This window comes from Streptomyces sp. NPDC046122 (assembly GCF_056429965.1).
This window is the reverse complement of sequence record NZ_JBWKLQ010000003.1, coordinates 602,232-656,672: the sequence shown is the minus strand read 5'-3', so window position 1 is coordinate 656,672 and position 54,441 is coordinate 602,232. Positions and strand designations below refer to the sequence as shown.

Below are 54,441 nucleotides of genomic sequence, written 5' to 3'. Positions count from 1 at the left end.
GAGAAGCTGCGCGGGTGGGCCGCCGGGCCACCGCTGAACATAGGCGACGAACAGATCGCGGGCGCCTTCGACTCCGCGATCGCCCGCATCAAGGACAGCCTCGGCAGCATGGTCACCGCGGTGGGCACGGGAGTGAGCACCGTGTTCAACGGCCTGGTCAACGCCGTCCTGGCCGTCTTCCTGATGTTCTTCTTCCTTAAGGACGGGCCGCGGTTCCTGCCGTGGCTCTCCCGTCAGCTCCCCGGCCGGCTCGCCACCGACGTTCCGGTCGTGGCCGAGCGGAGCTGGGACACGCTGGGCTCGTTCGTGCGCTCCCAGGCATTCGTCGGCCTGCTGGACGCCGTCTTCATCGGCCTCGGCCTGTGGATCCTGGGCGTACCGCTGGTGCTGCCGCTGTCGGTCCTGACCTTCGTCTCCGCGTTCGTGCCGATCGTGGGCGCGCTGTTCGCCGGCCTGGTCGCGGTGCTCATCGCCCTGGTGTCCAACGGCCTGACGGACGCCCTGATCGTGCTGGCGATCATCATCGTGGTGCAGCAGCTCGAGGGCAACGTGTTCCAGCCCATGATCCAGAGTCGCAGCCTCGGCCTCCACGCGGCCGTGGTCCTGCTGGCGGTGACGCTGGGCGGCAGCCTGGCCGGCGTGGTGGGCAGCCTCCTCGCGGTCCCGGCGACAGCGCTGATCGCCGTGATCTGGAACTACCTGCGCGAGCAGCTGAGCGAACCGCCGCAGGAGCCGGAGGCCGAGGCGGCGCACCCGGGCGCCCCCGTCCCGTCCTAGCGCTCGCTCCCGCCGGGGCAGGGCGTGTGCCCCCTGCCCCGGCGAGAAGAGCCCTGTCAGCTGCGCAGCGGGCCTTCGCAGGCGTACGACGACGTGCCCGCCCGGCCGTTGGGCCAGATCTCGACCTCGTCGAAGGAACAGTTCATGTCGCCGAGGTTGTTCGAGGCGGCCTCGGCGCGGTCGAGGAGGAAGCGGTCCACCGTCTCGGACATGTCCCTGAACACGCGGCCCGCGTCGGTCGCGTCGAAGAGAGCGGCGGTGATCCGGCCTGTGCAGGCGAAACGCCTCATGCCCGGTTCGCCCTTCTCTACGCAGTCGGGGTGCGCGGCCGTCGCCGACTGGAAGTCCTCCCGTACGGCGGCCACCGAGTCGTCCTCGAGCCGGTCGTTGGGCGTGTAGGTGGTGTGGGGCACGAACAGGTCGTCCACCTTGGCGATCTGCGCGTCCAGGAAGGCGTCGTACGCGCGCTGGAGGCCGGCGTCGCCCCCGAGGCGGTCGCGCCAGGCGTCGAAGGCCACCGTGTCGTCCGCGCGCAGATGCCGGTACATCTGCCGCAGCAGCGCCGGCCGCTCGATCCACAGGAACTCGAAGAAGGTTCCGGCGTAGGAGTAGAACCGGAAGCCATCCCCGTCGTACGTGGCGTGCAGCAGCTGGTCGACGCTCATGCGCGGGCGGCCGCCGGCCGTGTCGCCGATGACGCCGCGGACCAGTGACTTGCGTACGGCCACGCCGTCGTCGCGGGTGGCGCCGTCGAAGAACTCCGCGGTCCCCTCGTCCATCGCCGTGGTGCGGTCCCCGCTGTACCAGGGCCCCTCACCGAAGTATCCGGGCACCGCCCACCGGCCGTTGAGGTAGTGGACGTACTCGTGGCGGAACAGCTCCTCCAGGGTGAGCGAGGAGTCCTGCGGAACCCTGCGCTGGTACGTGTAGAAGGTCGCGCCCCGCTCGATGTAGACGCCGCCGTTGGCGGTGCCCATCCCGGTGAGGATCGGGTGGTAGTTCTCGTAGTCGGCCCGGGAGGCGTAGAGCACGACGCCGAGCGAGGAGTTGGTGTCGCCGGCCAGCGGCTCCAGTGAGCCGATCACACGGTGGAACTGGGCCTTGACCTGCTTGCTCGCGTAGTACAGCTGGTCGACGGTGGCACGGTCGAGTCCGGTGCGGACCTTGATCGCCCCACCGTCGTACGTGTACGTGTGCGGGAAGATCCGCCGTTCGATGTCCGCCTTGCAGACCCCGTACGGCGCGCACGCCTCGTAGAAGTTGAGCCAGGAGACGAGGGCGGCCCAGGGCGCCCGCCCGGCGCCGAAGTTGCGCTCGGCCACGGGCAGCAGGGCGCCGAGGTCGGGCACGGTGCGCCCGGTGAGTTCGGCGATCTGCCCGAAGCGGCCGTACTCGCTCAGCGCGTCGCGGACGGCCCACTCGTTCACGGTGCCCTTGAGGTGGGTGTGGTGCGCGAAGGCGCGGAAGGCGGCCCGGTACGAGTCGTTCCGCGCGACCACGCCGTGGAACGCCGTGTCCTTGTTGCCGGGGTAGACGCCGAGGTAGTTCACGGAGAGGGCGGCCAGCGCGGCACCGCCCCAGGAAGCGTTGTCGTACTGGCCCTTGTGGTACTTGTCCATCGTCGCCAGGACCTTCTTGATCAGCCCCAGCTGACTGTGCCGGAGCCCCGGGGCACTGCCCGCGTAGAGCGCCTCCCGCAGACTCTCGGCGTTGGTCCTGGTGACGTCGAAGCTACGGGCCGCGGAGCCGAAGGCGTGGACCGCGCGGCGCATGGCCTCGGTGGTCGGGGGGTCCGTGACGTCGATCTCGGTGCGCGAGAAGTCGTGGTACGCGACGGCGTGGAGATAGGTGAGCATCTCCAGCAGGTGGCTCGAGTTGCGGCCGTCGTGGGAGCCGGAGAGTGCGGAGACGCGGCGGCTCACCGCCTGCACGTGGGCGTCGGACATGACGGGCACGAGCCGGGGGTCCCACTTCCACACGAGGGTGGAGAGACAGCCGTCGGCGGTGACCGCCGGGTCGGCCAGGAAGTCGGTGAACCGCTCCGGCGTGAGGCCGGTGACGCCGTCGAGTGTGCACGCCACCCCCACCGCGGTGGTGGACGCAGCCCCGGGGCGGCGTTCGGAGGCGGGACTCTGCCGGCCGGGAGTCCGGCCCCGGGCCGATCCGCCCGGTGCGGGCGCGGGGGCCGGGGTGAACCGCGGTGCCCGGGCGAGGCGGTCGACCTCGTCGTGCGGATTCTCACCGGCGGCCCTCGGGTCACCGGCGGGTGAGGCGCTGCCCGGCGGGAGGGGGCTTTGCGCGGCGGCTGCCGCGGGCGGCCGCCGGGCGGCCTCCTCGGCCCGCGCCACCTGCGCCAGTGGCACGAGCAGGGCGACGGTGGCGGCTGCTGCGAGCAGCGGCCTGCACAGGGATCTGAGCTGGGACACCAGTGAACTCCTGTCGGAGATGGGGGGTGGTGGTGCGACAGCGATGCGTGCGGATCCGCGAAGTGCCGTGTCCGGTAAGGAGATTGACGCTCAGGCACGCCTTCGCGTGCCATGTAAAATAGTAATGTGACATTGCACTGACAAGGGTCGTGCGGCGCCTTCTTCGCGAGGACCGCTACGTCGGCCCCCTCCGGGGGGCGGTCAGGTCGGCGTCATGAGGAAGGGCGCCGCCGCTGGGTGGCCCGGTAGCGGGAAGGCGAGATGCCGTACCGGCCGATGAACGCCTGGCGCAGCGACTCGGCGCTGCCGAAGCCGCAGCGGGCGGCCACGCTCGCCATGGGCAGCGTGGTCGACGCGAGCAGGTGGGCGGCGGCCTCGGTGCGGGCCTGCCGTACGAACCGGGCGGGCGCCAGCCCGAGATGTTCCGTGAACAGCCGGGTGAGGTGGCGCTGGGTGACACCCGCGCGGGCGGCCAGGGCCACCGTGCCGAGGTCGTGGTCGGGGTGGGCGGTGATGTGTGCGACGAGTTCGCGCACCGTGTCGTCTCGGGCCGGCGGAGCGGCGGTGAACAGGCTCATCTGCGCCTGGTTGCCGGGCCGTTGAAGGTAGATGACCAGGTCCCGGGCCACTTGGCGGGCCAGTTCGGGGCCGTGGTCCTCCTCGATGAAGGCGAGGGTGAGATCCAGTGCGCTGGTGATGCCCGCCGCCGTGTAGACGTTCCCGTCACGGATGTAGATGGGGGCCGGGTCCATCCGGATCTGCGGATGACGTGCGGCGAGCCGGCCGGCGAAGCGCCAGTGCGTGGTGGCCCGGCGGCCGTCCAGCAGCCCGGCGGCGGCCAGCACGCCCGCCCCCGTGCACACGGAGGCCACACGGCGGCTCTCTCCGGCCAGCCGCCGCACGTGCCCGACGAACCGGGCGTCGGAGGCCGCCTGCTCGAATCCGATGCCGCCCGACACGATCAGTGTGTCGAGCGGGCCGACCAGCCGTTCGAGAGAGTGCTGGCTCAGCAGCGTCAGTCCGGATCCGCAGACGATCGGCTCGCCGCCCGGGCCGGCCACGCTCACCCGGTACGGCACCGCGGGGTCGCCGATCCCGTTGGCCATGGCCAGGCCCGTGGTCACACACGCGATGTCGAGCAACTCGGCCGACGCGTAGCCGACCACGACCATCAAGCGCTCCGCCATGCGCCGACCCTATGCGGGAAGGACCACTACCCCAAGGCCGCGGACATCGGGACCACCGAGGCGGCCGGATCGGCCCGACGGGGCGCGACAGTGGAACCGGGCCCGCCCACGGTCCGGTCCCGCCCCGCTGCTCCGCTCCCGTTCGCCTCAGTACCTGGAGACACCATGACGATCGATTCCACACAGGACGAACGGGACGACGGCAAGCGCGCCGCGCCCGATCCCGGCACCCGGCGGGCCCCTTCCTCGGGCGCCGTCGGTGCTCTGGCCGCGGTCGGACGCCGGTGGCCCACGCTCCTGGCGCTCGCCCTGGCGGTGGCGACGTTCGCCGACGGCCTGCCGGCTGCGGGGTTCCTCGCGGCCCTCCTCGTCACCATGCCCCTGTGCTACCTGCTCTTCGGAGCGCTGCGCGGAGAGCTGGGACGACCGCGCGTCCTCGCCCTCCAGGTCGCCGGGCTCCTGGGCTTCGCCGCCGTGGCGCTGATCGCCCTGACCGTCGACAAGAGCACGGGCCTCCACCTGCTGGCCGCGGGCTGGCTGGGCCACGCGGTCTGGGACTTCGCCCACCACCGCAGCGGGCGGGTCGTACCCCGGGCCTGGGCGGAGTGGTGCTGCGTCGTCGACGCCTGCGGCGGCCTGTCGATGGCCGTACTGGCGTAGGCAGCAGCGGCGCAGTACGGGTGAACCGCCCCGGCGGTCCGCCGCCGGGCGCCGGCTTGGGGCGCGGGAGAGCCACAACGTCCGGACCGCACCCCTTCGTCGGCGTGAGCGGACGAGCCGCTCCTCCCCTGTACGGGTTCACCGGCGAGCGCTCAGAGATCGTGAATCCGGTACTCCGAGCGTGCCTTCCTCAGCAGGTCGCCGGCCGTCCTGGCCGCCGACTTCCCGGCCGCCACCTCCACCGACAGCGTCAGCCGCTCCTGCGAGGAGTTGACCACGATCAGGGTCTTGCTCAGCCGTCGCGGGGTGCCGTCGGTCTCCTCGCTGTACTCGTTTGTGATGATCGCCGCGTCCTTGCCCTGTTCGGTGGTGGACTCCACCGTCGAGGTGGCCGGGGAACCGCCGGTGGGCGGGGTGGCCTGCTCGTACTCGGTCTTCCAGCGGTCGGCCGTCGCGCGCGCCGTTTCGGTGGCCTTCTGCTTCTGGCCCACCAGCAGGCTCATGTCGCCCTTGAGCGAGGTGTACTCGGTGGCGACATACGGGCCGTCACTGCTCTCCAGGTCGTCCTGGGTGGAGATGGTCCAGTCGGCCGGAGCGGCTACGGTGAGCTGCATCCGGTACTCCTCATAGCGCTTCCACCCCTGCGGCGGGTCGTCACCCGTGAACCGGGTGATCAGCACGACGGCCAGCGCGAGAGTGATCGCGGCCGCGGCCGCGATCACGACCCGCCGCGCGGTGCGCGGCCTGCGGGGTGTGCTGCCCTCGGACGTGGCGGACGCCCGGGGGCCCGGATCCGGGCGGGTGGCGGGGGCGAGCGCCGCGCGCAGAAGGGGGTGCGCCGCCCGGGCCGTGAGCCGGCTCTCCGGCTCCTTGCGCAGGAGGCCGGTGAGGACCTCGGTCAGTTCCGCGGTGTGCTGCGGGGGCGGCAGTTCGGCGAGCAGGACCGCCTGCAGCGTGCTGGGAGTGGTCTGCCGCCGGAACGGCGAGACTCCTTCGACCGCTTGGTAGAGCATCACGCCGAGCGACCACAGGTCGGACTCGGGACCGGGGCGGCGGCCCAGGACCCGTTCGGGGGCGATGTATTCGGGGGAACCGACGAAGCCGCCCGTCTCGGTGAGCTTCTGCTCGCCCTCCATCTGCGCGATGCCGAAGTCGGTGAGTACGACCCGGTCGTGGCTGCCGACCATGACGTTGCCGGGTTTCACATCGCGGTGCAGTACGCCCGCTTCGTGCGCCGCGTCGAGTGCCCCGAGCACCGCGAGGCCGATCCTGGCCGCTTCCGACGGGGTCAGGGTGCCCTCGTCCAGGACTTCGGCGAGTGACTTGCCCCGCAGCAGCTCCATCACGATCCAGGGGCTGTCGTTCTCCGTGACCACGTCGTGGATCGCGACGACCGAGGGATGGTCGATGCGTGCCGCGGCCCGGGCCTCACGCTGCATGCGTTGGTGTGCGGTGTGGCGTTCGGCGGGCGTGAAGTGCTCCGGCAGCCGGGGTTCCTTGATCGCCACATCGCGGTCGACCACCTCGTCGCGGGCTCGCCACACCGTGCCCATGCCGCCGGAGCCCAGGCGCTCCAGAAGCCGGTAGCGGCCGCCGACCAGGCGGCCCGCACCGGCTTCCGGACCGGTCGCGCCGGCCGGTGCCGGCGAGGCCGCCGATCGCGCCGGCGTCGGCGGTGTCGACGGCCGGGCGGGCGCCGGGGGTGCCGTCAGCGGCTCGGGACGCGTGGTCGCGGACACCGTCTCGTCGGGCGCCGCCGGAGTCGGCGGCTGCAGTTCGTAACTGGTCGGCTCGCGCCGACCTCCCCCGTTGGTCGTCATGCCCCCCATCATGCACTGGGAGGTGCGGCTGTTCACCCGACCTGCTCGTATGCCGGACGGAAGGGCACCAGAAGCGGCACGAGGACCGCGAGGTCGCTGTGAACCCCAGAAGCTCAGCCGCGGCACGACGCGTTGTCGGCCGGAGAGACGCCGTACCGCGGCCGGCCGCCCGGTGGGGGCGGCCCGGGAGCCTCCGTCAGCGCCTCCGCCTGCGGCGCACGGCCAGGACGACGACAAGAGCGGCGGCCGCGGCCAGCAGCGGCTTCCGGTTGTCGCGCGCGGCACGCGCGGTGTGCAGGGCCTTTTCCCGCGCCGGTTCGGGCGTCTTGTCCTGGATCTTCGCGGCCAGGGTGTCCGCCGTGCCGGTGAGCTGGGCCTTCGCCTGGGCAGCCTTCTCACGTACCGGCTCGGGCGTCCTGTCCTTGGCCAACTGCCCCACCTGGGCCGCCTTTTCGAGGACCTGCACCTTGGCCTGGGCCGTCTTCTCGGCCACCTGCTGCTTGACGGCGGCCGCCTTGTCCTGGGCACGGGCCTTCACGTCCGCCTTGGCGGCCAGCGCCTCCACGGTCTGGCCCAGCTGCTCGCGGGTGCCGTCCACCTGCTTGCGCAGTTCCTCGGGCGTGGGCGTGGAAGCCTTCGCGTGGGACTGGTCGGTCATCGGTGTGCCCTTTCCTTGATCTCGGCCACGTCGGCCTTGACACTGTCGATCGCCCGCTCGGGTACGGGCGGAGTGGCCCCGCCGACCTGCTTCTTGCCCGCCATGGCCAGGACCGCGGCGAGCAGGAACAGGACGCCGGTGACGACGAGGGCGGAGGCCCACAGCGGCAGCACCAGCGCGAGGGCCGCGATCAGGGTGGCCACGAGTGCCTGGAGCCCCAGTACCGCTGTCATTCCGGCGCCGCCGAAGAGGCCGCCGCCGATCCCGAACCGTTTGCCCTTCTGCGCCATCTCGGCCTGAGCGAGGCGCAGTTCCTCGCGCATCAGCTGTGAGATCTGCTGCGACGCCTGTGAGACCAGCTCGGCCACGGGTTCCTGGCCGGTGCTGTGCGCGCCGCGATGGTCGGCGGTACTCAAACCCCTTCACCTGCCTTTCGTTGCTTTCGAACCGTTCCGCCCGACTACCCGTCACGGTCCCCTCGACACCCCCCGGCCGAGTGGTCGTGGGGCGCTGCCGGGTCGTGCCGCTGTCACCGCGCGCGTACCCAGGTCGCGGCGCGCCACCCGTCTTCGGGGACGACCGGTCACAGCGTCGTGATCCTGTGGAGGAGAAGGCGGGGCGCGTAGCGCACCAGTGAGGCACTGGCGAGGCCGATGGCGGCTCCGGCGGCGACGTCGGTGGGATAGTGCGCGCCGCTGTGCACCCGTTCGACCGCCACCATGGCCGCGAGGGCCGCGCAGACCACACCCGCGCGGGGCGACGAGGGAAACGCGGCGGCGGTGAACCCGACGGCGGCGGCGGTGTGCCCGGAGGGGAAGGAGGAACTGTCGGGCCTCTCGTGCACGTCGTCGTGCGGGATGAGCCCCTTCGGCGGCCGGCATCTCTCGTACAGCCGCTTGCACAGTCCGTTCGACACCAGTGAGGCCACGCCCATGCTCGTCAGTCCGGCCACCGCCGCCCTGCGCCCCCTGGGGCCTCCCGCGGCGGCGGACAGCACGGCGGCGGCCCACCACAGTTTCGTGTGTTCGGCCGCGGACTCCACGGCCGGCAGTACGCGTCGGGCGAAGGGCGACTCCCAGGCTGCGGCGCGTCGCGTCAACTCCCGGTCCATGTGGCGCAGCCCGTCGAGGACGCTCTGCGGCCGGGCGGGCCCGGCCGGCTGACGCCCGGCCCCGACGCCGGCGGCTCCTGTCATGCGGGCGGGGTCATTCAGCGGCACGGTGTTCCGCCTCACTCCAGGTGCGGGTGTCGCGCGGGGCCACGTACGGCTCTTCGTCCGCCGGATGGCCGCCCACGATCGCGCGTTCGCGCACCATCTCGGCGTCGAACTCCAGCCCCAGCAGGATCGCCACATTGGTGATCCACAGCCAGACGAGGAAGATGATGACTCCGGCGAGTGTGCCGTAGGTCTTGTTGTACGAGGAGAAGTTCGCCACGTACACGGCGAAGCCCGCGGACGCGGCCATCCACAGGACCAGGGCCAGGAAACTGCCCGGCGTGACCCACTTGAAGCCGCGTCCCTTCGCGTTGGGCGACGCCCAGTACAGGATCGCGATCATGATGATCACCAGGAGGACCAGGACCGGCCACTTGGCGATCCCCCACAGGGTCAGGCCGGCGTCACCGACCCCGAGGGCCTTGCCGGCCTGCCGGGCCAGGCCGCCGGTGAACACCACGATCAGCGCACTGGCGCAGGCCAGCACCATCAGCACCACCGTCACGCCCAGGCGCACGGGCAGCACCTTCCACACCGGACGCCCCTCGGGAATGTCGTACACCGCGTTGGAGGCCCGGATGAACGCCGCCACGTACCCCGACGCCGACCACAGCGCCGCCAGCAGACCGACCACGGCCAGCACCGAACCCGTACCGCCGCTGGACTGCAACTGCTCCACCGCGTCGGCGATCACCTGCCGCGCGGAGCCGGGAGCCAGCTGCTGGAGGTTGTCGAGCACCTCTTTCGTCGCCGACTCGCCCGCGACGCCCAGCAGGGAGACCAGCACCAGCAGCGCCGGGAACAGCGAGAGCACACCGTAGTAGGTGAGGGCTGCCGCCCGGTCGGCCAGCTCGTCGTCGGTGAACTCCTTGACCGTGCGCCGCAGTACCGCCCACCAGGACTTCTTCGGCATGTCCGCCAACGCGTCGGGAGCGTCCCGCTCCACCTCCGGATCGGGCCCCGGGCGGGTGCCGTCCTCGGCCTCCGGCGGCGAGTCTGTTCGTTTGTGCTGCCCCAACTTCGGTATCCGTGCCATGACAACCGGTTAACCGAACCTGTCCCGACCATTCCCCTCGGCGACGAGATGTTTCCTTCGCGGAGGACCGGGGGACGGTCCCGGTCTCCTCCCGCGCTCCCCCGGCGTCACCGGCTCGCCGTCGCGCGCACGTCGACGCGGGCCCGGGAGCCCGGCGCCGACTGCGTCTTTCGGTGTAGTGCGAGTTCGTCCTCGCTCACGACGAGGGCGCGAATGCGTGCGCCGACGATAAGGACATGACCGAGACCCTGCACCCGTCCGCCTCCGCAGCCACCTCAGCAGGCAGCCGCCTCGGGCTGCTCGACGTCCTGCGCGGAGTGGCGATCCTGGGCACGTTGATGACCAACGTATGGATCTTCACGGCTCCCGGCGCCGAGTGGGGAGTCCTGGAGAGCGGTACCGCGGGCGGCGGTGAGGGTACCGTGGCGGAGGCCGCCGGCAGGCTGTTCCGACTGGCGGCGGACGGGAAGTTCCTGTCGCTGCTGACGATCCTGTTCGGCGTCGGCCTGGCCATCCAGTTCGACTCCGCGGCCAGGCGCGGCCTGCCCTGGCCGGGGCGTTACCGGTGGCGGGCGCTGTTCCTGTTCGCCGAGGGGGCCCTGCACTTCGTTCTCGTCTTCGCGTGGGACGTCCTGATGGGGTACGCGGTCACCGCCCTGTTCGTGGCCTGGCTGCTGACCCGGTCGGACCGCGCGCGGCGACGGGTCATGTGGGGGGCGGCCGGGCTGCACCTGGCCCTCATGGGTCTGCTCACAGCGGCCGTGGCGGGAACCGACGGGGCGAGCGGCGGCGGGGTCCCGCGCGAGGTCGTCGACCTGTACGCGCACGGCGGTTACGCGGAGCAGGTGTCCTTCCGGCTGGAGAACGCGCTCGTGCTGCGGCTCGAGCCCGTCCTGTCGTCCGGGCTGCTGGTCTTCCTCTTCCTGCTCGGCGTGCGGCTGCACCGGGCGGGCGCGTTCGGCGCGGACGGGACCGGGCGGCGGCTCCGCTCCCGGATGCTGCGCTGGGGGCTGGGGGCCGGTGTCCCGCTCACCGCCGTCACGGGCCTGGCCGGGCAGGACTGGTTCCTGCTGGAGCGCTACTGCGCCGCGCCCGTCGTCGCGGTCGGCCTCATCGGCCTGGTCGGCGCCGCGGTGGACCGGGTACGGCGCCCCGGCCCGTTGACGGACGGCCTCACCGCGGTCGGCCGCACGGCCCTGTCCGCCTATGTGCTGCAGAACGTGCTGTGCGTCGTGCTCTCGTACGGCTTCGGGCTGGGCCTGGCAGCACGGTTCACCGGGCCGGCGCGACCGTGGTGGGTGATGGGGATGTGGGCCGCGGTGTGCGCGGTGCTGACGCTGAGCGCCGCACTGTGGCTGCGGCGCTTCCCGCACGGTCCGCTCGAGTCGGTGCAGAGGTGGGTGCTGCGCCGCTGAACGGGACGCGCTCTCGGCGGTCGGTCGCGACGCTCAACGTTCCGCTCGCGCGCGTACGGCCGCCCCCGTCGGCGGAATTCGACGCGCGCGCTCGGCACCCGACCCGTCCGGGCTACCGGTGCCCTAACGGATGCGCTTCGTGTGCGCCGCCGCGTACCGGCGTACAGGCTCGGGGTGAAATTCCAGCACCGAACAGGAGCAGACGTATGCGCGCACGACCGGTCGCCGTCGGCATCTCCCTCGCCGCTCTGGCCTCGCTGACGATCGCCGCCGCCCCGGCCAAGGGCGACGACCCCCACCGCCAGCTCGACGTCGCGGCGGCGGCCAGCGGCGCCTTCCACGCGCCCAGGCTGGCGAACGCCGCCGGGTTCAAGAGCACGAACGAGTGCGTCAGCCACCCCACTCAGGGCGGCATGGGCTACCACTACGTCGACCCGGCCAACATCGGCTCCCTGCACCCCGGACGCCCCGCGGCCGTGCTCTACGCGCCGGACAAGGCCGGGAAGCGGCAACTGGCGGCGCTGGAGTACATCGTGCCGGACGCCGACCAGAACCCGAAGACCACCAAGGACCGCCCGAAGCTGTTCGGCCACAAGTTCGACGGACCGTTCACCGACATCCCCGGACTGCCCGTCCACTACTCCCTGCACGTCTGGCTGTGGAAGGACAACCCCCGCGGCCTCTTCGCGCCGTACAACCCCCGGGTGAAGTGCCCGTGACCCACCGGTGAGCACACCGTGGCGCAGGAGGCCCTGACGATCGCCCGTCAGGGCCTCCTGCCGGTGCCGAGCCGGCCGGCCTCAGACCTCGCCGAGCACCGCGCGGATCACATGCCGGGCGTTGCGCGCCATCGCGGGGTTCGTCCGGTGGTGGCACGGCAGTGCGATCAGGGCCTGGGAGAGCGTCCGCGCCCGGCCGCGGGTCCAGGTCGCGTCGTCCACGCCGAGCGCCTCGCGGAACACCTTCCGCGCACCGGCCGGCAGCAGGTTCCACGCCGGGAACAGATCACAGGCCGGATCGCCCACCCCCGCACAGCCGAAGTCGATCACCGAGGTCAGCCTGCCCGCCCCGTCCACCAGCAGGTTGCCCGGCATCAGGTCGGCGTGCAGCCACACCGGCTGCTCCCGGTCCGGGGTGCGCAGGGCGTCCTGCCACACGGCCACCGCCGCGTCGCAGTCCACACCTTCCCCGGGCATCGCGCGCAGTGCCTCGATCGCCGCCCGTGTCCCGGCGTCGAGCGAGGCGAGCGGCCCGCCGCGGTAGGCCTCCGGAGCGCCCGGGAGGGTGATGCTCCGCATCGTCGCCACGAAGGCGGCCAGATCCTCCGCCAGCCGCTCGGGCTGCGTCAACGCCCCTTCCACGGGGTTCTCCCCGGTCCGCCACCGGTAGACCGACCAGGGCCGCGGATACCCCTCGGCGGGCTCCCCGGCGGCGAGCACCTCGGGCACCGCCGTCGGCAGCCGGGACGCGAGGCGCGGCAGCCACTCCCGCTCCTTCGCCACGTCCTCGGCCCCGCCGTCGCGCAGCGGCAGCCGTACGACCATGTCGTCGCCCAGCCGGTACATGGCGTTGACCGTGCCGCCGGACGGGAACCGCACGACCTCCAGATCCGCCCAGTGCGGGAACTGACCCGCGATCAGCCGCCGTACGAGGTCGTCGTCGACGGGAACCGGGCCGGGAGGCGTGTGGTCGTCGCTGCTCATGGGACGCCATCCGAACCCGGAACAGGGTCAGGCGTCAACCGCATATTCAGGCGGTACGCGCGGCGGGCGCCGGGACGGCCGGCACGTTCGGCCGCGCCCCGCGCCGGCCGCAGACGCCTCCCGGCCCGCCCGACGGCGGCGGCAACGCCCCGCCGTGGAGCGGGAATGCGCCAGGGCCGCCCGCCGGCCGGGTGTCCGGCGGCCGGCCGGCGCCGCGCGCCGCGGCGGAACACATCACGCCAGCCGACGGGCGGCACGGCCCCGCCCGGCCTTCCCGGCGTACGTCCGAGCCGCCCCGGAGCCGGGCCGGGCGGCCCTCCCCCGCCCCGGCCGGCCCGTCACGGGGAAAGGGGACCGGTCGCGCCGTCGTCACGCCGTTCTGGGCACGGCGGCATGAGCGTCGGAGTTCCCTTTTCGATCAAAGACCGCGGTCCTGTTGATCGTGAACAGAGCTGCGGGGACGCACGCCATATCCGGCCTTCACCGGAATGATTTCGGGGTGCTCGGCACGGCCGGAAGTGCTCCCGTTCGAGCCGTCGCGTCGTGGCCGAAAGGTCCTCTTATCGGTGTCGGCGGCATCTGCTTCAGTGTGGTCTGTTGCGCGCCCGACAATTGGAGGAGGCTCCATGGCCGAAGTAAGAAAAGTGGTCAGGCCCGCGGTCACCGCGTCGTCCCGGCCCTGCGCGTTCGTCTCGCCCGACAAGGGCAACGCTCCGACCATCACCCCGGTGCGAAAGGAAGCACAGGCTGCGCCTGCCGCCGCTGACCAGCGGAAACAGGACACGCCCGCCTGAGATCCGAAGCACCTCCCGGGCCTGTCGGAGACGGCTGGGCCTTCATACGCCGCAGGTGGGGCACGTCGTGCACCCGCCTGCGGCGGCCGATTGTTCCGATGCTCTGCCGGATGCCCCGATACGCAGGGAGAGGCCCGTCCATGCCGAATTCGATCTACCAGTCCTCGCGTTACGCCCGCACGCTGCGTTCCGCCGAAGATCGTGATTTCACCGCTTTCGGCGGCCGTCTCGGCACGTATGACGGAAGCGCACGCACGATGGCTTTCCATTCCCTGTACGGAAATGCGCGGCTGGTCGACCGGGACATTGTGGAGCTGCTCCGGGAAGCGGCGGACGGCATGACGCTCGATCAGTTGCGGGAAAGGATCGACGAGGCGTCCCTGCGTGATCTCATCGACGCGCGCTATCTGGTGGAGGCCGGCCGCGACGAGGCCGAGGAGATCGACGCGCTGCTGGAGAGCCGGCAGGCCGCGCTCAGCAGCGGTGTCTTCCACTCCTCCATTCAGCTGGTGCTGACGAACGCCTGCAACTTCTCCTGCCAGGGCTGCTTCGCGTACAACTTCGACGGCGGCGTGGAGGAGCGGAACACCTCGGGCGAGAGCGTGAAGCCCGGTCCCGTACTGGTCGAACTGCGCCGCGCGCGGCCGGACTCCGGGCCGACGCTCGCCAAGGGCGACTGGAACCACGGTTCCGACTCGGGCCGCAATCCCTCGATGCACATGTCCCTGGACGTGGCGGAGAAGACCGTCAAGGAGGCAATCGCCCTGCGCAAGGCCAATGGGGGCGGGCACCTGACCGTCTCGTTCTTCGGCGGTGAGCCGACGCTGGCCCGGGGCACGATCCTGCACGTACTGCGCACCTTCGGGGACAGCCACGACGGCGTCTCCCTCTCGTACGACCTGACGAGCAACGGTTCGCGCATCGACGACGAGCTGCTGGCGGCACTGGCCCGCCACCAGGTGGACACCACCGTCTCGATCGACTACCTGGTGCCGGAGACGGGCGAGTTCCGGGGCGGACAACAGCAGCGCACCCCGTGGCCCGTGGTGCGCAAGGCCATCCTGGACATGAAGGCCGCCGGGGTGCCGGTCAGCATCACCACCGTCCTCTCCCAGTTCACCTGGGACAAGTGGGGCACCCCGCTCATCGACTTCGTCGCCGAGGCCGGCCTCGACTCGCTCGACGTGATCGTGTCCTTCCAGGCCAAGGAGTTCTTCGACCGGCACAGCCCGCACGATGTGGCCCAGCGGCTGCTGCACGCGGTCGACTACGGGCGCGAGCGCGGCGTACAGCTCAGCGGGTACTGGTACCAGACGTTCCAGATGATCATTGATGAGCGCAAGTGGGCCGCGCAGGCCGACTACAAGACCTGCCCCGCCGTGGGCCGCCAGCTGTCCATCGAGCCGAACGGCAGCGTCTTCGCCTGCAAGGCCACCGCCCGCAAGCTCGGCACCATCGACGACTGGCAGGGCGTCTTCGCCTCCGACGCCTACCAGGACTACGGCATGCGCGCGTACACCAACGGACCCGGCTGCCAGGGCTGCGAGCTTCAGGGCACCTGCTCGGGCGGTTCGGCGGGAGCGCTGGAGGAGGAGAACGGGTCGATCCAGGTGATGTCCCCGGGCTACTGCGCCTACATGCGCGAAGTGGTCCAGGGGCTGCTGGAGCGGCACCACGCCCAGACCGCCGCCCTGGCCTGACGACCCGAGAGAGAGCGGTACGGTTTCGTGGCAACGATCGGAATGCACTTCGGCCATGACGCGGGCGCCGCCCTGACGCAGGCGTCGGGCTACCACGTCATCGAGGCGGAACGGCGCCTGGGCCTGCGCCACGTGTGCGGAGGCAACGAGCGGTTCGCGCGGACCGCCCCCGACTGGCTGGCCGAGCTCCGGGCCGCGGCCGAGTCGCCGGTGACCCGGGTCGCCGTGGCCGACTGGTACACGCCGGTGTGCCGTGTGCTGCCGCCGGCGCTGGTCGAGCTGGTCGGCAAGGACGCCTGGTGGGCGCGGCCCGGCGGGAACCTGCTCAACGCCGTCGTCCGCACGGTCGACCTCGCCGGCTGGCCGCTGGCCGAGGGCCTCGGTGAGGTCGAACTGACCGTCGTGCGCCACCACTACGCGCACGCCGCGCTCGCCTACTACACGTCAGGAGCCCGCAAGGCCCTGGTGATCGCCCTGGACGGCACCGGCAACTACGCCGAGAACGGCATGGTCTGCCTGGGTGAGGGCGACCGGCTGACCCCCGTACTGTCCTTCACCAACCGGACGGGCCCGCGCTTCGGCCTCGTCTACGAGGCCCTGGCGCGGCGCGTGCACGGCAGCCAGTTCGACACCGGCAAGCTGCTGGGGCTGTCGGCGACGGGCGAACCGGACGATGCGCTGCTCCCGGTGCTGCGCGCCATGCTGGTCCGCCAGGGGGCGCGGACCCGCTCACCCGACCTGTACGAGCCCCTCGACGAGGACGCGCTGGTGGGCACGGCCCTCCGGTACGCCGACAGCTGGTGGGAGTACGACCCGGACAGCGGCGGATACCTCGACGCCGGCCTCGCGGACTCCTCCGACGACGACGTGGTGCACTCCTACGGGTCGGTGTTCCCCGACGAGATCCGTACCTCGGACGGCCGCAGGACCGAGGTCGGCCACAGCCCCGACGACCGTGTCTGCCGGGACCTGGCCGCCACCCTCCAGGCAGCCGTCGAACGCGACCTGGTGCACCTGGTCACCGGCATCAGCACGCGCTTCCCGGGCTACTCCACGCTCTGTTACGCGGGCGGCTGCGCGCTCAACATCACGGCGAACAGCGCCCTGGTGGAGTCGGGGCAGTTCACCCGGGTCCACGTCCCGACCTGCTGCGACGATTCCGGCATCGCACTCGGCGCGGCTCTGGCCGCCGCCGATCCGGCGGAGCGTCCGGCCGTGACGGACGGATCGCCGGGGGCCGGTCTGCCGTACGCGGGCGGCCCGCTGGCGGCGCCGGAGGACGGGGCGCGGAACGCGGCGCTGCGGGCGGGGCGCACCGTACGGACCCCGGACACCGAGCAGGCGTTCGTCGAGGCGGTGGCGGACCTGCTGGCCGGCCGCAGGTGCGTCGCCTGGCTGGAGGGCGGTATGGAGACCGGTCCGCGCGCCCTGGGGCACCGTTCCCTGCTCGTGTCGGCGCACTGGCCGGGGGCCCGGCAGTACGTCTCCCAGACGATCAAGGGCCGGGAGTGGTTCCGCCCGGTCGCGCCGCTGTGCCCGGCGGAGGACGCCGAGCGGTACTTCGCCGGGCCCCTCGACCACACGGACACCATGCTGTTCGCCGCGCGCGTCAAACCCGAACGGGCCCGGCTCCTCCGCGAGGTGCGGCACATCGACGGTACGGCCAGGCTGCAGACCATACGGTCCGCCACCCACCCCGCGCTGCACCGGCTCTGCCGGGCGGTCGGCGCCCGCACCGGCCTGCCCGTCCTGATCAACACGAGCGCCAACGGCGGCGGGCGCCCGATCCTCAACCACCTCGACGACGCGCTGGAGTTGCTGGCCGGCACCGCGCTGGACGCCGTCGTCCTGCCCGGACAGCGGCTGGTGATCGAGTGAACGGGGCGAACGGCCGAGCGCGCCGTCTCCCTCCCCGCCGTCCGAGCCGCCGTCCGCCCCGGCCCCGCGAGGGGTTGTCCGAAAGCGTGCTGGTGAACCCCTCCGAGGTACCCGACCATGTGAGGGCGCTTCACCTGCCGGAGGTGAGTCCGTGAACACAGTCCAGCTGAGGGACGTACACAAGTCGCTGCCCCTGCGGGTCCTGTCCCCGCGGGACTGGGAGCAATGGACCACCGAGGGTTACGTGGTGGTGCGGCAGGCGGTGCCGGAGCGCAACGTCACCCGGCTCACCGAGGCGCTGTGGGACTTCCAGGACATGCGCCCGGACGACCCGGCCACCTGGTCCTCGGCCCACACCGGCAACGAGCGGCTGCCCGGTCACAGCGGTCTCGTCGAGATGTACAACCACCAGGCGCAGTGGGACAACCGGCAGACGCAGCGGGTCTACGACGCCTTCGTCGACATCTGGGACCGTACGGACCTGTGGGTGACCATCGACTTCGCCAACGTCAATCCGCCCAACCACGGCTCCCGGGCCTTCGGCGGTTTCGTCCACTGGGACGTGGACACGTCGGTGGACCCCCTCCCGGTGAGCTGCCAGGCGGTGCTGTCCCTCACCGGGGGCAACGAGGACATCGGCGGTTTCCAGTGCGTGCCGGAGATCTTCACCGAGTGGGACACCTGGGTGAAGGGGCAGCCCGAGGACCGCGACCCGTACACCCCGGACATCACCGGCTACCGCATCACCGTCCCCGAGGTGCACCCGGGCGACCTGATCGTCTTCAACAGCCTGCTGCCGCACGGAGTGCACCCGAACGTCTCCCGCGACGGGGTGCGGATGGCCCAGTACATGTCCATGGCCCCGGCCTGGGAGGAGAACGAGCCGCTGCGGGAGGCGCGCGTCCGGTTCTGGCGGGACCGCGTGCCGCCGCACCCCCCGGAGGGCGGCCTGCGCAAGGAGGAGCACCTGCTGTACGGACCGGCCGAGCTCACCCCGCTCGGTGAACGGCTGCTGGGTCTGCGGAGCTGGCATGAGTGAGTGGCGGCGCCGTCCGGCGCCGTCCGGGGCCCGCCGCCACGCGGGGAGAGGACTTGGCTAGCGCCTCCCCCGGCACGACCACCGCCCGGCCAGGTCTCGGCCGCCCGTTCCGGTGGCTGTGGGCGTCCACCGCCGCGTCCAACGCGGGCGACGGCGTCACCCGCACCCTGCTGCCGCTGCTGGTGGTCGCCAGCCATCCGGACCCGGCGGCGGTGGCCGGCCTGACGGCGGTCAACATGCTGCCCTGGCTGCTGTTCGCCCTCCCCGCCGGCGTGCTGGTCGACCGTCTGGACCGCCGGCGCATCGTGCTGTGGAGCAACCTGGCGCGCGGCGCCGTGCTGCTGGGGGCGACGGCGGTGCTCGCCGGGGACCGGCCGCTCGCCGTCCTGTACGCGCTCGCGTTCGTCCTGGGGATCGCCGAGACCCTGGTCGACACGGCGGCCCCGGCGATGCTGCCGCGCATCGTCGGATCGAGGGACCTGGAGCGGGCCAACGGCCGCCTGTCCGCCGCGCAGATCGTGTGCAACGAGATGGCGGGGCCGCCGGTCGCCGGCCTGCTGGTGGGCCTGGCCGCCACGGCCGCGCTGGCCACCGGCGGGGCGCTGTACGCCATGGCCGCCGTCCTGTTGCTTGGCCTGGTCCCGCTGCGGTGGGAACCCGCCGGACGGGCCCCCGGAGCGCGCCCGGAGCCCGTGCTCGCCGGGATCCGGGCCGGGTTGCGCTTCGTCGTCGGCCACCGGACGCTCCGGCGGACGCTGGCAGCCAGCGCGCTGTACGGGCTCGTCTTCTCCGCCACCTTCTCCATGCTCGTACTCCTCAGCCACGGAACGCTCGGGCTGGACGCCACCGGTTACGGGCTGCTGCTCGCGGCCGGCTCCCTGGGCGCGGTGGGCGGGAGCTGGCTCGCGCCGAAGCTGGCCGGGCGACTGCCCTCCGTCCGGCTGGCGTGCTGGTGCCTGGTCGCCTCGGGACTCTCGTACGCCGCTCTGGGCCTCGCCCGCACCCCGGCGCAGGCGGCCGTCGCGCTGCTGTGCAACGGCGTGTTCATGATGGGCTGGAACATCCCCGTCATGTCGCTGCGGCAGCGGCTGACGCCCGAGGAGTTCCAGGGGCGCGTGATGAGCGTCTCCCGGCTCTGCGCCTGGGGCGCCATGCCCGTGGGCGCGACCCTCGGCGGGCTGCTGGCCGAGGCCCTGTCCGTACCGACCGTCTTCGTCATCTGCGGCTGCGTCCTGGCCGCCGGGGCGCTGCTGCTGCTCGCTCCCCTGCGCGCGGACGCCCCCGCCGGCCCGGCCGCGCAGGCGGGCCCCCGGGCGCCGCAGGACTCCGACCCCTCGATGAAGGAGTGAACCTTGACCGCAGAGCCCTACGACACCGTGATCGTCGGCGGCGGACCCGCGGGCCTGAACGCCGCCCTGTACCTGGGCCGTTCGTGCCGCCGCGTGCTGCTCGTCGACTCCGGTGACGCGCGCAACATGGCGGCCGGCGTCATGCACAACGTCCTCACGAACGACGGGGCGGACATCGCCGGCTTCCGCGCCAGGGCCCGGGCCGAACTGCGTGCGTACGACGTGGCGTTCCGGGACGACGAAGTGGTGTCGGTGGAGCCCGACGGCGACCACGTCGTGACCACCACCAAGGAGTCGGGCATCTTCCGCAGCCGGACCCTGCTCTACGCGGCCGGCGTGCGCTCGCAGCTGCCGCCCGTCCCCGGTCTGGCCGATCTGTGGGGCACGTCGGTGTTCGAGTGTCCGTACTGCCACGCCTGGGAAGTACGCGGCAAGAGCTTCGGCGTGTACGGCGGCGTCGTGCCCAGTGAGTGCCTGGCGGCCACCCTGACCGTCTGGTCCGATTCCCTCACCTACCTGTCCGACCGGCGCGAGCTCCCCCAGGACGAGCGGGAGCGGCTGACCGCGGCGGGCATCCCCACCGTCACCGACAAGGTCGCCCGGGTCTCGCCGCACCCGGACGGCGTGGCGGTGGACCTGGAGGACGGCCGGTCGCTGACCTTCGGCGCGCTGTTCCTCCACATGGACACCGAGCCGCGCGTGGAACCCCTGCGCCCGTGGCTGCGGAGCGACGACCTGGAGTCCGTGCAGACCGACGAGCGCGGGCGCACCGCACTGCCCCGGCTGTACGTGGCGGGGGACCTCGGCAAGAACATGCAGCAGGCCGCCATGGCGGCGGCCAGCGGGGGTCTGGCGGCGATGGCCGTCAACGCGGACCTGATCCGGGAGGACCGCCCCGGTTCCCTGCCCGCGCCGCCGCCCACCCCGCCGGCGTAACACCCCCGCGTCCACCGACCGGCACCCAGGGACGGGAGACCCTCCGCCGTGCACTCACCCCGAGCTCAGCTCGCCCCGCAGATGGAGCACTACACCTTCGTCCTGGAGGACCAGCCGTACCTGGGGTTCTTCCAGTACGGCAACGAGAAGACGCCGGTCTACAGCACCGACGAACACGGCTTCCGCGTCACCCGGGGACCGGGGGACGCCGTGGCCGCCGTCTGCGGCGAACGGCCGCCCGGCCCCGTGCGGCTGCTCGCCGGCAGCTCGGCGGCATTCGGCGTCGGGGCCACCGGCGACGCCGCCACCGTGCCCTCCCGGCTGTGGACGCGGCACGCGCCCCGGCTGCCCTGGCTCAACTTCTCGGGACAGAGCCACAACTCGGCGCAGGAACTGATGCTCCTCACGCTGTTCCAGCAGCAGCTGCCCGAGGTCGAAGACATCGTGCTGTTCTCCGGCGTCAACAACCTGGTGCTGAGCAGGCTGCCGGCGGAGCGCCAGGGCCGGCACGGCGCGTTCTTCGAGTGCGGGGCCGCCCCCGACACCGTACCGACGCCGCAGGAGCGGATCGACCGGGCGGCCGGCCTCACCGTGCGCCACCTCGGTACGTGGAAGCTGCTCGCCGGCGCCATGGGCGCACGGCTGACGTTCGTCCTGCAGCCGCTCGCCCCCTGGGTGCGGGAGGAACCCACCCCGCAGGAGAAGCTGCTCTTCGACGAGCTGGACGACGTGTCCAACTTCCGCCGGCTGCACAACGACATCTCCACCCTGGAGGTGGGCCGGAAGTACGCCGAGGCGATCGGCGCCGGATGCGCCGGTCTCGGGGTGCCCTTCCTGGACATGAACGCCGCGCTCGCGGAGGCCACCACACCCGACGAGTGGCTGTTCATCGACCGGGTCCACTGCACCGACCTGGGATACGACGCCGTCGCCCGGCTGCTCGCCGGGCGCCTCGACCTCACCTGAGGAGCCACCGCCCATGTCCGTGATCCGGCGACTCCTGGACAGGCTGCGGCGACGGCCGCCCGCCGCGGCCCGGCCGTCCCTGCCGTCACCCGCGCCCGGCCGCGACCGCCGGTCCGGGCTGCGGCCCCAGCCCGGGGACGACGCGTCCATCTACCCGCTCTTCTGATGCGCGGCAGCCGCCCCCGGCACGACCGGGGCGTACGAGGACGGGGACGGGAGGGGCGCCGATGCCGGAACTGATCCTGGGAATCTCCGCTTACTACCACGACAGCGCGGCGGCCGTCGTCGCGGACGGCGTCCCGCTGGCCGCCGCCCAGGAGGAGCGCTTCAGCCGCCGCCGTCACGATCCCCGCTTCCCGGCCCGGGCCGTGGACCACTGCCTCGAAGCCGCCGGGGCGAAGCTCGGCGACATCGCCGCCGTCGCCTTCTACGAGGACTCCGCCCTGAAGTTCCGGCGGGTCATGGCCACCTGGCTGGCCACCGCACCGAAGGGCTTTCCGGCGTTCCACGACGCCTTCCCGCAGTGGCCGACCCGCAAGCGGAACGCGGCGCGGGAGGTGCGGCGCCACCTGCGGGCGAGCGACGGCGGTGCGGTACCGCCCGTCCTCACCGGGCGGCACCACGCCTCGCACGCGGCCTCGGCGTTCTACCCCAGCCCGTACGAGTCGGCGGCCGTACTGTGCGTCGACGGAGTCGGCGAGTGGGCGACGACCAGCATGTGGCACGGCCGGGGGACACGGCTCGAGGCGCTGGGCGAGCTGCGGTTCCCGCACTCGCTCGGCCTGCTGTACTCGGCGTTCACCTACTTCTGCGGCTTCAAGGTCGATTCGGGCGAGTACAAGCTGATGGGCCTCGCCCCCTACGGGACCCCCCGTTACGCCCGCCTCATCCGCGAGCGGCTCGTCGACGTCAAACCGGACGGTTCGTTCCGCCTGGATCTGCGTCACTTCGACTTCCTGTACGGCCGTGTGATGGTCGGACGCGGCTTCGAGGCGCTGTTCGGCGGGCCGCGCCGGGAGCCGGAGGGCCCGCTCACCCAGCGCGAGTTCGACCTCGCGGCCTCCGTACAACTGGTCACCGAGGAGGTGATGCTGCGGCTGGCGAGGACGGTGTGCGAGCGCACCGGGGAGCGGCGCCTGTGCCTGGCCGGCGGGGTCGCCCTGAACTGCGTGGCCAACGGCAGGATCGTGGCGGACGGTCTGTGCGACGAGGTGTGGATCCAGCCCGCGGCCGGTGACGCGGGTGGCGCCCTGGGCGCCGCCCTGGCCGAGTCCCACCGGCGCGGTGCTCCCCGAGCGCATCTCGCCCGGCACACCGACGCGATGTCCGGAGCGCTGCTCGGGCCCGCCTACGGAGCCGAGGAGATCGCCGCGTTCCTGGACCGCGGTGACATCCCGCACACCCGCCTGTCCGGGGACCGGCTGGCCCGGCGGGTGGCGGCGGAGATCGCCGCCGGGCGGATCGTCGGCTGGTTCCAGGGCCGCATGGAGTTCGGGCCCCGGGCGCTCGGGGCCCGCTCGATCCTGGCCGACCCGCGCGACGCCCGCATGCAGTCGACGCTGAACCTCAGGATCAAGTTCCGGGAGTCCTTCCGCCCCTTCGCCCCCGCCGTGCTCAGCGAGGACGCCGGACGGTGGTTCGACCTCCGCCAGGAGAGCCCGTACATGCTGCTGACCGCCCAGGTCGCGGCCGAGCAGTGCCTGGACTGCGACGACGAGCGCGCCGGCACGGGCGGCGGGCCGACGGGGCTCGACCTGCTCCGGGTCCGGCGGTCCACGATTCCGGCGGTCACCCACGTCGACCGGTCGTCGCGTGTGCAGACGGTGGGCCCGCACGACAATCCGCCCTTCCGCCGGCTCCTCACCGCCTTCCGCGACCTGACCGGCTGCCCCGTGCTGGTCAACACCTCGTTCAACGTCCGGGGCGAACCCATCGTCAACACCCCGGAGGAGGCGTACACGTGCTTCATGCGCACGGGGATCGATCTGCTGGTGCTCGGCGACTTCCTGCTGGAGAAGGAGGCCCAGCCCCCGTGGCGGGAGAAGGAGGACGACTGGCGTGAGTCGATTCCGATGGACTGACCCCCTGCACCGCCCGGCGCTCGCCGCGCTGTACTTCCTGGTGCTCACGCCCGTCGGCCTGTGCGTACGGCGGCTACGCGACCCCCTGCGCCGGTCCTGGCAGCCCTCCGCCGCCACGTACTGGGACCGTCCGCGCACCCGGGACCGTCCCGCACGTCGAATTCCGGGACCAGCGAATATCTGCAGCCGCGAAGCGAGAAATTAAAGCAAGGCGGATCGAAGGTATCTCCCGCAACAGGCCGAGCGGAATCACTCAAGACGCACGGCTGATCTCGTCGTGCTACTGTCTTTACAAGTTGCAGTTGTGGTTCCCAAAACTCTAGGTGCCTCCACCGGATTTTTCTCCGATGGCGACACTTTTGTATTTCCGGTCATTTCCGGGCGGGTGATCATCGCAGCGACGCGGAGCCGCACAGTGCGGACTCCGGCACTGCCCCGAAGGAGATTGACATGGCATCTGGCACCGTGAAGTGGTTCAACGCAGAAAAGGGCTTCGGCTTCATCGAGCAGGACGGTGGCGGCGCGGACGTGTTCGCCCACTACTCGAACATCGCCGCCCAGGGCTTCCGTGAGCTGCTCGAAGGCCAGAAGGTGAACTTCGACATCGCGCAGGGCCAGAAGGGCCCGACGGCGGAGAACATCGTTCCCGCCTGACGCTGACGCGTAGTACGAGCTGGGGCCCGCACCTTGGGGTGCGGGCCCCAGCTCGTTGCATTTCGGGGCACAGGGGCACTCCCCTCCCCCGCCCCTGCGGCGATTCCGGCCCCGGCAGGCACCCGCAGGCCCCGCCGCACGACGAGCGTCCGACCCGACTCCGGACGCGACATTTCCGTAAGAGCTTCCGCTCCGGAACCGCGCTCCCGGCTCACGAGGTTCGCCACACGCTTCAGCGATCACCCGTCTTATTTCTCTTCCGGTGGTCGGCTCTTTTTTCGTCTGCGCAATTTTTCCGGCTCGTTCTCGCGATTCTCCGTGCTGCTCATTCGCTGCGGAAACTCCTTGATACCTGCCGCATCGAGGAAGGCCCCGCATGAACCGCACTCGCACGAACGACCGATCCTCCCGCACCCGTACGAGCGGTGGCTACACCGACGGTGCGGGCGGCGCCGGCCGAAGCGGCCGCTTCGGCCCGTCGGCGTCCACCCGCTCCGGTACGTCGAGCCGCTCGGGCGGCTACGGCCGCCGGCCCGCCGCGGTGCAGGGTGAGTTCGCCCTGCCCGAGACGATCACCCCGGCGCTGCCCGCCGTCGAGGCGTTCGCCGACCTCGGCATGCCCGAGCAGCTGCTCGCCGCGCTGACGGCGGAGGGCGTGACCGTACCGTTCCCCATCCAGGGCGCCACCCTGCCCAACTCCCTCGCCGGCCGCGACGTGCTGGGCCGTGGGCGGACCGGCTCCGGCAAGACGCTGGCCTTCGGCCTCGCGCTGCTGGCCCGTACCGCAGGACAGCGCGCCGAGCCCCGTCAGCCGCTCGCCCTGGTCCTCGTCCCCACCCGCGAGCTGGCGCAGCAGGTGACCGACGCGCTCACCCCGTACGCCCGCGCCGTCAAGCTGCGGCTCGCCACGGTGGTCGGGGGGATGTCGATCGGCCGCCAGGCCGGCGCGCTGCGCAGCGGCGCCGAGGTCGTCGTGGCGACGCCGGGCCGGCTCAAGGACCTCATCGAGCGGGGCGACTGCCGGTTGAACCAGGTGGCGGTCACGGTGCTGGACGAGGCCGACCAGATGGCCGACATGGGCTTCATGCCGCAGGTCACCGCCCTGCTGGACCAGGTCCGTCCGGAGGGACAGCGCATGCTGTTCTCCGCGACACTCGACCGCAACGTCGACCTGCTGGTCCGCCGCTATCTGACCGACCCCGTCGTGCACTCGGTCGACCCGTCGGCCGGCGCCGTCACGACGATGGAGCACCACGTGCTGTACGTCCACGGAGGCGACAAGCACGACGCCACCACGCGGATCGCCGCCCGAGACGGACGCGTGATCATGTTCCTGGACACCAAGCACGCCGTGGACCGGCTGACCCAGGACCTGCTCACCAGCGGTGTGCGGGCCGCGGCCCTGCACGGCGGCAAGTCGCAGCCGCAGCGCACGCGCACGCTGGCGCAGTTCAAGACGGGCCATGTCACCGTGCTGGTCGCCACCAACGTCGCCGCCCGGGGCATCCACGTCGACAACCTCGACCTGGTCGTCAACGTCGACCCGCCGACCGACCACAAGGACTACCTGCACCGGGGCGGACGTACGGCCCGCGCGGGCGAGTCCGGCAGCGTCGTCACCCTGGTCACCCCCCACCAGCGCCGGGACATGGTCCGCCTCATGTCCGACGCCGGCATCCGTCCGCAGATCACTCAGGTGCGCTCGGGCGAGTCCGAGCTGGACCGCATCACCGGGGCGCAGGCCCCCTCCGGCATCCCGGTCGTCATCACGGCGCCGGTGAGCGAGCGCCCGAAGCGTGCCGCCGCGGCCCGTTCGCGCCGTGGCCGGCCCTCGCAGGCCCCCCGCCGCGCCACCCGCGGTCCCGAGCCCCTCGGCGCGGCGGCCTAGAACCACGCTCCGTACGCTCACCGTTCTCGCAGGAGGCACCTTTGACACCGGTTCAGACGCGACTCCACCCGGTGGCCACGGCCACCGGGCACCACGCGGTGGACACCACTCACTCGGACGGGCCGCAGGTCTGGGCCGACATGACCGTCGAGGTGGCTCTGTCGGTCATGGCCGGCGCCCGCGCCACGCACCTGGTCGTCTGTGACGAGGACGGCCGGCGCACCGGCTTGATCACCGAGGGCCAGCTCGCCGCCGCGCGCGCCGGTCGCACGTACACGGACCGGCTGCGTCTGCGCGACCTCGGCGGTGCCGACGAGCGGCTCGCACCCGTGCTCCGGGCAGCCGACCACGTCGGCGCCCCGGGCGACCTGCCCCGTACCCCCTGAGCCGTCCCGCCCCGGCCGGACCGTTCTCCTCTACTCGCTGTGAGGTCTCATGCGCTGTGTCATCGCCCGCTTCCCGTTCAACCTGACGAAGGACGGCGTGCTGGAGTCAATGAAGGGCGTCAAGCCCGAACCGGTCACCGGCGACTCCGTGATCGTCGGCCGCCGGCACTACCCGGTCAAGCAAGTGGGTGAGGTCGTCACCCGCCAGGACCGCCGTGACTTCAGTGCGGGCGAAGTCGTCCGTGCGATGACCCTCCTCGGCTTCACGTGCCGCAGTGCAGTCACCGAGGTCGCGCCCGCACCGGCCCTCAGTCCGTTGCAGCGCGCCTCGGCGATGCTCGGCACGCCGGTGTCCGTCTGACGCACGACGACACGGCGGGGCCCGACCGGTGCACCGGTCGGGCCCCGCTGTCGTCCCGGCCACGGCGTCCCGGCCCGGCCCAAGGGCCGGTTCGCCGCCGCTGTCGTGCCCCGAACCGGTGGTTTCGGGATGCGGCGGTATGAGTGCCGGTCGGACCGGGATGAATGCCTTCGACGGGACATCGCCTCGCAGAGGCGCACACGGAGAAAGGCCATGGCTGATGCTGGGTCAGCGCGTCCTCGGTACGGGTGTGTCGTTGCTGGCGCTGACGCTGGCCATCGGGGCCGGTGGGACGGCGCACGCCGGCGGCGGAGGCACGGCGGGCACGTCGTACGCCGCGTCGGCAGACGCCGGGCGTTCGGCCCTGGAGACGGTGACGGAGACCGGCACGGCCAACGGTGAACCGGTCGTCGCGCGGTGTCCCGCCGGCACGAAGGCGGTGGGCGGGGGTGTGCGGACGCACGGAGTGGTGGCCGCTTACGAAAGCTACCCGGCACCGGACGGAACCGGCTGGATCGGATCCGCCCGGGGCCCCGATCCCCTCACGCCGATCACGGTCTACGCCGTCTGCGCCTAGGCGGTACGGTCCCCGCCGGGCAGCCGGGCAGCCGGGCGCCCCGCGTCTGCGGGCGACGGCGAACGGACTCCGCCGCTCCGGCGGCACGACGCGGCCCGCTGCCCGGCAGCGACCCGCGATTATTCGCTCAGTCCCAGGACGCCCCAGCCCCGCCGGGCGGCTTCGGTGAGGACGCGGCCCCAGTCCTCCAGCAGGTCGGTGAACTCGTCGAAGTCGCCGACCCATGCGTCGGGCACGGCCGCGTGCTCGACGAAGACCTCACGCAACCCGTCGACGAGGGGTCGTATCCGCTGCCATCTGGCGGCCAGTTCACGGACGTTGTCCGGCGACCGCGCGAGCAGCAGGCCGTGGGAGACTCCGGGCTGGTCACAGAAGAAGCCCGGGTCCGTGTGCGCGGCTTCACCGTTCGGCCCGTCCCAAATCAGTCCCGCCAGCACGGCGTCCAGCCCGGCCCGTACCTGCGGATCCGCTTGGTCGCGGACGGTCTCCCACCGCTGCCCGGCCCAGAAGTGGGCCTTGTACGAACCGCAGGTGCGGCGGAACTCGTAGACCGCGAAACGGACGCCGCCGGGTCCGCGTGGCCACTGCCAGTCGCCCTCGACGGCCGGGGCGTCGTGGTCCCAGAGCCCCGTCCCGTCGTCGTACCAGGCGTCCCTCAACCGCGACAGCCGGTCCCGGGGCGGCGCCTCCCCCAGCCACGACCAGTCGGCGATCAGCACGGTGATGTCCAGTCCCATCGAGGGCGAGACTACCCACTGCCCGGATACCGCGATCCGCCCGGGCGGCCGTCAGCCCTGCGTGTCCTGGGGCTTGGCCTCGGCTTCGCGCGGTCGCCGGTCGTCGAGTTCGACACGTGCCTCCGTGCGATGGCCGCGGGCGATGTAGTCGCGCACGACCAGCTCGACGGCGTCCTGCGGCGATCCCACCCCGGCCAGGACCATCACTTCCACCACCAACTCGGCATCAAGGGTGATGCTCACCTTGGCCACGGTCGCCCCCTTCGTCGCGTCGCACACAGCCTCCCACGACGACGGCGGGGCCAAGAGGCGTTCCTGGAAGCGGGTCAGGGGTCACGGCCGAGGCGCCCGGCGGAGGGGCGGGGCCGAAGAAGGCCCGGAATGGACGGATGTGCCGGGCGCACGGCGTGTCCGGCGGGCTGCGTGCCGGGCCGGGGCACGGGTACCCGAGAGGGCATGCAGGCACTGTCACAGGATGTGATCGCGTTGGTACGTGAGGACGTTGGCCAGGTCAAGGCGGAGCTGGAGGCCGCCGTCAGCGAAGGCCGGCACGGGTCGGCGGCGCTGGGGGCGGGCGGAGTGCTGGGGGTGCTGGCGCTGCTCGCGGCACAGGACTCGACGGTACGCGCGCTGGAACGGGTGTGGCCGGCGCAGCGTGTGGCGGGTGTGTTCGCGGCGGCGTACGGTCTCGGCGCCGTGGCGTTCGTCGCGTACGGACGGGCGAGACTGCGGGAGGCACGAGCCGCGTCGCAGGAGGCGCTCGCGTGCTCCCTGGACGCGGTGGAGCAGGTGGCGAACGAGCTGAGCGGGTCCTGATCCCGCCCGGGCACGGCACGGCACGGATACGGAGGCTGGACCGATGTTCGAGGGCTTCTCGACCGAGCGGGTACGCACGCGGGACGCGTCCGTCTTCGTACGCCACGGCGGCGAAGGACCGCCGGTGCTGCTGCTGCACGGCCACCCGAGAACTTCCGCGACCTGGCACCGCGTCGCCCCTCGACTGGTCGAGCGGGGGTTCACCGTGGTCTGCCCGGACCTGCGGGGATACGGCCGCTCCCGTGGCCCGGCGCCCACGGCGGACCACTCCGCGCACTGCAAGCGTGCGGTCGCCGACGACATGCTGGCCGTGATGCGTTCCCTCGGTCATGCCTCGTTCCGGCTCGCCGGACACGACCGAGGGGGCGCGGTCGCCCTGCGTCTGGCGCTCGATCACCCCGACGCGGTGGACCGTGTGGCGCTGATCGACTGCCTCCCTCTCTCGGAGCACCTGTCCCGGATCACCGCGCGCTTCGCCACGCAGTGGTGGCACTGGTTCTTCTTCGCCCAGCCGGACATCCCCGAACGGGTCATCAACGCCGACCCGGACAGCTGGTACCACGGCGACCCCCGGAGCATGGGCCGGGAGAACTACGCCGAATGGCGCGAGGCCACGCGAAACCCCGACGTGGTGCGGGCGATGCTGGAGGACTACCGGGCCGGTCTGACCGTCGACAGGCGCCACGAGGAAGCGGACCGCGACGCCGGTGTGCGGATCCAGTGCCCCGCACTGGCCCTGTGGTCGCTCCGGGACGACCTCGAAGACCTGTACGGCGACCCGCTCGCCATCTGGCAGCGCTGGGCACCCGACGTGCGCGGCCACGGCATCGACTCCGGGCACCACGTGGCCGAGGAGGCCCCCGATGCGCTGGCCGGCGCCCTGGCTGATTTCTTCTGAGCCGTCGTGCGCGCCGCCGTACTCCGGTCACACCCCCGCCGTATCCCCTGGTACGGCCCCCGTCGGGACGTCACTCGTCACGCAGGGCGGCCGTCACTCACTTCGACCGTGGTGGTGACGCGTACGAGGGAGGGGCGCCGGGGCGCCGAGCCGAAACCGAAACGTACGGGGGGATCGACGGGCGCGAGGGGGCCGAGGTCGACTCCGTCGAAGGTCGCGCCGGCAGTGATCACCGGCAGGAGGTCCTGTGCGCCGTACCACTCCCGGCGGCCGTCGCCGGCGCTGCCCCGGGTGCGTACACCGGGGAGCAGCCGGGCGGGGACGTCGACCAGGGCCGCCCAGAACGGCCGGGCGGCGACCGGGCGGGGCACGGCGCGCAGCAGACGTCCGAGGGGACCGCGCCTGCCCACGGTGAAGCGCAGGTGCAGCGACCCGGCCTCGACGGCCCACGACGCACCCTTGATCCGCACGGCGACGGGCACGACCCGGACGACGTCGAAGCCGTAGGTGCCGGCGACGAAGGCGGAGACCTGGTGGTTCGGCGCGAGCAGCAGACGTTCGCCGTCCGCGCGTTCGATCATCACGTCACTGAACGGGCCGAACGGCGACCGCGTCCAGTGCCCGAGCACCACGCGCGTTCCGGAGGAGGTCCCGACGCCGGCGATCCACCCGTCGAACCGCAGACGTGAACCCTTCGCGCGGCACTTCTCACGACGCTTCACAGCGGCACAGTCCCCCTCTTCCGGCCGTCGCAACCACGGCACGGCCGTGCGGGGATGCCGGTGTACGGACCGCGGCGCGGACTCCGGCAGGCCGGGTGACCGGCCGTCGCCCCTCACGCACCGGGGCGCGAACCGCCGGTCACCACCAGTACGTGGGGTATCTGACAGCCGTACGGCGGATCCGGGAAGCGGCGTACCCGGTCGCGACCAGGAGCAGGGTGGCCCCCAGCAGAAGGGGGACGAACCGGGCGGGCGCGGGGTTCTGGAGCACGATGACGACGGCGGTGGCGCAGGCGGGCGAGTGCGGTGTGCGGGCGGCGATCATCAGCGCGAGCGTGACGCCGGCCGCCACGGCCGCGGCCCATGCGTTGCTGCCCGCCGCCGCCAGGACGCCGTAGCCGACGGCGGCGCCCAGCACGTGGCCGACGATCACGCTGCGGGGTTGGGCGAGCGGCAGGGCGGGAGCGCTGTGGACCAGGGCCGCGCTGGCGGCCAGGGGCGGTATCAGCACCGGTTCGTGGAGCACCGCGCCGATCGCGGCGAGGCCCATCAGGACCGTTGTCGCGGCGCTGATGCTGTGGAAGGCCGCCGCCGGGGTGGGCCGGGCCGGAGCCCGGCCGGCCGCCTTGCGCCGGGGGGACGGGTCAGGGGCGGCCGGGGAGGCTGGGGCGGGTTCGGGACGCAGGGCGGCGTCGATGCTCATGTGAGGTGTTTCCGGGGCAGGCGGCCAGGGGCCGGGCAGGGGCGAGGCGGACGAGGTGGGGAGGCGCGCCGAGAGTGTGGGAACACCGCGGGAGGCGCTGTGGGGAGCGCTGTGGTCGACAGTCAACCCGCCCTTGCGTCCGTGTCCTGGTTCGGCCGACGCACATCACACAAGACCTTATCGCGCACGTTTGCGACGGAATGCATCGGGTCTGGCGGACCCGATCACTGCTGCGACACCCCCCGGCGGGCGATCGGGTCGCAGGCGTCAGCGGAAGGCCGCCCTCCGTGCCGACATCGTCGGTGCGGGAGGGTCCGGCGCGCCCGGCGGCGAACGGGCCGCCGGGGCAGAAGGGCGGAACGTTCGCGATTGCGGCGGTGCGTCGCCGCCCGTCCGTCCGGGTGGAGCTGGTCGGGCAGCGGCAGTTCCACGCGGTCCGCCACTCCGCGGAGTTCGCGGCCGACGAGACCGTGGCGGGGCCGCGCACACGCACACGCCGCCCTGCCGGCCCACCCCCGAGCTTCCCGGGCTCCGGGCCCTCACTGCGCGATGGTGGACGCATGGAACACACGACACATGCCGGGCTCTTCACCCGCAGGTTCGGACCCGCCCCGCGCGACGGGGTTCCGAGCGTGGTGCTGGTGCACGGACTCGGGCTCTCGGGGCGGTACTTCGTGCCTCTCGCACGGAGGCTGGCCACGAGCGGGGCGTCCGTGCTCGTACCGGACCTGCCGGGCAACGCACGGTCGCGCGCCGGCGCGCGCCGCGCACCCGACGTGACGGAACTCGCCGGCGCCCTGACCCGCTGGCACCAGCGGCTTCGCCTGGGCCCGAGTCTGCTGGTGGCCAACTCGGTCGGCTGCCAGGTGGTCGCGGCCTTCGCCGCCCGCCAGCCGCGCCTGGTGCGCCGGATGGTGCTCGTCGGTCCGGCACTGGAACCCGGGGCGTCCGGATGGCGCCAGTGCGCCAGGCTCCTCGCGGACGCGCCGCGGGAGCCGCTCTCCCTCCTCGCGGTGGCCGCGACCGACTACCTGGTGACCGGCCCCTTCCGCTTCGCCGCGTCGTTCCGCCATGCGCTGAAGGACGCGGCGGAGTCCTTCGAGGGGCATCTGGCCCAGGTGCACGTGCCGACCCTCGTCCTGCGCGGGGCGGGCGACACCATCGCCTCGGACAGCTGGACCCGGCGGGTGGCGCGCATGGTGGGCGACGGACGCGCGGCCGAGGTCCAGGGTGCCGCGCACGCGGCCCACTACAGCGCGCCGGACGCCGTGGCCGCGCTGATCCGGCAGTTCACGGCGGGAGGGCACGCGTGAAGCCGTCGAGGACGACCGACCGTACGCGATCCCCGGGCACGGACCGCCCCTCGCCCTGGCTGCGTCTGCTGCCGGGCATCTCCCCGGAGCGACGCGGCTTCGTACTGGCCTGGTGGGGGTTCGCCCTCACCTTCGGCGGCATGCGCCTGCTGACCTGGCTCATCCACATCGACGTGGCCGGGCTGGGCGACGTCAAGGCCGGCGGAGTCCACATCCACCACTACGTCTGGGGCATCCTGATGCTCGCGGCGGTGGGCGCGGCGGGCCTCGTCGAACGCACGCCTCGCGCACGCGCCTGGATGGGGCTCGCCTACGGGGTGGGACTGGCCCTGGTCCTGGACGAGGCGGCGCTCCTGATCAGCCTGGAGGACGTGTACTGGGACACCGAGGGCGGTGTCAGCATCGCCCTGGCCATCGCGGTGATCGCCATCGCGGGCAGCATCCTCGCCCTGACCCGCGGCCGCCACACCGACGGAGAGGACGGGGACGGCGGGTCCGCGCCATGAACAGGTGGCGCGTGGAACACGCGTGAGGTCGGCACTCGGAGAAACCGCAGGCATTCGTGGCCGGGTGTGGGGCACAAGGGGCACGTACGACAACTCAATGGTCGGAAAGCAGAGATGAGAGTGATCACGTGGCCTTCTCCAACCACCCGCAGACCCCGGACAGTTACGGTCAGACCCACCAGGACGCGGGGGTGAAGCGGAGCAACGGGCTCGCGGTTGCCGCGCTCGTCCTCGGCATCGCGGCGCTGCTGCTCTTCTGGACCGTCTTCGGCGGGATCGTGCTCGGTCTGCTGGCCGTCGTCTTCGGCATCCTCGGCGCGCGCAAGGCCCGCGGGGGGCACGCGCCGCGCGGCAAGATGGCGATCATCGGCGCGGTGCTCGGCGCGCTGGGTCTGATCGCGTCGGCGGTGATCATCGCCATCGGTGCGTCGATCCTCAACTCCGACGAGTTCAAGAACTTCGACGACTGCGTCCAGCAGGCCGACACACAGAGCGAACGGGACGCCTGCGCCAGGGACTTCGACAAGGACATGAACAACTGACGTCGACGCGCAGGTTCACCACCCACGACTTCCGTCGCCCGCGGACCCCTTGGAGGATCCGCGGGCGACAGGCGTCGGTGCTCCGGGGAGCAGGCAGGCGTCGCGACGCACTCCGGCAGAGGCGCTACGGAGCGTAGCCACCCGGTGGGACGCACGCCTTCTTCGAGCGTACGTACGGGGCCGGCGACGGGGCACAATGGGACAAGTGACGTCCGGTGTGCCGGAACCGTCGTACCGGGAGCGTATCGGGGCACACAGGGGCCATGACCTTCGGTACGAGTGGGGCGACGGTGACGCGATGAACCAGGAATCAGGCGGCAGGGACAGGGCCGACGGTCTGTTGGACGGCCTGACCGTCGACGAGACCAGGCCGGAACAGCCGATACTGCTGGACGCCGCCGGGCAGTCGATCAAGACGTGGCAGGAGAACTACCCGTACGACCGGAAGGTCCGGCGGCGGGACTACGAGCGCCGCAAGCGAGTGCTCCAGATCGAGATGCTGAAGCTGCAACGCTGGGTCAGGGAGACCGGTCAGCGGCTGATCGTCATCTGCGAGGGCCGGGACGCCGCGGGCAAGGGCGGCACGATCCAGCGCTTCACCGAGCGGCTCAACCCCCGTGGCGCCCGGGTGGTGGCCCTGGAGAAGCCGACGGAGCGCGAGGCGTCGCAGTGGTACTTCCAGCGATACACCGCGCATCTGCCCTCGGCGGGCGAGATCGTCTTCTTCGACCGCTCCTGGTACAACCGGGCCGGCGTCGAGCGTGTCATGGGCTTCTGCACGCGCGAGGAGTACGAGCTGTTCCTGCGGCAGTGCCCGGCCTTCGAGCAGATGCTGGTCGACGACGGGATTCTGCTGGTCAAGCTGTGGTTCTCGGTGTCGCGCGCGGAGCAGCGGACCCGGTTCGCGATCCGGCAGGTCGACCCCGTACGACAGTGGAAGCTCTCGCCGACCGACGTCGCGTCGCTGGACCGGTGGGACGACTACACCGCCGCCAAGATCGACATGTTCCGGACGACCGACACCCCCTTCGCCCCGTGGACGGTGGTGAAGAGCAACGACAAGCGGCGCGGCCGTCTGGAGGCCATGAGCAGCCTGCTCTCGCGCTTCGACTACGCCAGCAAGGACGCCGAAGCCGTGGGCAAACCGGATCCGCTGATCGTCGGCGCGGCCGACACCCTGCTGGAGCCCGGCGAGGAACCCACCAGCCTCTCCCCCACCCCACTGGTCCCCGACAGCACCGGCCCGGGGGCGCACCCTCCCACGTCGAAGCCCTGAGTCGTGCGCCCGAGCCGTCGGACCCCGGCTGTCACAGCTGCCGGAGGTGGTCACGCAGGGTGCGTGCGACATGTGCCATGAGGGCGTCGGCCCCGGGCTGTGTCCTGGCCGGGACCAGTGACTCGGTGAGGACGGCGACGGCGAAGGACTGCCCGTCGGCGTGCTCGACGACACCCACCTCGTGGCGGAGGTTGAGGAGGGTGCCGGTCTTGGAGGACCAGGTGCTGGCGTCGGAGCTGAAGTCGGGGGCGAGCCGGTGCCGCAGCACGTTGTCGGCCAGGAGGCCGCGCACCCGCCCGGCCACCTCCGGGTGGATCGCCGACGGCGTCCACAGGGCCTGGAGGAGCTCGACGTAGGCACGCGCGCTGCCGGTGCTGGCCCGCGTGGTGTCGAGTTGCGGCACCCGGTGCCCCCGACCGCTGGTGCCGGCGTCGATGGCCAGGGCGTACGCGAGATGCGCCTGGTCGGCGTCGAAGCGTTCCACCGGGGTGTCGGACAGCTCCCGCACCGTGTGCCGGACCGTGATGCCGTGGATGCCGAGTTCCTGGAGGATTGCGGCCACCCGGGCGGGCGGGGTGAGGCCGAACAGCGCGTCGGCGGCCGTTTGGTCGCTCAGGCACGTGCTCAGGTAGAGCAGATCGTCGATCGCGATCCGCGACGGGTGGCGGAACCGGCTCAGCCCGGTGGGACCGGGCGTGGTGATCCGCCCGGGCGGTACGTCGAGCACCGCCGCCCCGTCGAGTTCGCCCCGTCGGACGCGCTCCACGGTCGCCAGCGCGAGCGGCACTTTGACCAGGGAGGCCGAGGGCAGCGCGGTGTCCGGATCGATCCCCACCTCGTCTCCGGTGTGCAGGTCCCGCACGAGCAGGTAACCGCGCAGACCGCCGTCGCGCAGTTGCCGACGCATGTCGTACAGCAGTGCCTCGGTGCTCACGCCGTCACCCCTTCCGAGGTGTGTGCGCCCAGGCAGCGGGCTATGGCGTCGGACAGGCGCGCTTCGAGGTGCTGCGCACTGCCGCCCGCGGCGGCGGCCAGGGCGTACCCCCGGTGCAGCGCGATCTCGCCGACCGGCCGCCAGTGCAGGGCGAGTTCACCGGCCTGGGCCCGGCTGCACAACAGCAGGTCGCGTGCGCAGAGTGCTTCCGCCGCGGCGGTCGTGAGGTCGGCCGCCGCGACGAGCTGCGACGGCCGCAGTCCGACGGCGTCGCGCAGCCTCGTCAGCGGGTCGCGGATGTGCGGTACGTCGTCCTCCGGCTGGATCCACACACGCCGGGCCGGGCCGGTCGCGGCCCGTCCGACCCGCAGCGTCTCCAGGTAGACGCGCTGTACGCCGGGGTCCTGGGCGCCCGCAAGCCCGAGCGGCACCGACCACGCCGCCTCGTCCGGGGGCACGGCGAGCAGGGCCGCCCGTACCTGCTGCGCGTGAACGAGCTCCCTGCGCTGTGCGGGCTCCGCGACGCGGAGGTCGAGCGTGACATCGTGTCCGCGCGCCTCGGCCACGAGACGGGCGAGAGCGGCCGTGGCGCAGGTGCCGGGCACGGCGAGCCGCCACGGTTTGCGCTTGGCGGCCTCGGCCTCGTGCAGCAGCACGTCGGCGGCCTGTACGAGTTGCCTGGCCACCGGAAGCATGTCCCGGCCGAACGGGGTGAGAACCGCCCGCCGTGACGTGCGTTCGAACAGCGGCTCGCCGAAGCGTTCCTCCAGAGCGGCGACGCGACGGCTGGCCACCGACTGGGACATCCGGGCAGCGGCCGCTCCGACGGTGAAGCCGCCGTACTCGCTGACGCTGACGAACGCGCGACACGCTTGCACCAGATCCACGGCCGCACACTATGCCAGTTCGGCATGGAACAGCGCACAGCCGTATTGGACCGCATGGCCGCCCGGGGGTGATCGTGGTCCGGCCCGGCAGTCAATGACCACGCACCGGGCCGGACCAGTGTGGCTCCGGCCCGCCATGCGCCCCTGCGCGGGGCGCCTCCGGAGGTTCTGGACCATGCAACCGATGAAGCCCGTGCGACACACCCGTGCCCGGCGCGCCGTTCTCGGCGCGCTCGCGGCACTCGCTCTCCTCCCGCTCGCGGCCTGTGGCCAGGGCGGGCCCGCGGCCTCGTCTTCGCCGTCGGCCCCGTCGTCCTCGTCGGCGCCGTCTGCGCCGTCTGCGGACAAGACGCGGCCGAGTGCGCCCGCGAAGCCGTACGCCGGTGAACTCAAGGCGCTCGAGCGCCGGTTCGACGCGCGGCTGGGTGTGTACGCCGTCGACACGGGCACCGGGCGCGAGGTGGCCTACCGGGACGGCGAGCGCTTCGCCTTCGCCTCCACGTTCAAGGCGCTGGCCGCCGGCGCGGTGCTGCGCAAGTACCGCCTGAGCGGGATGGACAAGGTGGTCACGTACTCCAGGGCCGATCTGGTCGCCAACTCCCCGGTGACCGAGAAGCACGTCGAGAGCGGGATGACGTTGCGCGAGCTGTGCGACGCCGCGGTCCGCTACAGCGACAACACCGCGGCGAACCTGCTGTTCGACGCGCTCGGCGGGCCCCGGAGCCTGGACGCCGAACTGGAGAGGATGGGCGACGACGTCATCCGCATGGAACGCCTCGAGCCCGAACTGAGCCGGTGGTCGCCGGGCGAGAAGCGCGACACGAGTACGCCGCGGGCGATGGCCGGGGACCTGCGCGCGTTCGTTCTCGGCGACGTTCTCGCCGAGGCGGAACGCGCGCAGCTCACGACGTGGCTGCGGACCAACACGACCGGGGACGAGACCATCAGGGCGGGTGTGCCCGAGAGCTGGGTCGTCGGCGACAAGACCGGCACCGGCAGCGGTTTCGGCGCCCGCAACGACATCGCGGTGGTGTGGCCGCCCGGCACCGCGCCGATCGTCGTGGCGATCATGTCCAACCGCGACGAGGAAGCCGCCGGACACGACGACAGGCTGATCGCGGAGGCGGCATCCGTGGTCGCCGCCACCTTGTCGTAGCGTCGGAACCGCCGCTCGCCGCCTGCGGGTTCGCGCCCATGGCCGGCGCGTCGCCCGCCCGTTCCGCCCGGCGGTGGCGCTCGTGTGCCCGAGTGCACGACGGCTGCAACCGACGCCCCGCCGGCTGCGTCGTATGCCGCGTACGGCCGCCCGCACGCAGGACCACGGAAACACAGGAGTTCACTTGTCCATACGCCGCACCCTCGCCGCCTCCGCCACGGCTGCCGTCCTCGCCGTCGTCGCCCTCCCCGCCACGGCGGAGGCCGGTGACGCGCTGAAGGTGTGCGGGGTCAGATCGAACGGTGTCCTCTGGTGCACCAACTCGGCGCCCACGTCCGTCCGCAGCTACCCCGACGCCACGGACAGCTGGCAGGTCGACACCCTGCGGACCACGTACAGCTGGTTCAACTGCTGGACCGCGGGCTCCCTGCACTCGGGCGGCAACCACACCTGGTACAAGACCACCGGCGACGACAACGGGGCGTCCGGTTTCGTGCCCGCTTCCGCCGTGCACACCACGTCGTCGTTCGACGCCTACCCCTCCGCACACGGCCTGCGCCGCTGCTGAGCCTTCCGGACGGCCGGACGGACCGGCGCTGCGGCGGGTACGACTCATGACCGGCGACGACGTGGGTACACGCGTGTCCAGGACGCACGGCTTGCACGAGCGTGCGGGCACCGCGGAACCAACGAAAGGCAGTACCTGATGTCGCAGGTCGAAGAGTCCGTAGAGGTACGGGTACCGGTTCGCACGGCCTACAACCAGTGGACTCAGTTCGAAACGTTCCCCGAGTTCATGGAGGGTGTCGAGCGGATCGAGCAGCTGACGGACACACTGACGCACTGGGTCACCGAGGTGTCAGGGGCGAAGCGGGAGTTCGATGCGAAGATCACCGAGCAGATTCCCGACGAGCGGGTCGCCTGGACCACCGTCGGCGGCGAGGTGGAACAGGCCGGAGTCGTCACGTTCCACCGTCTGGCCGACGACCGCACCAAGGTGATGCTCCAGCTGGAATTCCACCCGGACGGCCTCGCCGAGACCGTGGGCGACAAGCTGGGCGTCGTGCAGCGCCGCGCCAAGGGTGACCTGGAGCGCTTCAAGACGTACATCGAGTCCCGCGGCACCGAGACGGGTGCCTGGCGGGGCGACGTCTGACACCACCGCGACGTCCGACGCCACCGAACCCGAGCCGCCGCCCTCCCCGACCGGGGAGGGCGGCGGCCGTCATGCGGGCCGGTCGCTGTACCCGCAGATCCAGGCCAGGGCGTCGTGCGCTCCGCTGATGTAGTCCCGGGTCTCCCCCTGGGTGGTGGCATCGTCCAGCTGGACCACCGAGGCATCCACTTCCGCCGTGAGCAGCGGCAGTCCGGGAACGCCCCTGGCCTCGGCCGTGCCGGTGATCGGGGAGCGGCCGGTGCGGCCCAGGGCCCAGGTGTAGGCGGCGGCCGCCCCGGCGGAGAACTGCGACGCCTCGTCGCGTTCCGCCTTGTTCTTCAGCGCCAGGTCGATGTCGGTGTGGGTGCGTACGCCGACGAGGGGGGTGTCGCCCGGTCGCGCGGTGTGGGGGTCGGTCATGTGGGTCGCTTTCCGTGTCGGCCACTCACGTCGTGGTGCTCCCACCATGCCAGGAGCGCACGTGTTTCTCCTCGGGGCGGCCCGGCTGTCGCGCGTCGTGCGGACGGTTGCCGCAGGGCCCGCGTCGCCGCACCCGGTGGCGGCGCACCGCGCCATCGGCACGTTTGACCGGCGCGTGAGCGGTCAGACGTAGGACGTCACCGCTTGAACGGAAGGACGTGAGTGTTGTGGCGGACCAGAAGGCGAAGTCGAAGGCCGAACAGGCCAAGGGCAAGGCGAAGGAAGCGGCCGGCCGAGCAGTCGGCAACGAATCCATGGAGACCGAAGGCCGTGCCGAGCAGGCCAAGGGCGACGCACGCCAGGCGAAGGAAAAGATCAAGGACACCTTCAAGCACTGACGCTCGACGCGTGACGTCTGCAAGGGCCCGGCAGCCCCATGCCGGGCCCTGACGCATGCCCTCCTCGCCGCAGGTCCGAGGGACCTTCCCTCCCTCCTTACGGCCGAGGGCCTCCCCGCCGCGCGTACGGCTGAGGGTTCCGCCCGGCCGGCCCGCCCGCACGTCAGTGGACGCCAGTCCGGCCCGCCCGCACGTCAGTGGACGCCAGTCCGGCCGGTCGCTCGATCGGTGATCCGCGGCGCGTCGCCGACCAGGACCGGAGAGGCTCCCGGTGGGCACGGGGTGAGCCACCCGTTCCCCCGGCGCCCGCCCAGCGGCTGCCGGATTCGGACGGGCCGCATGAGGAGGGGGAGACACGGAATGTCTTATGAGACCGGGCCGGAGCACGGCACGACACGGCACAGCGACGCGGTGCTGCTGGCGGCGGGAATGGCGGATCTCGCGGTGGGGGCGGTGAGCAGTGTCGTGAGCGGCCTGCGGGGGCTGCTCGGCCGCTCGGACGTGGCCGAACTGGCCGCAGAAGGGCAGCAGGAGATCAAGGCGCGCGGGCGCCTGGTCCTGGACCGTTGCGCTTCGGGGCCACCGGCGCACCTGGAGGTGCTGGCCCGGCATGTGACGGCCCGGCGCGGTGGCGCTGCGCATGGCTGACGGGTGCGGGGAGCAGGCCGCCTTCAAGGCCCGTGTCGACCGGGTGCTGCACCACTTCGTCGAGCGGGAGTCCGACCGCCTGGTCGACATCGACGCGGACCTGACTCCGGTGGCCGAGCAGCTCCAGGTCGCCACGGCCCACGGAAAGCGGCTGCGGGCGGCGTTCTGCTACTGGGGGTGGCGGGCGGCCGGGCAGCCCGACAGCGACGCCCTGGTACGGGCGGCCGCTTCCATGGAGCTCGTGCACGCGGCGGCCGTCGTGCACGACGACCTCATCGACAAGAGCCGCGTACGGCACGGACTGCCCACCGTGCACGAGGCCCTGCGGACGGTCACGGCGGCCGGCCCGCGCCCGAAGGCCGCCGCCCGGTCGCTGGCGATGCTGGTGGGCGACCTGCTGATGTCCTGGGCCGGGCAGCTGTTCACCGCCTCCGGCCTCCCTGCCGCCTATCTCGCACGGGCCCGCCCGCTGTGGGCGGTGCTGGCCCGCGAGCTGGTGGCGGGCGAATGCCTGGAGATCCTGCGCACCGGTACGCGGCCGGACACCGACGCCTCGCTGAAGGTGATCCGCTACAAGACCGCGAAGTACACCGTCGAGCACCCGCTGCACATCGGGGGCGCACTGGCCGGCGCCTCCGGCGCGCTGCGGCAGACGTTCTCCGACTACGGGCTGCCGCTCGGGGAGGCGTTCCAGCTGCGGGACGACCTGCTCGGCCTGTTCGGCGACCCTTCCCGTACCGGAAAGGCGAACACGGACGACCTCGTCGCCCATCGGCCCACCGCACTGCTGGCCCAGACCTGGCAGGAGGCCACGGCCGGCGAACGGCGCACGCTCGAAGAGCTGCTGGGCCGACGCCACCTGGCCGAGGAAGACGCGCGGGCGGTGCGGGAGATCATGCACCGCACCGGGGCTCCGGCCCGTATCGAGCGCATGATCGACGAGCGGATCCGGATCGCCACCGCGGTCCTCGACGACACCGCGCTGCCCGTCGAGGCCGGCCGCGCGCTGGCGGGCCTGGCGCGCACGGCCACGGTCCGCCGCCACTGATCCCGCATTCCCGATCCGGTCCCGATCGCTGTCCCGATCCGACATCACTGATACGGCCGCGGCCACCGCCACCCGTTTTCCGTCCGGCAGTCCCGTCCGCCGGTCCCGATGACCCGGCCCGTCGTGCGCCGCCGACCCGCGACCCGGGTTCCGGGTCCCGTGAGGAGTTCCGCAGATGACCTACACCGATCAGTCCCTCGACGCCCTGCGCCACGTGGGTGACGAGCTGGCCGACGCCACCGTGGCGACCATGTTCGAACGCGGTGAGGTGGGCAAGTTCAACACCCTCATGCGTTTCGTCTCGACCTCGGGCCAGGAACTGCCCGACGGGCTGCCGGAGGTGGCCCGTGCGTACCTGCACGAAACCAGCGCCCCGCCGGCCTGGGTGGACTGGGACGAGATGGAGAAGGCCCGGCTGTTCTTCATCGACAACAACGTGCACATCTCCACGGCCCTGTCCTTCGCCTCCATGCCCGCGTGCTACGTGCTGCCGCACGTGGCGAAGCTCCTGTCCGCGACGCACTCGTTGAAGTACCCCTCGAAACGCATGGCGGAGACCGGGCAGTTCACGGTGCACCTCATGCAGCCGGGCGCCTTCGAGGCCGGCAGCCGCTTCATCCCCGCCGCGCAGAAGGTCCGCCTGCTGCACGCGTCCATCCGTCACCACCTGCGCCGCGAGGACCGCTGGGACACCGGTGCGCTCGGGACGCCGATCTGTCAGGAGGACATGATCGGCGGTCAGATGATGTTCTCCCTGCAGGTCCTGGACGCCCTGCACCGGCTCGGCATCCACATGAGCACCGATGGCGCCGAGTCGTACTACTACGCCTGGCGGGTCGTGGGCGCCATGCTGGGCGTCGACCAGAGCCACGTACCGGTCGACTTGGAACAGGCCCGCCAGTTCTCCGACCTGTACATGACCCGCCACATGGGCCCGTCGGAGGAAGGCGCCCATCTGACCCGCCAGCTCATCGACCTCTTCGAAGAGGTCGTCCCCGGCACGTTCTTCGACCCTCTCGTCAGCGCTCTCATCCGCCACCTCATCGGTGACACCTGCGCCGACTGGCTCCAGGTCCCCCGCACCCCGTGGGACACCGCCGTCAAGGCCGCTCCCGCCCTGCTCGGCGTACTGGAGACGATCGAGGACAAGTCACCGCTCGGCGCCTGGGCCCTGGACCGTCTCGGCCACCTGACCACGCTGTTCGAGCTCAGTTCCCTGACCCGGGGGCGTGTCATGCACTACGCGGTCCCCGAACACCTCAAGAAGGACTTCGACGTCGCCCCGGCCGTCCCCCGGACGCGCCGCTGGACGCCGCCCGCGCCGCGTGTGCCGCACGCCTGACCGTCACCCTCCGGACCTTTCACACAGTCCCCCGGCCCCGGCTCCCGGTGTCAGGCGGTCGGGCCGCTCCGGGAGCCGGCGGAGGACCAGCCCTGCTCGTGGAGCCGCTCGAACCCGTCCAGCAGCAGATCCAGCGCGAACTCGAACTCGAACTGATCGTCACAACCGTGGCCCACCACGGAACTCTCGTCGTGGGCCACCGCGCCGGCCAGCTCCAGCACATGGGGGAACCTCGCCGCGTCCTCAGGCGACATGGCCGGCCGCGCCTGCGCACCGGAGCCGGGCGGGGCGTCGAACAGCTCCTGGGTCAGCCCCATCACCCGGCTGCCCAGGGCGTGCATCGCGTGGTGCGTCAGATCGACGGAGAAGCCACCGGTGCGGAACATACCGATCACCGCGTCCATGTACGCGAGCACGACCGGTGTCGGGCCGTTGCGCGACTGGATCACCTGGGCCGCCCACGGGTGGCCGAGGAGCGCGCCGCGCGCCGACAGGATCCTCTGCCGTACCGCCTGCTTCCCGCCGGAGCCGGGAGCGGGCGCGGCGATCTCGCCGATCACGACGTCCACCATGCCGTCCAGGAGCTCCTCCTTGTTGGCGACGTGCTTGTAGAGGGCCATCGGTACGACGCCCAGCTCCTGCGCCAGCCTGCGCATGCTCAGCGCGTCGATCCCGATTCCGTCGGCGAGCGCGACGGCGGCACGCAGCACGCGGTCCCGGGTGAGAGGTGTCCGGCGCGTCGCCTCCGTCTGCTGAGCCATGTCGCGTCCCGCTCCCTCGTGATCCGTCGTACGGCGTCCGCCTTGACGAGTGTACGTCGTACACCTACCGTGAGCCTTCGGTGTACGCCGTACACCTTTGCGCAGGGGGAGGGTCCTGATGGACTCAGTCAGAAAAACCGCGATCGTGACGGGCGTGCTGTTCCTCGTCACCGAGGTGGCCGCGATAGGCGGTCTCGCGCTGTACGGGCCCGTTCTGCGGGGCGCGGACTATGTCGCCGGGTCTGGCGCGGACAACCGGGTGCTCCTGGGGGCGCTGTTCGAGATCGTCCTCGCCGCAGCCGTCGTCGGCACCGGGGCCGCCCTGTATCCCGTCATCAAGCGGCAGAACGAGGGAGCCGCGCTCGGCTACGTCTGCGCCCGGCTTCTGGAAGCCGCCGTCATCGTCGTCGGCACCGTCAGCGTCTTGTCGGTGGTGACCCTCCGCAGGGACTTCGCGGGATCCGCCGACAGCGATGCCGCCGCTCTCACCACGGTGGGCGAGGCCCTCGTGGCGATCCACGACTGGACGTTCCTGATCGGCCCCAACTTCGTCCTGGGGGCGAACTCCCTCGTGCTGGCATGGCTGATGTACCGCTCGGGGCTCGTGCCGCGCTTCATCGCCGTACTGGGGCTCGTAGGAGGTCCGCTGATCTGTGTGTCCGCGACCGGAGTGCTGTTCGGGCTGTACGAGCAGGTCTCCGTGGCGGGGTCGCTCGCGGCGGTCCCGGTGTTCGCCTGGGAAGTGAGTCTCGCCGTCTGGCTCATCGCCAAGGGCTTCAAGCCGTCTCCCCTCGCCTCCGGCGGCGCATGAGGCAGGTGCCGCTCGCCGCTTCGCAGGCGTCGTACTGGCGTTTCGGCGTGCGCGACAGCGGCTTCATGGGCGACGGTTGACCCGATCCGCCGTTTTCCGCAGCCGAGTTGAAGCCGCGTTCCCGAAGGAGACACCCGCATGAACTGGACACTCGAAGTCGTCCCGGTCCCGGTCACCGACATGGACCGGGCCAAGGAGTTCTACGCCGAGAAGGCCGGCTTCCACGTCGACCTCGACGACGAGGTCGCCCCCGGGATGCGCATCATCCAGGTGACTCCCCCGGGCTCACGGTGTTCGATCGCCATGCTCCAGGGCATGCCCGCGGCGCCCGGCACGAAGCAGATGGCCGCGGGCACGCTGCAGGGCCTCCAGGTGTGCGTCACCGACATCGAGGCGGCCCGCGAGGAGTTGCTGGCCCGGGGCGTGGACGTCTCCCCGATCCGCCACGTCGGCGCGACGGGCTGGGAGGACGGCAAGGGCGGCACCTGGAACTCGTTCATGTCCTTCGAGGACCCGGACGGCAACGGCTGGGTGGTCCAGGAGGCTCCGTCGGAGCTGTCGGAACGCTGACCGGCGACGGGCGGGGCGGGGCCACGCCCCGCCCGTGGTCAGCGCCCGCTCCTGGTCACCGCCGCCCGCCGGAGCAGGTCGGTGACCAGGGCGAGCGGTGGCCAGTTCAGACGACCGCGTCCGGCGACGGCGTACGCCCGCAGTTCCACATCGGGGCCGGCGAGCGGGACGAGCCGCACGTCCGGGAACAGCGCGGTGCCGAGGGGCAGCAGCCCCACCCCGAGCCCGGCCGTGATCATGCCCTGCACCAGGTCGAGGCTGTCGGCCTGGTGCGTGACGCGCGGGGCGAACCCGGCCATCGAGCCCAGCGTGCGGATGACGGCCTCGTCCGCGGTGTTGCGCGAGTTGACGATCCAGTCGTGCGACCGGAAGCGGTGGACGATGTCCAGCGCCGTCCCCCGGCCGGCGTCGGCGTGCGCTGGCACGCCCAGGCCCCACTTGGCCGTCCAGAGCGCCGTGGCGCTCACGGCGGGGTCCTCGGCGGCCGGCGCCAGGTTGTAGTCGTACGTGAGGGCCAGATCGGCTTCGTCCGCCGCCAGCAGGGACAGCGCCTCGGCGGGCTCGTGCTCCCGGATCAGCACGTGCAGCCGCGGGTGGCTCACGGCCAGGTCGGTGACCAGGGGCAGCAGGTACGTGCGGATGGCGGTGGCGAAGCCGGCGACCCGCAGGGTGCCGTTGGGCTCCGCCCCCGGCGTGAGGTCGAGGTGCGCCGCCTCGACGGCGGCGAGGATCGTCACGGCGTGTTCGGCGAGCCGCCGGCCCGCCGGGGTGAGCCGGACGCGCCGCCCGTGCGGCTCGATCAGCGCGGTGCCCATCTCGCGGGCCAGCACGGCGATCTGCTGGGACACCGTGGAGGTGGTGGTGCCCTGCGCCTCGGCCACGGCGCGCATCGAGCCGAGGCGCGACAAGTCCACCAGCAGGTGCAGCCGTCGTGTCTCCATCGCTCCATTGTTCAGGATTGCCGAACAGACCGTCCATGATCGGCACGTGGACACGGACGATGCCCAGGCCCTCTACTTGACGCCCATGAGCCCGCTGACCTCCCCGAACACCTCCCCCGCCGGAAACGCGCGCCTGCGGGGCGCCGAGGGCGGAGCCCTCATGACCCTGGCGTCGATGTCGAGCGTCCAGCTCGGTCTCGCGTTGTCGGTCACCCTGCTCGACCAGCTCGGCGCCCTGGGCACGACCGGCCTGCGTCTGGCCTGGGCGGGTCTGCTGCTGCTCCTGCTGGTGCGGCCCCGCCCCCGCGACTTCGCCGGCCGGGACCTGCTGGCCTGCACCGTGCTCGGCGCCGTGACCACCGGCATGATGGTGTTCTTCATGCTCGCAGTGACGCGACTGCCGCTCGGCACCGCCAGCGCGCTGGAGTTCCTCGGGCCGCTGGCCGTTTCGCTGTACGGGCCGGGCGGCGGGCGCAAGCGCTGGACCGCCGCGGCGGCGGTGGGAGTCGTACTGCTGACCGAGCCCTGGCACGGCGGTACCGACCTCGTGGGGGTGGGCTACGCGCTGGCCGCGGCGGCCTGCTGGGCCGGCTACATCCTGCTGACCCAGCGCGTCGGCGACACCGTCACCGGGCTCAACGGCCTGGCCCTCTCCATGCCCGTCGCGGGCGTCCTCGGCGTGCTCGTCGCGGCGCCCTCCGGCCTGGGCCAGGTGACGGGGCGGCTGCTCGTCGTCATGCTGGGGCTGGCCGCGCTGAGCGTCGTCCTGCCGTTCGTCCTCGAGTTCCTCGCCCTGCGGCGCCTGACCACGTCCGCCTTCGGCACCCTGATGAGCCTGGAGCCGGGCATCGCTCTCCTCGCGGGACTGGTGGTGCTCGGCCAGATACCCGGCGTGCTGCCCGCCCTCGGCGTCGTGTGCGTGGTGGTCGCCGGCATCGGGGCGACCCGCACGGGCGCCCGGGAAGCGGCGCCGGCCGAAGTGCCCGTGACCGCCGGCGCACGCTGAACCCGGCCTCGTACACGCCCCGACGGGCGCTGGAGCGTCCCGGGCCGCCTGCTCACGTGGGCGTACGGCGTCCGGCCTCCGCCCGTACGGGCGGAGGCCGCGCGGACCGAACACCCGGGGGCCCGCGCCGGGTCATCCGGCGCGCTGCCCCTGTCGGCGCGTCCGGTGGGCGGCTGCCGCCCGGACGCGCCGTGTCCTGCCTTCCGCGGCGAGCAGGATGAGCGCTTCGGGCGTGGTGACGGTCTCGGCCGCCTTGCGCTGGAACCAGTCGGACGCGGTGGTGACGTCCTCCGGCGCCCACGTCTCGCCCCTGACGATCGACCTCAGCAGCGCCCACTCGCACAGGCGCCGGCAAAGGAACGCGCGGTCACCGGCCACGGTGGCCATGTCGTGCGCCCATGCCGGGAACCGCGGACCGGACAGCAGCCGGGCCGCCCGCCGGTCGACGTGCCGGACCACCGCGGACTGCGCCATCGTCGCGTCCGGGTCGCGGAGCACCCCGGCCACCAGGGCCACTTCGTCGTCCGCCGACACTTCGGCGAGGTCCCGCAGGTAGCGGGCGAACCGCTGATGCCCGTCCTCGGCCGGCTGCTCGCCGCCGGCGTTCTCGCCGACCACGCGGCGGCTCCCTTCGGGTGTACGGAGAGCCCCCCGCGCGCTGCGGGGTCCTCGCGCCGACGGTACAGCGCGCAGGCCGGGCGCGGCATGGGCGAGGTCGAGGCGGACCGGGTACGGGCGGCCCACGCGGTCGAGAGGCACGAGGCGACGTACGACCCGGAGAACGTCTCCACCGCACCGCCGGCGTCCTGCCCGTCGACGCCCAGCCGGACGACCCGGCACGCGGTGGGGTTCTCAGTAGGCGTTGCGGCGCCGCAGGCCGAAGGGCCGGCCGTCCGGGTCGACGAGCAGACGGTAGAGCGGCATGGCCAGCACCTTCTCCGGCCGCGAGAGGTCCGGTGGGCGGTACGTCCGCAGCCGTCCGGGCGGCCGGGGCCCCCGCCGGCCGCCGTCGTGCCAGGCGTCCAGCGCGGCCGCGCTCGCCGCGAAGGCGTCGAACGCCGCCACGGGGTCGCACAGGGCGTCCGGGGCGTCGGGGGCCTCGGGTTCCTCCTGGTCCAGGTGCTCACGCGACAGTTCCAGACGCAGGTTCCTCGCGTAGACGCGCGCGCCGTCCCCGAGCCCAGCGGGGTCGCGCGGTGCGCGCGGGTCGGCGGTCTCGTCCAGTACGGCGCAGTCGAGTTCGGAGTCGTGGGTCCATGAGCGGAGGTTGATGTTGTCGGAGCCCACCGACGCCCAGACGTCGTCGATCACACACACCTTCGCGTGCACGTAGACGGGTGTCCCGGCGTGGTTCTCCAGCCCGTACACCGCGACGCGCCCCTCTCCCCCGCGCCGCAGCTTCCCCAGGGCGGCGATCCGGCCGACCAGGTTCATCGGCAGGGTGATCCGGCCGTCCTGCTCGGGGACGGAGGGGATGACCGCGACGAGGCGCAGCCGGGGGTTGTCGGCCAGCGCCTCGGCGAAGAACTTCACCACGTGCGGGGACCACAGGTACTGGTCCTCCAGGTAGATGAGCGCGCGGGCCCGCCGCAGCGCCTTGAGGTAGCCGCGCGATGCTGCGTTCGCCGTCGGGAGCGAACTCGTACCCGCGCAGCAGCCGGTTCGGGTACGTGCGCAGCAGCTGGACGGTGCGCGCCGCAGGGCGGGGGATCGGCCAGCTGGGGCGGCAGGGGGTCCGCGTCGGTGTCCTCCCGGTGGGCGCGCTCGCGCAGGCGGGTGACGGGGCTGCGGCTGAGCGGCGACGGGTCTTCCCAGCGTTCGCGGAAGCACGCCTCGACGTCGCCGACGACCGGTCCGCGCAGGGCGAGCTGGATGTCGTGCCAGGGCGGACGCGGTCCGTACGCGGCGGAGATGGGCTGGGCCTGCGGGTCTCCGCAGTGGGCGGCGTCGTCGTTGCGGTTGTGGCACAGGTCGGTGCCGCCGGCGTACGCGACGTCGAGCTCGGGGCGGCCGGGGTGCCGGAGGACGACGAGCTTCTGGTGGTGAGACCCTCCGGGGCGTACGCGCATGTCGAGCAGGCACTCTCCGCCCGCCGCTTCGATCTCCTCGCCGAGATGGCGGTTCTCGGTCTCGCTGAACTGGAAGCGGTCCAGGTGGGACCGCCAGACCAGCCCTTTGACGATCACCCCGCGCTGAGCCGCCTCACCCAGCACGGCGGCGATCTCGGTGCCCGGGCCCGCGAGGCGCTCGTCGGGGTCGCCGCGCCAGTCGGTGAACAGGAGGAGATCACCGGCGCGCTGCGAGCGGATCGCCACGAGGAGCTCTGCGAAGTACGTGGCGCCATGGACCAGGGGCCGCGCGTGGTTGCCGTCCGACCAGGCGGCCCGGTCCGGTCGGCGGCTGTCCAGGCGGGTCGCGGCATTGCCGCGTTCGCCGGCGGTCAGGAGCCAGTCGGTGCGTTCCACGGCCAGGGCCCCCCGCCCGATCGGGGGTGTCGGTTCTCCGCGCCGGGCGGGTACCCGGCTCCCGCCGGCTCACCCCGGGGTGTCGCCGGCATCCGTCTCAGGGCGCCCGTGGCTGCCCTGCCACCAGGCCGGTCCGCCGATGGACCACACGTCGCCCGCCCGGACTCGTCCGGATCCGGCTCCGCCCCGTGCCGTCGGCTGCGATCGGACCACCTACCGGACTGCGGGGATCGAGCCGGGGACGTCAGGCCGGTGGGGCCTGCAGGGGGTGCGCGGCCAGCGCCTCGGCCGCGGTGTGCAGGTTGGCGGCCATGGCACGGCCGGTCCGGTGCGCCCAGTCGTGCCCGCGTTCGTCATCCAGGTAGTCGGGGCCCGCGCCCGGGCCCAGGTGCCAGTACGTCCACGCCTGGCCCGGAATGGTGTACCCGATGTCGCCGAGGGCTCCGCCGATCTCGCTGATGACGTGGTGAGCGCCGTCCTCGTTGCCGGTCACGACGACGCCGGCGACCCGGTTGTACGCCACCGGGCGGCCCTGGTCGTCGGTTTCGGAGAGCATGGCGTCCATCCGCTCCAGCACCCGCTGCGCTACCGAGGACGGCCGGCCGAGCCAGGTCGGGGACGCGATGACGAGGATCTCGGAGTGCAGCAGCTGCTCGTGCACCCGCGGCCAGTCGTCCCCCTCCCCCATGTCCGACGTGACACCGGGCAGCAGGTTGAGGTCCACGGCCCGCACCGACTCCACGCTCACCCCGCGCGACACCAGTTCCGCCGTGACCACCTGGGCCAGTGCCTCAGTGTTCGACGGCTCGGGGGACGGCTTCAGGCTGCAATTGATCATGAGAGCTCGCATGTCTGGTCGACTGCCCTGCCACCTCGTTCGTAACCACCGCCGGCGCCCCGCCGGCATCCGTCGGCGCCCGGCGGCGCCGGGCGGCTCGCGGGGCCGCTGTCGGCGGACCGGGCGTAAACCTCCGGTTTTCCGTTTTCCTCCGGGTGGCTCACGCCGATTCGCCCCTTCAGACGCGACGGCGTCTCATGGAGACAGCGAGCGGGCCGGTCCCGCTCGCCGTGAGCGAAGAGAGGCACGCCGATGTACGAGATGCGCGCCGAGTCGACCGTCGGCAGAGGCGAACTGATCTGGCACGTCATCCGCAAGGATGTGGAGCCCAGCGCCCTGTGCGGGCGCTTCCTGACGCAGGTGTCGCCGACAGCGCTGTTCGCTCAGATCGAGGCCGCGGCGGAACGTTACTGCCCCTCCTGCATGACGGCGTTCAGTACGGCCTTCCGGAGTCATGGCCACTGAGCGTCCGACCACCACGCGCCCCGCGCCCCCGCGTCACGCCGGCGGACGGCTCTGCCCGGCCGAGCGCTGGGGCGTGGACGTGGGGCTCCGGTGGCGGGGAGCGGCCTGCCGTGGCGGCCGGGTGAGGGTGATCTGCCGGACGAGCTGCTGGAAACAGGCCAGCGCCGCGAGCGACGGGAGGGCGGCGGCCGACACGTCCACGACCGTGCGGGGGACCTGGGAGACGCACAGGAGTACCGACACGGTGGAGAAGAGCAGCACGACGCTCCACGAGTGCGCGGCACGGCGCTGGTGGAGTGCGGCGCGCAGGATGGACAGGGACGCGACCATCCAGGGTCCGTAGACGAGCACGGGCCACCACGAGACCGCGCTGCCGGCAGCGCGGCCGCTGGCGAGGTGGCGCAGGGGGTCGTACGTGACCATGCCGCCGAAGACGCACACCATGGAGACGATGACCGCGGCGAGCGCGGCGAGGAAGAAACTCATCGTCCGCAGGGCCCCGGCCGAGCGTTTGCGCGACGGGGCGCGGCGACTGCGGCGGGGCGAGGCGCGCACGGCCGGCAGCTCCGCCGTGATGCGCGTCAGGCCTTCGAGGGGCGCGCCGGCGTCATCGGCCGCAGCGCCATCCGCCGCTGCCTCTGCTCCGGTGACCGTGGGCGCGTCGGGACCGACGGGAGGGGCGGCGGTGTTCGCGTCGGCGGCCAGGGCCTCTTGGAGCAGATGGGCGAGTTCCTCCGCCGGGTCCCACGGCGTGTCGAGCGGACCGAGGGGGTCCAGGGGCGCGGGTTGCGCGTGCCTGGCCCCGCTCCGCGGACGGCCGTCGGCCTGGGGGGACCAGGCTCCAGCGGGACCTGGGCCTTCGCCCGAAGGCCCCACCCGGCTGTGACGCCCGCGCGCTTCATGCATGGCGCGGCCCGCTCGGCCGGCCCCGGTGACCGTCCGCGTCTTCGGCGGCGCCGGACAGACTGACGAATTCGGCCTCGATGCGTCCCAGCTCCGTCAGGAAGACCTCGAGGAGCGGGGACGAGTACCGCAGGTCGACGCACCGGTCGTCGTCGTGCAAGGTCGCGTACCCCTGCTGGGCGAAGCGGGTGCGCGCGGAGGGCGTGAAGACCCACTCCCCCATCCGCACCGCGGGTGAGGCGACATCACTCCTGGGGCTGATCGAGCGAGACACGGGCGAGTCGGCCCGCTGTGCTTTCGTCATATTCCGCCCAACGGTGCGGACATTAGTCAGGATGTGCGGCATTCGGGTGATACGGAAGCATACGAGCGGTTGCGCCCAGGCGGTTTATCGGTTCTGCAGGGGACCTGCGGTGTACGGTGCCCCTCCCGCGGCCCCGCCCGGCCCCGGACCGGTTCCACCCCACCCCGCCAGGTGGTGCGGAACCGGCGGAAGCCGCGGCCGGGGCGATCACGCCCCCGTGCGGGGGCGTCCGGCCGGTGAGCCGCCCCCAACCTACGGCGCGCGCCGGCCGGCGACGACGGACCGGCCCGGAGGTCCGGAGGTGCGCCGGGGGCGCACAGAGGTGTGGACGCCGACCGGGCGGAGCTTCGCGCCGGTCGCCCGCCGGGCGGGCCCCCCGCCCTCCGGCCTGCGCGCCGCCTTCCCGTGACGGCTCGACGCGCGCGTAGCGCAGGGCGCCTCGCCGTCAGGGAATCGCTCGCTCAGCGGGCCCCTTCCGCACACGGCGAGCGCGGCGCGCGGTACGGTCCCTGGGTGGAGCTCGACACGTTCACCGATCTGCTCGACTACCCGATGTACCTGGTGACCGCCGCGACGGCGGACGAACGGGCGGGATGCCTGGTGGGGTTCGCCTCCCAGAGCTCGATCCACCCGCCCCGGTTCGTGGTGTGGCTGTCCCGGGCCAATCGCACGTACCGCGTGGCGCGTCGGGCCGAACACCTGGCGGTACACCTCCTGCGGCGCGAGGACAAGGCGCTGGCCGAGGTGTTCGGCGGCGAGACGGGCGACAGCGTCGACAAGTTCGCACGCGTCGCCTGGGAGCCGGGGCACGGCGGGACGCCTGTGCTGGACGCGGCGTGCGCCTGGTTCGTCGGTCGCGTACGGGACCGTTTCGACGGCGGGGACCACGCGGGGTTCCTCCTGGAGCCGGTGGCCCGGTCCCCGCGCGCGGCGGACCGTCCCCGGTTGCTCCACCTCACCGACGTCACCGACCTGACGCCGGGTCACCCCGCCTGATACGGCCCGCGGAACCTCCGCGGCACGGCCGGCGGGACCGGACCGCCGGCCCCGCCGCTCCGAGCGGGGCCGGCGCCCGGTCCCGCGGCGCCACGCCGCTGCTACCAGATGGACTCGACCCACTCGGGGTGGTCGATGAACGGGTTCCGGTTGTGCTGGTAGGTGCTGTGGATGACCTCGTTGCGGCGCTGCTCGAACGCGTCCGGCGGGTCCTGGAGCGACCACTGCTTCAGGACGCTGAGGCGGCCGATCGCCGGGAGGGAGCCGTTGCCGACCCGGTCGTTGGGTTCGAGGTCCGCGAAGCCGTCGCCGCCGTCGTACCGCACGGCCATGTAGAGGATCATGCGGGCCACGTCGCCCTTGACGGCGTTGCGGGGCTCGAAGCTGTCGGCGTCGGTGTAGTTGCCCGTCGCGCCCGACACGGCGCCGCCGCCGTTGTCGAAGTCCTTGTTGCCGCGGATGCTGTTGACGGTGACGTCTTCCGGCCGCAGGTGATGCAGGTCTGTGCCGGGCCCGGTGGAGGTCCCGAAGTCGCCGTGCGACTTGGCCCACACGTGCTCCCGGTTCCAGTCGCCGGCGCTTCCCCCGTTGCGGGTCTTGGCGATGGACTTGCCCGTGTACAGCTCGATGACGTTCGCGGTGTTGGCCGGGTCCTGATCGGTGTTCTTCAGGGCTGTCCACACCTGGTCGTACGTCACCGTGGACTGCGAGCTGATGATCGTGTGCAGCGCGCTCTTGAGCGCGGCGCCGGTCTTGCCTTCCGCGGCCGCGTAGTACGAGTCGACGTCCGCAGCGGCGGCGGTCGACGCGCTGCCGGAGACCGGAGCGACGGAGCCGGCCTGCGTGGGGGATGCTGCGGCCACGCCTATGGATGCGGCGGCAACCAGGGCGGCGGCCCATCTCAGAGTGATGCGACGGGACATGGGGATGGTGTCCTCTCACAGGCGCCCGATGGGGCGGGCGATCTCGACGGTGGTCGGACCCTGCCACACCGCGGGCAACTTCGGATGACATCCACGCAACAACCACAATTCAAGATCACAACTGTTCACCGGCCGCCACGTCGTCCCGTGTACGCGGGAGTAACCCTCCGACAGCCGGTATGACAAGCTGCGTCCGTGGACGAGCAGCTCCGACTGCGGCACCGGACATGGGCCGAACTGGACCCGGCAGGCCGCACCTTCGACCCGGATGCCGCGTACGACGTGGTGGCCGCGGTCCCGATGCCGGAACAGGACGCCGACCGGATGCAGGGCTTCCGGTACGAGGAGGCCGTGACCCGCGCCCTCGCCGACCGCTTCGGCATCTGGGTCGTCGGCTGGAGGGCCTCGACGCACTACGGCGGTCCTGTCGCGTCCTGGTGCTGCGACGT

The 54,441-nt window shown here is 72.3% G+C and carries 61 protein-coding genes (2 of these 61 running past the window's edge); 37 read left to right on the top strand and 24 right to left on the bottom strand.

The window, feature by feature from the left end:
- Window positions 1–777 carry the 3' portion of an AI-2E family transporter gene (locus AC07FK_RS12315; RefSeq protein WP_479104808.1) on the top strand. 339 nt of this gene lie to the left of the window's left edge, so 777 of the gene's 1,116 nt are visible here — the last part of the coding sequence; its start codon lies off the left edge, out of view; its stop codon occupies window positions 775–777.
- Window positions 778–833: 56 nt separating this feature from the next.
- Here AC07FK_RS12315 and AC07FK_RS12310 read toward each other — a convergent pair whose 3' ends face one another.
- Together AC07FK_RS12310 and AC07FK_RS12305 are read right to left on the bottom strand one after the other, a co-directional pair.
- The gene (locus AC07FK_RS12310) at window positions 834–3,203 is read right to left on the bottom strand and encodes a collagenase (RefSeq protein WP_479104807.1); all 2,370 of its coding nucleotides are present in this window, start codon (window positions 3,201–3,203) and stop codon (window positions 834–836) included.
- A gap of 212 nt (window positions 3,204–3,415) precedes the next feature.
- Window positions 3,416–4,390, bottom strand: coding sequence for a GlxA family transcriptional regulator (locus AC07FK_RS12305; RefSeq protein WP_479104806.1), 975 nt, complete (start codon window positions 4,388–4,390; stop codon window positions 3,416–3,418).
- Between the two features lie 165 nt (window positions 4,391–4,555).
- Between AC07FK_RS12305 and AC07FK_RS12300 the strand changes: the two genes are divergently transcribed.
- Entirely contained in the window at window positions 4,556–5,050 is a 495-nt protein-coding gene (locus AC07FK_RS12300; protein ID WP_479104805.1) for a hypothetical protein, read from the top strand.
- Between the two features lie 152 nt (window positions 5,051–5,202).
- Here AC07FK_RS12300 and AC07FK_RS12295 read toward each other — a convergent pair whose 3' ends face one another.
- From AC07FK_RS12295 to AC07FK_RS12275, 5 genes are all read right to left on the bottom strand, one after another.
- Entirely contained in the window at window positions 5,203–6,870 is a 1,668-nt protein-coding gene (locus tag AC07FK_RS12295) for a serine/threonine-protein kinase (RefSeq protein WP_479104804.1), read from the bottom strand.
- A 196-nt stretch (window positions 6,871–7,066) separates the two neighbouring features.
- A complete protein-coding gene (locus AC07FK_RS12290) occupies window positions 7,067–7,528 on the bottom strand; it encodes a DUF3618 domain-containing protein (protein WP_479104803.1) in 462 nt (153 codons plus the stop codon).
- Window positions 7,525–7,944, bottom strand: coding sequence for a phage holin family protein (locus AC07FK_RS12285; RefSeq protein WP_479104802.1), 420 nt, complete (start codon window positions 7,942–7,944; stop codon window positions 7,525–7,527). Before AC07FK_RS12285 ends, AC07FK_RS12290 begins: the two co-directional genes overlap by 4 nt.
- 167 nt (window positions 7,945–8,111) lie before the next feature.
- Window positions 8,112–8,723, bottom strand: a complete 612-nt coding sequence (locus AC07FK_RS12280; protein WP_479104801.1) for a phosphatase PAP2 family protein — start codon at window positions 8,721–8,723, stop codon at window positions 8,112–8,114.
- A 10-nt stretch (window positions 8,724–8,733) separates the two neighbouring features.
- On the bottom strand, window positions 8,734–9,780 hold the full coding sequence (locus AC07FK_RS12275) for a YihY/virulence factor BrkB family protein (RefSeq protein ID WP_479104800.1): 1,047 nt from the start codon (window positions 9,778–9,780) through the stop codon (window positions 8,734–8,736).
- 236 nt (window positions 9,781–10,016) lie between these two features.
- Here AC07FK_RS12275 and AC07FK_RS12270 point away from each other — a divergent pair, with 236 nt between their 5' ends.
- Together AC07FK_RS12270 and AC07FK_RS12265 are read left to right on the top strand one after the other, a co-directional pair.
- Window positions 10,017–11,195: a DUF418 domain-containing protein gene (locus AC07FK_RS12270; RefSeq protein ID WP_479104799.1), complete on the top strand. Its 1,179-nt coding sequence runs from the start codon at window positions 10,017–10,019 to the stop codon at window positions 11,193–11,195.
- 206 nt (window positions 11,196–11,401) lie between these two features.
- Window positions 11,402–11,914, top strand: coding sequence for a hypothetical protein (locus AC07FK_RS12265; protein ID WP_479104798.1), 513 nt, complete (start codon window positions 11,402–11,404; stop codon window positions 11,912–11,914).
- Window positions 11,915–11,995: 81 nt separating this feature from the next.
- Here the strand turns inward: AC07FK_RS12265 and AC07FK_RS12260 are convergent, their stop codons facing one another.
- Complete coding sequence (locus AC07FK_RS12260; RefSeq protein ID WP_479104797.1) at window positions 11,996–12,898, bottom strand: aminoglycoside phosphotransferase family protein; 903 nt, start codon at window positions 12,896–12,898, stop codon at window positions 11,996–11,998.
- 626 nt (window positions 12,899–13,524) lie between these two features.
- Between AC07FK_RS12260 and AC07FK_RS12255 the strand changes: the two genes are divergently transcribed.
- The 14 genes from AC07FK_RS12255 to AC07FK_RS12190 all read left to right on the top strand — a co-directional run bounded on the left by AC07FK_RS12255 (window position 13,525) and on the right by AC07FK_RS12190 (window position 27,507).
- Entirely contained in the window at window positions 13,525–13,692 is a 168-nt protein-coding gene (locus tag AC07FK_RS12255; protein ID WP_479104796.1) for a hypothetical protein, read from the top strand.
- Between the two features lie 140 nt (window positions 13,693–13,832).
- A complete protein-coding gene (locus tag AC07FK_RS12250) occupies window positions 13,833–15,392 on the top strand; it encodes a radical SAM protein (protein WP_479104795.1) in 1,560 nt (519 codons plus the stop codon).
- Window positions 15,393–15,419: 27 nt separating this feature from the next.
- On the top strand, window positions 15,420–17,270 hold the full coding sequence (locus AC07FK_RS12245) for a carbamoyltransferase C-terminal domain-containing protein (RefSeq protein WP_479104794.1): 1,851 nt from the start codon (window positions 15,420–15,422) through the stop codon (window positions 17,268–17,270).
- A 151-nt stretch (window positions 17,271–17,421) separates the two neighbouring features.
- Window positions 17,422–18,309 carry a phytanoyl-CoA dioxygenase family protein gene (locus tag AC07FK_RS12240; protein WP_479104793.1) on the top strand — a complete coding sequence of 296 codons (888 nt, stop codon included), beginning with the start codon at window positions 17,422–17,424 and terminating at the stop codon, window positions 18,307–18,309.
- A 53-nt stretch (window positions 18,310–18,362) separates the two neighbouring features.
- Entirely contained in the window at window positions 18,363–19,658 is a 1,296-nt protein-coding gene (locus AC07FK_RS12235; protein WP_479104792.1) for an MFS transporter, read from the top strand.
- A 3-nt stretch (window positions 19,659–19,661) separates the two neighbouring features.
- Window positions 19,662–20,594 (top strand): NAD(P)/FAD-dependent oxidoreductase, encoded by a 933-nt coding sequence (locus AC07FK_RS12230; RefSeq protein ID WP_479104791.1) that lies wholly within the window; start codon window positions 19,662–19,664, stop codon window positions 20,592–20,594.
- A 48-nt stretch (window positions 20,595–20,642) separates the two neighbouring features.
- The gene (locus AC07FK_RS12225; RefSeq protein ID WP_479104790.1) at window positions 20,643–21,560 is read left to right on the top strand and encodes an SGNH/GDSL hydrolase family protein; all 918 of its coding nucleotides are present in this window, start codon (window positions 20,643–20,645) and stop codon (window positions 21,558–21,560) included.
- A 13-nt stretch (window positions 21,561–21,573) separates the two neighbouring features.
- A complete protein-coding gene (locus AC07FK_RS12220; RefSeq protein ID WP_479104789.1) occupies window positions 21,574–21,726 on the top strand; it encodes a hypothetical protein in 153 nt (50 codons plus the stop codon).
- Window positions 21,727–21,787: 61 nt separating this feature from the next.
- The gene (locus AC07FK_RS12215; protein ID WP_479104788.1) at window positions 21,788–23,641 is read left to right on the top strand and encodes a carbamoyltransferase family protein; all 1,854 of its coding nucleotides are present in this window, start codon (window positions 21,788–21,790) and stop codon (window positions 23,639–23,641) included.
- A gap of 450 nt (window positions 23,642–24,091) precedes the next feature.
- The gene (locus tag AC07FK_RS12210) at window positions 24,092–24,295 is read left to right on the top strand and encodes a cold-shock protein (RefSeq protein ID WP_028810498.1); all 204 of its coding nucleotides are present in this window, start codon (window positions 24,092–24,094) and stop codon (window positions 24,293–24,295) included.
- Window positions 24,296–24,671: 376 nt separating this feature from the next.
- The gene (locus AC07FK_RS12205) at window positions 24,672–26,183 is read left to right on the top strand and encodes a DEAD/DEAH box helicase (RefSeq protein WP_479104787.1); all 1,512 of its coding nucleotides are present in this window, start codon (window positions 24,672–24,674) and stop codon (window positions 26,181–26,183) included.
- Window positions 26,184–26,224: 41 nt separating this feature from the next.
- Window positions 26,225–26,569 carry a CBS domain-containing protein gene (locus tag AC07FK_RS12200; RefSeq protein ID WP_479104786.1) on the top strand — a complete coding sequence of 115 codons (345 nt, stop codon included), beginning with the start codon at window positions 26,225–26,227 and terminating at the stop codon, window positions 26,567–26,569.
- 49 nt (window positions 26,570–26,618) lie between these two features.
- Window positions 26,619–26,930, top strand: coding sequence for an SCO5918 family protein (locus tag AC07FK_RS12195; RefSeq protein ID WP_479104785.1), 312 nt, complete (start codon window positions 26,619–26,621; stop codon window positions 26,928–26,930).
- 220 nt (window positions 26,931–27,150) lie between these two features.
- Window positions 27,151–27,507 (top strand): hypothetical protein, encoded by a 357-nt coding sequence (locus tag AC07FK_RS12190; RefSeq protein ID WP_479104784.1) that lies wholly within the window; start codon window positions 27,151–27,153, stop codon window positions 27,505–27,507.
- A gap of 119 nt (window positions 27,508–27,626) precedes the next feature.
- On the opposite strand, the gene AC07FK_RS12185 is transcribed toward AC07FK_RS12190, so the two are convergent.
- Complete coding sequence (locus AC07FK_RS12185; protein ID WP_479104783.1) at window positions 27,627–28,244, bottom strand: hypothetical protein; 618 nt, start codon at window positions 28,242–28,244, stop codon at window positions 27,627–27,629.
- 51 nt (window positions 28,245–28,295) lie between these two features.
- Window positions 28,296–28,496 carry a type II toxin-antitoxin system VapB family antitoxin gene (locus AC07FK_RS12180; RefSeq protein ID WP_479104782.1) on the bottom strand — a complete coding sequence of 67 codons (201 nt, stop codon included), beginning with the start codon at window positions 28,494–28,496 and terminating at the stop codon, window positions 28,296–28,298.
- Between the two features lie 204 nt (window positions 28,497–28,700).
- On the opposite strand from AC07FK_RS12180, the gene AC07FK_RS12175 reads away from it, so the two are divergent.
- Together AC07FK_RS12175 and AC07FK_RS12170 are read left to right on the top strand one after the other, a co-directional pair.
- Window positions 28,701–29,060 carry a phage holin family protein gene (locus AC07FK_RS12175; RefSeq protein WP_453406568.1) on the top strand — a complete coding sequence of 120 codons (360 nt, stop codon included), beginning with the start codon at window positions 28,701–28,703 and terminating at the stop codon, window positions 29,058–29,060.
- A 43-nt stretch (window positions 29,061–29,103) separates the two neighbouring features.
- Window positions 29,104–29,958, top strand: coding sequence for an alpha/beta fold hydrolase (locus AC07FK_RS12170; RefSeq protein ID WP_479104781.1), 855 nt, complete (start codon window positions 29,104–29,106; stop codon window positions 29,956–29,958).
- Between the two features lie 77 nt (window positions 29,959–30,035).
- Here the strand turns inward: AC07FK_RS12170 and AC07FK_RS12165 are convergent, their stop codons facing one another.
- A complete protein-coding gene (locus AC07FK_RS12165) occupies window positions 30,036–30,680 on the bottom strand; it encodes a hypothetical protein (protein WP_479104780.1) in 645 nt (214 codons plus the stop codon).
- A gap of 139 nt (window positions 30,681–30,819) precedes the next feature.
- A complete protein-coding gene (locus AC07FK_RS12160) occupies window positions 30,820–31,383 on the bottom strand; it encodes an HPP family protein (RefSeq protein WP_479104779.1) in 564 nt (187 codons plus the stop codon).
- A gap of 560 nt (window positions 31,384–31,943) precedes the next feature.
- Between AC07FK_RS12160 and AC07FK_RS12155 the strand changes: the two genes are divergently transcribed.
- The 4 genes from AC07FK_RS12155 to ppk2 all read left to right on the top strand — a co-directional run bounded on the left by AC07FK_RS12155 (window position 31,944) and on the right by ppk2 (window position 35,020).
- On the top strand, window positions 31,944–32,696 hold the full coding sequence (locus tag AC07FK_RS12155) for an alpha/beta fold hydrolase (RefSeq protein WP_479104778.1): 753 nt from the start codon (window positions 31,944–31,946) through the stop codon (window positions 32,694–32,696).
- Window positions 32,693–33,202, top strand: coding sequence for a hypothetical protein (locus AC07FK_RS12150; protein ID WP_479104777.1), 510 nt, complete (start codon window positions 32,693–32,695; stop codon window positions 33,200–33,202). Before AC07FK_RS12155 ends, AC07FK_RS12150 begins: the two co-directional genes overlap by 4 nt.
- Window positions 33,203–33,330: 128 nt before the next feature.
- On the top strand, window positions 33,331–33,744 hold the full coding sequence (locus tag AC07FK_RS12145; protein WP_479104776.1) for a DUF4190 domain-containing protein: 414 nt from the start codon (window positions 33,331–33,333) through the stop codon (window positions 33,742–33,744).
- A gap of 298 nt (window positions 33,745–34,042) precedes the next feature.
- Window positions 34,043–35,020, top strand: coding sequence for a polyphosphate kinase 2 (ppk2, locus tag AC07FK_RS12140; protein ID WP_479104775.1), 978 nt, complete (start codon window positions 34,043–34,045; stop codon window positions 35,018–35,020).
- A gap of 31 nt (window positions 35,021–35,051) precedes the next feature.
- On the opposite strand, the gene AC07FK_RS12135 is transcribed toward ppk2, so the two are convergent.
- A complete protein-coding gene (locus AC07FK_RS12135) occupies window positions 35,052–35,954 on the bottom strand; it encodes a serine hydrolase (protein ID WP_479104774.1) in 903 nt (300 codons plus the stop codon).
- Window positions 35,951–36,841, bottom strand: coding sequence for a LysR family transcriptional regulator (locus tag AC07FK_RS12130; RefSeq protein WP_479104773.1), 891 nt, complete (start codon window positions 36,839–36,841; stop codon window positions 35,951–35,953). The genes AC07FK_RS12135 and AC07FK_RS12130 overlap by 4 nt, the downstream gene beginning before the upstream one ends.
- A gap of 193 nt (window positions 36,842–37,034) precedes the next feature.
- Between AC07FK_RS12130 and bla the strand changes: the two genes are divergently transcribed.
- The 3 genes from bla to AC07FK_RS12115 all read left to right on the top strand — a co-directional run bounded on the left by bla (window position 37,035) and on the right by AC07FK_RS12115 (window position 39,153).
- On the top strand, window positions 37,035–37,997 hold the full coding sequence (gene bla, locus AC07FK_RS12125) for a class A beta-lactamase (protein ID WP_479104968.1): 963 nt from the start codon (window positions 37,035–37,037) through the stop codon (window positions 37,995–37,997).
- Between the two features lie 184 nt (window positions 37,998–38,181).
- Complete coding sequence (locus AC07FK_RS12120) at window positions 38,182–38,565, top strand: hypothetical protein (protein ID WP_479104772.1); 384 nt, start codon at window positions 38,182–38,184, stop codon at window positions 38,563–38,565.
- A 138-nt stretch (window positions 38,566–38,703) separates the two neighbouring features.
- Window positions 38,704–39,153, top strand: coding sequence for an SRPBCC family protein (locus tag AC07FK_RS12115; protein ID WP_479104771.1), 450 nt, complete (start codon window positions 38,704–38,706; stop codon window positions 39,151–39,153).
- 69 nt (window positions 39,154–39,222) lie between these two features.
- Here AC07FK_RS12115 and AC07FK_RS12110 read toward each other — a convergent pair whose 3' ends face one another.
- The gene (locus AC07FK_RS12110) at window positions 39,223–39,573 is read right to left on the bottom strand and encodes a hypothetical protein (RefSeq protein WP_479104770.1); all 351 of its coding nucleotides are present in this window, start codon (window positions 39,571–39,573) and stop codon (window positions 39,223–39,225) included.
- Window positions 39,574–39,791: 218 nt separating this feature from the next.
- On the opposite strand from AC07FK_RS12110, the gene AC07FK_RS12105 reads away from it, so the two are divergent.
- The 4 genes from AC07FK_RS12105 to AC07FK_RS12090 all read left to right on the top strand — a co-directional run bounded on the left by AC07FK_RS12105 (window position 39,792) and on the right by AC07FK_RS12090 (window position 43,009).
- Entirely contained in the window at window positions 39,792–39,971 is a 180-nt protein-coding gene (locus AC07FK_RS12105; protein WP_479104769.1) for a CsbD family protein, read from the top strand.
- Between the two features lie 360 nt (window positions 39,972–40,331).
- Entirely contained in the window at window positions 40,332–40,619 is a 288-nt protein-coding gene (locus tag AC07FK_RS12100; protein WP_479104768.1) for a polyprenyl synthetase, read from the top strand.
- Window positions 40,612–41,667: a polyprenyl synthetase family protein gene (locus AC07FK_RS12095; RefSeq protein ID WP_479104767.1), complete on the top strand. Its 1,056-nt coding sequence runs from the start codon at window positions 40,612–40,614 to the stop codon at window positions 41,665–41,667. The genes AC07FK_RS12100 and AC07FK_RS12095 overlap by 8 nt, the downstream gene beginning before the upstream one ends.
- Before the next feature lie 175 nt (window positions 41,668–41,842).
- Window positions 41,843–43,009, top strand: coding sequence for an oxygenase MpaB family protein (locus tag AC07FK_RS12090; protein WP_479104766.1), 1,167 nt, complete (start codon window positions 41,843–41,845; stop codon window positions 43,007–43,009).
- 50 nt (window positions 43,010–43,059) lie between these two features.
- Here AC07FK_RS12090 and AC07FK_RS12085 read toward each other — a convergent pair whose 3' ends face one another.
- Window positions 43,060–43,770: a TetR/AcrR family transcriptional regulator gene (locus AC07FK_RS12085; protein ID WP_479104765.1), complete on the bottom strand. Its 711-nt coding sequence runs from the start codon at window positions 43,768–43,770 to the stop codon at window positions 43,060–43,062.
- A gap of 118 nt (window positions 43,771–43,888) precedes the next feature.
- Here AC07FK_RS12085 and AC07FK_RS12080 point away from each other — a divergent pair, with 118 nt between their 5' ends.
- A complete protein-coding gene (locus AC07FK_RS12080) occupies window positions 43,889–44,581 on the top strand; it encodes a DUF4386 domain-containing protein (protein WP_479104764.1) in 693 nt (230 codons plus the stop codon).
- Window positions 44,582–44,719: 138 nt separating this feature from the next.
- Entirely contained in the window at window positions 44,720–45,151 is a 432-nt protein-coding gene (locus AC07FK_RS12075; protein WP_479104763.1) for a VOC family protein, read from the top strand.
- 38 nt (window positions 45,152–45,189) lie between these two features.
- Here AC07FK_RS12075 and AC07FK_RS12070 read toward each other — a convergent pair whose 3' ends face one another.
- Window positions 45,190–46,092, bottom strand: coding sequence for a LysR family transcriptional regulator (locus AC07FK_RS12070; protein WP_479104762.1), 903 nt, complete (start codon window positions 46,090–46,092; stop codon window positions 45,190–45,192).
- Window positions 46,093–46,138: 46 nt separating this feature from the next.
- Between AC07FK_RS12070 and AC07FK_RS12065 the strand changes: the two genes are divergently transcribed.
- A complete protein-coding gene (locus AC07FK_RS12065) occupies window positions 46,139–47,098 on the top strand; it encodes an EamA family transporter (RefSeq protein WP_479104761.1) in 960 nt (319 codons plus the stop codon).
- Window positions 47,099–47,230: 132 nt separating this feature from the next.
- On the opposite strand, the gene AC07FK_RS12060 is transcribed toward AC07FK_RS12065, so the two are convergent.
- From AC07FK_RS12060 to AC07FK_RS12045, 4 genes are all read right to left on the bottom strand, one after another.
- Window positions 47,231–47,716: a hypothetical protein gene (locus AC07FK_RS12060; RefSeq protein ID WP_479104760.1), complete on the bottom strand. Its 486-nt coding sequence runs from the start codon at window positions 47,714–47,716 to the stop codon at window positions 47,231–47,233.
- A 234-nt stretch (window positions 47,717–47,950) separates the two neighbouring features.
- Entirely contained in the window at window positions 47,951–48,634 is a 684-nt protein-coding gene (locus tag AC07FK_RS12055; protein ID WP_479104759.1) for a phospholipase D-like domain-containing protein, read from the bottom strand.
- Window positions 48,628–49,563 (bottom strand): phospholipase D-like domain-containing protein, encoded by a 936-nt coding sequence (locus AC07FK_RS12050; protein ID WP_479104758.1) that lies wholly within the window; start codon window positions 49,561–49,563, stop codon window positions 48,628–48,630. The genes AC07FK_RS12055 and AC07FK_RS12050 overlap by 7 nt, the downstream gene beginning before the upstream one ends.
- 244 nt (window positions 49,564–49,807) lie before the next feature.
- Window positions 49,808–50,413, bottom strand: a complete 606-nt coding sequence (locus AC07FK_RS12045) for a flavodoxin family protein (protein WP_479104757.1) — start codon at window positions 50,411–50,413, stop codon at window positions 49,808–49,810.
- 240 nt (window positions 50,414–50,653) lie between these two features.
- Between AC07FK_RS12045 and AC07FK_RS12040 the strand changes: the two genes are divergently transcribed.
- The gene (locus tag AC07FK_RS12040) at window positions 50,654–50,866 is read left to right on the top strand and encodes a hypothetical protein (RefSeq protein ID WP_479104756.1); all 213 of its coding nucleotides are present in this window, start codon (window positions 50,654–50,656) and stop codon (window positions 50,864–50,866) included.
- 33 nt (window positions 50,867–50,899) lie between these two features.
- On the opposite strand, the gene AC07FK_RS12035 is transcribed toward AC07FK_RS12040, so the two are convergent.
- Both AC07FK_RS12035 and AC07FK_RS12030 read right to left on the bottom strand, forming a co-directional pair.
- Window positions 50,900–51,772, bottom strand: coding sequence for a DUF2637 domain-containing protein (locus tag AC07FK_RS12035; protein ID WP_479104755.1), 873 nt, complete (start codon window positions 51,770–51,772; stop codon window positions 50,900–50,902).
- Window positions 51,765–52,073, bottom strand: coding sequence for a hypothetical protein (locus AC07FK_RS12030; protein ID WP_479104754.1), 309 nt, complete (start codon window positions 52,071–52,073; stop codon window positions 51,765–51,767). The genes AC07FK_RS12035 and AC07FK_RS12030 overlap by 8 nt, the downstream gene beginning before the upstream one ends.
- Window positions 52,074–52,625: 552 nt before the next feature.
- Here AC07FK_RS12030 and AC07FK_RS12025 point away from each other — a divergent pair.
- A complete protein-coding gene (locus AC07FK_RS12025; RefSeq protein ID WP_479104967.1) occupies window positions 52,626–53,069 on the top strand; it encodes a flavin reductase family protein in 444 nt (147 codons plus the stop codon).
- 101 nt (window positions 53,070–53,170) lie between these two features.
- On the opposite strand, the gene AC07FK_RS12020 is transcribed toward AC07FK_RS12025, so the two are convergent.
- Window positions 53,171–53,992 (bottom strand): endonuclease I family protein, encoded by an 822-nt coding sequence (locus AC07FK_RS12020; protein WP_479104753.1) that lies wholly within the window; start codon window positions 53,990–53,992, stop codon window positions 53,171–53,173.
- A 195-nt stretch (window positions 53,993–54,187) separates the two neighbouring features.
- On the opposite strand from AC07FK_RS12020, the gene AC07FK_RS12015 reads away from it, so the two are divergent.
- Window positions 54,188–54,441, top strand: the beginning of a protein-coding gene (locus AC07FK_RS12015; protein WP_479104752.1) for a hypothetical protein. Its footprint extends 388 nt past the window's final position; the window shows 254 of its 642 coding nt (coding positions 1–254); its start codon is at window positions 54,188–54,190; the stop codon falls past the right edge of the window.

Coding starts and splice junctions, on each gene's coding strand:
- AC07FK_RS12210 (WP_028810498.1), top strand. CDS start 24,092: ATGGCATCTGGCACCGTGAAGTGGTTCAACGCAGAAAAGGGCTTCGGC.
- ppk2 (WP_479104775.1), top strand. CDS start 34,043: ATGAACCAGGAATCAGGCGGCAGGGACAGGGCCGACGGTCTGTTGGAC.
- AC07FK_RS12260 (WP_479104797.1), bottom strand. CDS start 12,898: ATGAGCAGCGACGACCACACGCCTCCCGGCCCGGTTCCCGTCGACGAC.
- AC07FK_RS12220 (WP_479104789.1), top strand. CDS start 21,574: ATGTCCGTGATCCGGCGACTCCTGGACAGGCTGCGGCGACGGCCGCCC.
- AC07FK_RS12020 (WP_479104753.1), bottom strand. CDS start 53,992: ATGTCCCGTCGCATCACTCTGAGATGGGCCGCCGCCCTGGTTGCCGCC.
- AC07FK_RS12275 (WP_479104800.1), bottom strand. CDS start 9,780: ATGGCACGGATACCGAAGTTGGGGCAGCACAAACGAACAGACTCGCCG.
- AC07FK_RS12305 (WP_479104806.1), bottom strand. CDS start 4,390: ATGGCGGAGCGCTTGATGGTCGTGGTCGGCTACGCGTCGGCCGAGTTG.
- AC07FK_RS12300 (WP_479104805.1), top strand. CDS start 4,556: ATGACGATCGATTCCACACAGGACGAACGGGACGACGGCAAGCGCGCC.
- AC07FK_RS12100 (WP_479104768.1), top strand. CDS start 40,332: ATGTCTTATGAGACCGGGCCGGAGCACGGCACGACACGGCACAGCGAC.
- AC07FK_RS12085 (WP_479104765.1), bottom strand. CDS start 43,770: ATGGCTCAGCAGACGGAGGCGACGCGCCGGACACCTCTCACCCGGGAC.
- AC07FK_RS12090 (WP_479104766.1), top strand. CDS start 41,843: ATGACCTACACCGATCAGTCCCTCGACGCCCTGCGCCACGTGGGTGAC.
- AC07FK_RS12280 (WP_479104801.1), bottom strand. CDS start 8,723: ATGACAGGAGCCGCCGGCGTCGGGGCCGGGCGTCAGCCGGCCGGGCCC.
- AC07FK_RS12190 (WP_479104784.1), top strand. CDS start 27,151: ATGCTGGGTCAGCGCGTCCTCGGTACGGGTGTGTCGTTGCTGGCGCTG.
- AC07FK_RS12290 (WP_479104803.1), bottom strand. CDS start 7,528: ATGACCGACCAGTCCCACGCGAAGGCTTCCACGCCCACGCCCGAGGAA.
- AC07FK_RS12025 (WP_479104967.1), top strand. CDS start 52,626: ATGTACCTGGTGACCGCCGCGACGGCGGACGAACGGGCGGGATGCCTG.
- AC07FK_RS12170 (WP_479104781.1), top strand. CDS start 29,104: ATGTTCGAGGGCTTCTCGACCGAGCGGGTACGCACGCGGGACGCGTCC.
- AC07FK_RS12295 (WP_479104804.1), bottom strand. CDS start 6,870: ATGACGACCAACGGGGGAGGTCGGCGCGAGCCGACCAGTTACGAACTG.
- AC07FK_RS12205 (WP_479104787.1), top strand. CDS start 24,672: ATGAACCGCACTCGCACGAACGACCGATCCTCCCGCACCCGTACGAGC.
- AC07FK_RS12250 (WP_479104795.1), top strand. CDS start 13,833: ATGCCGAATTCGATCTACCAGTCCTCGCGTTACGCCCGCACGCTGCGT.
- AC07FK_RS12270 (WP_479104799.1), top strand. CDS start 10,017: ATGACCGAGACCCTGCACCCGTCCGCCTCCGCAGCCACCTCAGCAGGC.
- AC07FK_RS12110 (WP_479104770.1), bottom strand. CDS start 39,573: ATGACCGACCCCCACACCGCGCGACCGGGCGACACCCCCCTCGTCGGC.
- AC07FK_RS12030 (WP_479104754.1), bottom strand. CDS start 52,073: ATGACGAAAGCACAGCGGGCCGACTCGCCCGTGTCTCGCTCGATCAGC.
- AC07FK_RS12035 (WP_479104755.1), bottom strand. CDS start 51,772: ATGCATGAAGCGCGCGGGCGTCACAGCCGGGTGGGGCCTTCGGGCGAA.
- AC07FK_RS12185 (WP_479104783.1), bottom strand. CDS start 28,244: ATGGGACTGGACATCACCGTGCTGATCGCCGACTGGTCGTGGCTGGGG.
- AC07FK_RS12255 (WP_479104796.1), top strand. CDS start 13,525: ATGGCCGAAGTAAGAAAAGTGGTCAGGCCCGCGGTCACCGCGTCGTCC.
- AC07FK_RS12160 (WP_479104779.1), bottom strand. CDS start 31,383: ATGAGCATCGACGCCGCCCTGCGTCCCGAACCCGCCCCAGCCTCCCCG.
- AC07FK_RS12115 (WP_479104771.1), top strand. CDS start 38,704: ATGTCGCAGGTCGAAGAGTCCGTAGAGGTACGGGTACCGGTTCGCACG.
- AC07FK_RS12095 (WP_479104767.1), top strand. CDS start 40,612: ATGGCTGACGGGTGCGGGGAGCAGGCCGCCTTCAAGGCCCGTGTCGAC.
- AC07FK_RS12265 (WP_479104798.1), top strand. CDS start 11,402: ATGCGCGCACGACCGGTCGCCGTCGGCATCTCCCTCGCCGCTCTGGCC.
- AC07FK_RS12195 (WP_479104785.1), top strand. CDS start 26,619: ATGCGCTGTGTCATCGCCCGCTTCCCGTTCAACCTGACGAAGGACGGC.
- AC07FK_RS12075 (WP_479104763.1), top strand. CDS start 44,720: ATGAACTGGACACTCGAAGTCGTCCCGGTCCCGGTCACCGACATGGAC.
- AC07FK_RS12155 (WP_479104778.1), top strand. CDS start 31,944: ATGGAACACACGACACATGCCGGGCTCTTCACCCGCAGGTTCGGACCC.
- AC07FK_RS12070 (WP_479104762.1), bottom strand. CDS start 46,092: ATGGAGACACGACGGCTGCACCTGCTGGTGGACTTGTCGCGCCTCGGC.
- AC07FK_RS12045 (WP_479104757.1), bottom strand. CDS start 50,413: ATGCGAGCTCTCATGATCAATTGCAGCCTGAAGCCGTCCCCCGAGCCG.
- AC07FK_RS12215 (WP_479104788.1), top strand. CDS start 21,788: ATGCCGGAACTGATCCTGGGAATCTCCGCTTACTACCACGACAGCGCG.
- AC07FK_RS12175 (WP_453406568.1), top strand. CDS start 28,701: ATGCAGGCACTGTCACAGGATGTGATCGCGTTGGTACGTGAGGACGTT.
- AC07FK_RS12080 (WP_479104764.1), top strand. CDS start 43,889: ATGGACTCAGTCAGAAAAACCGCGATCGTGACGGGCGTGCTGTTCCTC.
- AC07FK_RS12040 (WP_479104756.1), top strand. CDS start 50,654: ATGTACGAGATGCGCGCCGAGTCGACCGTCGGCAGAGGCGAACTGATC.